The sequence below is a fragment of the Aeromonas sp. QDB25 genome, from assembly GCF_027707725.1.
Lineage (GTDB): Bacteria > Pseudomonadota > Gammaproteobacteria > Enterobacterales > Aeromonadaceae > Aeromonas > Aeromonas caviae.
In genome coordinates, this window is record NZ_JAPCIZ010000029.1 from 1 (window position 1) to 53,493 (window position 53,493).

50 protein-coding genes, 5 tRNA genes, 1 pseudogene and 1 riboswitch are annotated in these 53,493 nt (G+C 57.6%); of the genes and pseudogenes, 34 read left to right on the forward strand and 22 right to left on the reverse strand.

The features are described 5' to 3' along the window. The 4 genes from PG883_RS11830 to PG883_RS11845 all read left to right on the forward strand — a co-directional run. On the forward strand, positions 1-108 hold a 108-nt coding region (locus PG883_RS11830; protein ID WP_160838777.1), incomplete at its 5' end, for a transposase. A gap of 43 nt (positions 109-151) precedes the next feature. Continuing rightward, positions 152-877: an oxygen-insensitive NADPH nitroreductase gene (nfsA, locus tag PG883_RS11835; RefSeq protein WP_010675008.1), complete on the forward strand. Its 726-nt coding sequence runs from the start codon at positions 152-154 to the stop codon at positions 875-877. 153 nt (positions 878-1,030) lie between these two features. Beyond that, positions 1,031-1,795, forward strand: coding sequence for a hypothetical protein (locus PG883_RS11840; RefSeq protein ID WP_010675007.1), 765 nt, complete (start codon positions 1,031-1,033; stop codon positions 1,793-1,795). Next, positions 1,789-2,343, forward strand: a complete 555-nt coding sequence (locus PG883_RS11845; RefSeq protein WP_010675006.1) for a VOC family protein — start codon at positions 1,789-1,791, stop codon at positions 2,341-2,343. The genes PG883_RS11840 and PG883_RS11845 overlap by 7 nt, the downstream gene beginning before the upstream one ends. Here PG883_RS11845 and PG883_RS11850 read toward each other — a convergent pair. Next, entirely contained in the window at positions 2,328-3,581 is a 1,254-nt protein-coding gene (locus PG883_RS11850) for an MFS transporter (RefSeq protein ID WP_010675005.1), read from the reverse strand. The two genes, PG883_RS11845 and PG883_RS11850, sit on opposite strands and share 16 nt — an antisense overlap. A gap of 93 nt (positions 3,582-3,674) precedes the next feature. Here PG883_RS11850 and PG883_RS11855 point away from each other — a divergent pair, with 93 nt between their 5' ends. Next, on the forward strand, positions 3,675-4,577 hold the full coding sequence (locus PG883_RS11855; protein ID WP_010675004.1) for a LysR family transcriptional regulator: 903 nt from the start codon (positions 3,675-3,677) through the stop codon (positions 4,575-4,577). 66 nt (positions 4,578-4,643) lie between these two features. Here PG883_RS11855 and ribA read toward each other — a convergent pair whose 3' ends face one another. After that, the gene (gene ribA, locus PG883_RS11860; protein ID WP_010675003.1) at positions 4,644-5,237 is read right to left on the reverse strand and encodes a GTP cyclohydrolase II; all 594 of its coding nucleotides are present in this window, start codon (positions 5,235-5,237) and stop codon (positions 4,644-4,646) included. A gap of 263 nt (positions 5,238-5,500) precedes the next feature. Here ribA and cmk point away from each other — a divergent pair, with 263 nt between their 5' ends. From cmk to pyrF, 6 genes are all read left to right on the forward strand, one after another. Further along, on the forward strand, positions 5,501-6,193 hold the full coding sequence (gene cmk, locus PG883_RS11865) for a (d)CMP kinase (protein WP_010675002.1): 693 nt from the start codon (positions 5,501-5,503) through the stop codon (positions 6,191-6,193). Between the two features lie 93 nt (positions 6,194-6,286). Then, the gene (gene rpsA / locus PG883_RS11870) at positions 6,287-7,957 is read left to right on the forward strand and encodes a 30S ribosomal protein S1 (protein ID WP_270807234.1); all 1,671 of its coding nucleotides are present in this window, start codon (positions 6,287-6,289) and stop codon (positions 7,955-7,957) included. A 92-nt stretch (positions 7,958-8,049) separates the two neighbouring features. Next, positions 8,050-8,334, forward strand: a complete 285-nt coding sequence (gene ihfB, locus PG883_RS11875; RefSeq protein WP_005299934.1) for an integration host factor subunit beta — start codon at positions 8,050-8,052, stop codon at positions 8,332-8,334. Positions 8,335-8,490: 156 nt separating this feature from the next. Beyond that, entirely contained in the window at positions 8,491-8,775 is a 285-nt protein-coding gene (locus tag PG883_RS11880; protein ID WP_010675000.1) for a LapA family protein, read from the forward strand. Between the two features lie 9 nt (positions 8,776-8,784). Further along, the gene (lapB, locus tag PG883_RS11885) at positions 8,785-9,951 is read left to right on the forward strand and encodes a lipopolysaccharide assembly protein LapB (RefSeq protein ID WP_010674999.1); all 1,167 of its coding nucleotides are present in this window, start codon (positions 8,785-8,787) and stop codon (positions 9,949-9,951) included. 121 nt (positions 9,952-10,072) lie between these two features. Further along, a complete protein-coding gene (pyrF, locus tag PG883_RS11890) occupies positions 10,073-10,771 on the forward strand; it encodes an orotidine-5'-phosphate decarboxylase (RefSeq protein WP_010674998.1) in 699 nt (232 codons plus the stop codon). A gap of 86 nt (positions 10,772-10,857) precedes the next feature. On the opposite strand, the gene rrtA is transcribed toward pyrF, so the two are convergent. Continuing rightward, complete coding sequence (rrtA, locus tag PG883_RS11895; protein WP_223937785.1) at positions 10,858-11,436, reverse strand: rhombosortase; 579 nt, start codon at positions 11,434-11,436, stop codon at positions 10,858-10,860. On the opposite strand from rrtA, the gene PG883_RS11900 reads away from it, so the two are divergent. From PG883_RS11900 to PG883_RS11920, 5 genes are all read left to right on the forward strand, one after another. Beyond that, a complete protein-coding gene (locus tag PG883_RS11900; protein WP_174217460.1) occupies positions 11,402-12,055 on the forward strand; it encodes a tRNA-uridine aminocarboxypropyltransferase in 654 nt (217 codons plus the stop codon). The two genes, rrtA and PG883_RS11900, sit on opposite strands and share 35 nt — an antisense overlap. A 22-nt stretch (positions 12,056-12,077) precedes the next feature. Beyond that, a complete protein-coding gene (gene queC / locus PG883_RS11905) occupies positions 12,078-12,785 on the forward strand; it encodes a 7-cyano-7-deazaguanine synthase QueC (protein ID WP_010674995.1) in 708 nt (235 codons plus the stop codon). 61 nt (positions 12,786-12,846) lie between these two features. Continuing rightward, the gene (queE, locus tag PG883_RS11910) at positions 12,847-13,518 is read left to right on the forward strand and encodes a 7-carboxy-7-deazaguanine synthase QueE (protein ID WP_010674994.1); all 672 of its coding nucleotides are present in this window, start codon (positions 12,847-12,849) and stop codon (positions 13,516-13,518) included. Between the two features lies 1 nt (position 13,519). Beyond that, positions 13,520-13,750 carry a DUF3820 family protein gene (locus PG883_RS11915; RefSeq protein WP_010674993.1) on the forward strand — a complete coding sequence of 77 codons (231 nt, stop codon included), beginning with the start codon at positions 13,520-13,522 and terminating at the stop codon, positions 13,748-13,750. After that, positions 13,747-14,310, forward strand: a complete 564-nt coding sequence (locus PG883_RS11920; RefSeq protein ID WP_010674992.1) for a cob(I)yrinic acid a,c-diamide adenosyltransferase — start codon at positions 13,747-13,749, stop codon at positions 14,308-14,310. Before PG883_RS11915 ends, PG883_RS11920 begins: the two co-directional genes overlap by 4 nt. Before the next feature lie 77 nt (positions 14,311-14,387). On the opposite strand, the gene PG883_RS11925 is transcribed toward PG883_RS11920, so the two are convergent. After that, entirely contained in the window at positions 14,388-14,786 is a 399-nt protein-coding gene (locus PG883_RS11925; RefSeq protein WP_010674991.1) for an H-NS family histone-like protein, read from the reverse strand. Positions 14,787-15,103: 317 nt separating this feature from the next. Continuing rightward, a riboswitch (Lysine riboswitch) is annotated at positions 15,104-15,275 on the forward strand. Between the two features lie 87 nt (positions 15,276-15,362). On the opposite strand from PG883_RS11925, the gene PG883_RS11930 reads away from it, so the two are divergent. Then, complete coding sequence (locus PG883_RS11930; RefSeq protein ID WP_010674990.1) at positions 15,363-16,943, forward strand: Na+/H+ antiporter NhaC family protein; 1,581 nt, start codon at positions 15,363-15,365, stop codon at positions 16,941-16,943. A gap of 85 nt (positions 16,944-17,028) precedes the next feature. Continuing rightward, positions 17,029-17,610 carry a thymidine kinase gene (locus PG883_RS11935; RefSeq protein ID WP_010674989.1) on the forward strand — a complete coding sequence of 194 codons (582 nt, stop codon included), beginning with the start codon at positions 17,029-17,031 and terminating at the stop codon, positions 17,608-17,610. Between the two features lie 70 nt (positions 17,611-17,680). Here PG883_RS11935 and PG883_RS11940 read toward each other — a convergent pair whose 3' ends face one another. Beyond that, entirely contained in the window at positions 17,681-19,018 is a 1,338-nt protein-coding gene (locus PG883_RS11940; protein WP_010674988.1) for a flavohemoglobin expression-modulating QEGLA motif protein, read from the reverse strand. Between the two features lie 155 nt (positions 19,019-19,173). Between PG883_RS11940 and PG883_RS11945 the strand changes: the two genes are divergently transcribed. Continuing rightward, a complete protein-coding gene (locus PG883_RS11945; protein WP_160839247.1) occupies positions 19,174-19,629 on the forward strand; it encodes a YbjN domain-containing protein in 456 nt (151 codons plus the stop codon). Positions 19,630-19,878: 249 nt separating this feature from the next. Then, positions 19,879-19,966, forward strand: a tRNA-Ser gene (locus tag PG883_RS11950). Positions 19,967-20,272: 306 nt separating this feature from the next. Here PG883_RS11950 and PG883_RS11955 read toward each other — a convergent pair. Then, the gene (locus PG883_RS11955; protein ID WP_258057335.1) at positions 20,273-20,395 is read right to left on the reverse strand and encodes a hypothetical protein; all 123 of its coding nucleotides are present in this window, start codon (positions 20,393-20,395) and stop codon (positions 20,273-20,275) included. A 456-nt stretch (positions 20,396-20,851) separates the two neighbouring features. Here PG883_RS11955 and PG883_RS11960 point away from each other — a divergent pair, with 456 nt between their 5' ends. From PG883_RS11960 to PG883_RS11970, 3 genes are all read left to right on the forward strand, one after another. After that, positions 20,852-21,610 (forward strand): MurR/RpiR family transcriptional regulator, encoded by a 759-nt coding sequence (locus tag PG883_RS11960; RefSeq protein WP_029314645.1) that lies wholly within the window; start codon positions 20,852-20,854, stop codon positions 21,608-21,610. 118 nt (positions 21,611-21,728) lie between these two features. Further along, a complete protein-coding gene (locus tag PG883_RS11965) occupies positions 21,729-23,237 on the forward strand; it encodes a PTS transporter subunit EIIC (RefSeq protein ID WP_010674984.1) in 1,509 nt (502 codons plus the stop codon). A 13-nt stretch (positions 23,238-23,250) separates the two neighbouring features. Continuing rightward, positions 23,251-24,684 (forward strand): 6-phospho-beta-glucosidase, encoded by a 1,434-nt coding sequence (locus PG883_RS11970; protein WP_010674983.1) that lies wholly within the window; start codon positions 23,251-23,253, stop codon positions 24,682-24,684. Between the two features lie 322 nt (positions 24,685-25,006). Here PG883_RS11970 and PG883_RS11975 read toward each other — a convergent pair whose 3' ends face one another. The 6 genes from PG883_RS11975 to PG883_RS12000 form a co-directional block, all read right to left on the reverse strand. After that, on the reverse strand, positions 25,007-26,248 hold the full coding sequence (locus PG883_RS11975; RefSeq protein WP_199767331.1) for a DUF1254 domain-containing protein: 1,242 nt from the start codon (positions 26,246-26,248) through the stop codon (positions 25,007-25,009). Positions 26,249-26,323: 75 nt separating this feature from the next. Then, a complete protein-coding gene (locus PG883_RS11980) occupies positions 26,324-27,841 on the reverse strand; it encodes a DUF1254 domain-containing protein (RefSeq protein WP_029314641.1) in 1,518 nt (505 codons plus the stop codon). Positions 27,842-28,171: 330 nt separating this feature from the next. Then, positions 28,172-30,346 (reverse strand): catalase/peroxidase HPI, encoded by a 2,175-nt coding sequence (katG, locus tag PG883_RS11985; protein WP_010674980.1) that lies wholly within the window; start codon positions 30,344-30,346, stop codon positions 28,172-28,174. Between the two features lie 521 nt (positions 30,347-30,867). Further along, positions 30,868-30,943, reverse strand: a tRNA-His gene (locus tag PG883_RS11990). A 360-nt stretch (positions 30,944-31,303) separates the two neighbouring features. After that, positions 31,304-32,614, reverse strand: a complete 1,311-nt coding sequence (locus PG883_RS11995) for a type II toxin-antitoxin system HipA family toxin (protein WP_042648678.1) — start codon at positions 32,612-32,614, stop codon at positions 31,304-31,306. Then, on the reverse strand, positions 32,614-32,868 hold the full coding sequence (locus PG883_RS12000) for a helix-turn-helix domain-containing protein (RefSeq protein WP_005329233.1): 255 nt from the start codon (positions 32,866-32,868) through the stop codon (positions 32,614-32,616). The genes PG883_RS11995 and PG883_RS12000 overlap by 1 nt, the downstream gene beginning before the upstream one ends. 501 nt (positions 32,869-33,369) lie before the next feature. Between PG883_RS12000 and PG883_RS12005 the strand changes: the two genes are divergently transcribed. Further along, positions 33,370-33,618, forward strand: a complete 249-nt coding sequence (locus tag PG883_RS12005; protein ID WP_010674978.1) for a hypothetical protein — start codon at positions 33,370-33,372, stop codon at positions 33,616-33,618. A gap of 420 nt (positions 33,619-34,038) precedes the next feature. Here PG883_RS12005 and PG883_RS12010 read toward each other — a convergent pair whose 3' ends face one another. Both PG883_RS12010 and PG883_RS12015 read right to left on the reverse strand, forming a co-directional pair. Next, positions 34,039-34,290, reverse strand: a complete 252-nt coding sequence (locus tag PG883_RS12010; protein WP_010674977.1) for a type II toxin-antitoxin system Phd/YefM family antitoxin — start codon at positions 34,288-34,290, stop codon at positions 34,039-34,041. Between the two features lie 78 nt (positions 34,291-34,368). Next, positions 34,369-35,676 carry a Fic family protein gene (locus PG883_RS12015; protein ID WP_021140687.1) on the reverse strand — a complete coding sequence of 436 codons (1,308 nt, stop codon included), beginning with the start codon at positions 35,674-35,676 and terminating at the stop codon, positions 34,369-34,371. Positions 35,677-35,930: 254 nt separating this feature from the next. Here PG883_RS12015 and parS point away from each other — a divergent pair, with 254 nt between their 5' ends. The 4 genes from parS to PG883_RS12035 all read left to right on the forward strand — a co-directional run bounded on the left by parS (position 35,931) and on the right by PG883_RS12035 (position 42,957). Then, positions 35,931-36,383, forward strand: coding sequence for a type II RES/Xre toxin-antitoxin system antitoxin (gene parS / locus PG883_RS12020; protein ID WP_021140686.1), 453 nt, complete (start codon positions 35,931-35,933; stop codon positions 36,381-36,383). Between the two features lie 331 nt (positions 36,384-36,714). Next, positions 36,715-37,293: a hypothetical protein gene (locus PG883_RS12025; protein ID WP_024941319.1), complete on the forward strand. Its 579-nt coding sequence runs from the start codon at positions 36,715-36,717 to the stop codon at positions 37,291-37,293. Continuing rightward, positions 37,286-39,664 (forward strand): site-specific integrase, encoded by a 2,379-nt coding sequence (locus PG883_RS12030; RefSeq protein WP_043171236.1) that lies wholly within the window; start codon positions 37,286-37,288, stop codon positions 39,662-39,664. The genes PG883_RS12025 and PG883_RS12030 overlap by 8 nt, the downstream gene beginning before the upstream one ends. After that, positions 39,649-42,957, forward strand: coding sequence for a tyrosine-type recombinase/integrase (locus PG883_RS12035; protein ID WP_043171237.1), 3,309 nt, complete (start codon positions 39,649-39,651; stop codon positions 42,955-42,957). The genes PG883_RS12030 and PG883_RS12035 overlap by 16 nt, the downstream gene beginning before the upstream one ends. On the opposite strand, the gene PG883_RS12040 is transcribed toward PG883_RS12035, so the two are convergent. Beyond that, positions 42,930-43,277 (reverse strand): hypothetical protein, encoded by a 348-nt coding sequence (locus PG883_RS12040; protein WP_270807235.1) that lies wholly within the window; start codon positions 43,275-43,277, stop codon positions 42,930-42,932. The two genes, PG883_RS12035 and PG883_RS12040, sit on opposite strands and share 28 nt — an antisense overlap. Before the next feature lie 196 nt (positions 43,278-43,473). Beyond that, on the reverse strand, positions 43,474-43,701 hold the full coding sequence (locus PG883_RS12045) for a helix-turn-helix domain-containing protein (protein WP_059169915.1): 228 nt from the start codon (positions 43,699-43,701) through the stop codon (positions 43,474-43,476). A gap of 123 nt (positions 43,702-43,824) precedes the next feature. On the opposite strand from PG883_RS12045, the gene PG883_RS12050 reads away from it, so the two are divergent. Genes PG883_RS12050 through PG883_RS12060 form a run of 3 tightly spaced genes read left to right on the forward strand, consistent with a single transcriptional unit; the run spans position 43,825 to position 46,168 of the window. After that, complete coding sequence (locus PG883_RS12050; RefSeq protein WP_021140683.1) at positions 43,825-44,034, forward strand: hypothetical protein; 210 nt, start codon at positions 43,825-43,827, stop codon at positions 44,032-44,034. Positions 44,035-44,049: 15 nt separating this feature from the next. Beyond that, the gene (locus tag PG883_RS12055) at positions 44,050-45,294 is read left to right on the forward strand and encodes a tyrosine-type recombinase/integrase (RefSeq protein ID WP_010674969.1); all 1,245 of its coding nucleotides are present in this window, start codon (positions 44,050-44,052) and stop codon (positions 45,292-45,294) included. Then, complete coding sequence (locus PG883_RS12060; RefSeq protein ID WP_223916935.1) at positions 45,278-46,168, forward strand: HDOD domain-containing protein; 891 nt, start codon at positions 45,278-45,280, stop codon at positions 46,166-46,168. Before PG883_RS12055 ends, PG883_RS12060 begins: the two co-directional genes overlap by 17 nt. Positions 46,169-46,727: 559 nt before the next feature. On the opposite strand, the pseudogene PG883_RS12065 reads toward PG883_RS12060, so the two are convergent. Then, a pseudogene (locus tag PG883_RS12065) lies at positions 46,728-46,826 on the reverse strand (IS30 family transposase); the annotation flags it as partial. 399 nt (positions 46,827-47,225) lie between these two features. On the opposite strand from PG883_RS12065, the gene PG883_RS12070 reads away from it, so the two are divergent. Both PG883_RS12070 and PG883_RS12075 read left to right on the forward strand, forming a co-directional pair. Next, complete coding sequence (locus tag PG883_RS12070) at positions 47,226-47,810, forward strand: class I SAM-dependent methyltransferase (RefSeq protein ID WP_024941336.1); 585 nt, start codon at positions 47,226-47,228, stop codon at positions 47,808-47,810. Continuing rightward, positions 47,807-50,377 carry a DEAD/DEAH box helicase family protein gene (locus PG883_RS12075; RefSeq protein WP_041204617.1) on the forward strand — a complete coding sequence of 857 codons (2,571 nt, stop codon included), beginning with the start codon at positions 47,807-47,809 and terminating at the stop codon, positions 50,375-50,377. The genes PG883_RS12070 and PG883_RS12075 overlap by 4 nt, the downstream gene beginning before the upstream one ends. Before the next feature lie 123 nt (positions 50,378-50,500). Here the strand turns inward: PG883_RS12075 and PG883_RS12080 are convergent, their stop codons facing one another. The 4 genes from PG883_RS12080 to PG883_RS12095 form a co-directional block, all read right to left on the reverse strand. Then, positions 50,501-51,718 (reverse strand): J domain-containing protein, encoded by a 1,218-nt coding sequence (locus PG883_RS12080; RefSeq protein ID WP_041211539.1) that lies wholly within the window; start codon positions 51,716-51,718, stop codon positions 50,501-50,503. A gap of 160 nt (positions 51,719-51,878) precedes the next feature. Continuing rightward, positions 51,879-51,954: transfer RNA gene (locus tag PG883_RS12085), tRNA-His, on the reverse strand. 124 nt (positions 51,955-52,078) lie between these two features. Beyond that, a tRNA-Arg gene (locus tag PG883_RS12090) sits at positions 52,079-52,155 on the reverse strand. 36 nt (positions 52,156-52,191) lie between these two features. After that, positions 52,192-52,268 (reverse strand) — tRNA-Pro (locus PG883_RS12095). A 203-nt stretch (positions 52,269-52,471) separates the two neighbouring features. Between PG883_RS12095 and folD the strand changes: the two genes are divergently transcribed. Beyond that, positions 52,472-53,329: a bifunctional methylenetetrahydrofolate dehydrogenase/methenyltetrahydrofolate cyclohydrolase FolD gene (gene folD, locus PG883_RS12100; RefSeq protein WP_010674955.1), complete on the forward strand. Its 858-nt coding sequence runs from the start codon at positions 52,472-52,474 to the stop codon at positions 53,327-53,329. 57 nt (positions 53,330-53,386) lie between these two features. Here folD and PG883_RS12105 read toward each other — a convergent pair. Continuing rightward, positions 53,387-53,493: transposase (locus PG883_RS12105; protein ID WP_201872345.1), on the reverse strand; the 107-nt coding region annotated here is incomplete at its 5' end.

Here is a 53,493-nt window from a genome sequence, read left to right on the forward strand (position 1 = left end):
GGGGTGAACAACAAGATCAAAGTGATAAAGCGCATGGCATATGGATTTAGGGACTCAGAATACTTTTTTCTGAAAATCAAGGCGGCCTTCCCCGGAAAGCCGCGATGAACCCTTTTTTTGGGTAGAGTGTGACCTTCATCCCGGAGGTACCATGAACCCGACCATCGATCTCATTCTTTCCCATCGCTCCATTCGCCAGTTCACCCCAGAGCCCGTCAGCGCAGAGCAGCTGGATCAGATCCTGAGCGCCGCCCAGAGCGCCGCGAGCTCCAGCTTCCTCCAGGCCAACAGCATCATCCGGGTCACCGACAAGGGGCTGCGGGCCACCCTGGCGGAGCTGGCCGGTCATCAGGCCTATGTGGTTGAGGCGGCGGAGTTTCTGGTGTTTTGCGCCGACTACCATCGTCACAGCCAGATAGTGCCGGAGGCCCGCACCGGCTTTGTGGAGCAGCTCATGATCGGGGCCATCGACGGCGCCCTGATGGCGCAAAATGCCTTGCTGGCGGCCCAGTCACTTGGGTTGGGCGGGGTCTATATCGGCGGCATTCGCAACAATCCGGCCGAGGTGAGCGAGGTGCTGGGTCTGCCCCATCAGGTGATCCCGCTGTTTGGCCTCTGCCTGGGTCATCCCGCCCAGCGGCCGGAGCAAAAACCGCGGCTGCCCCGGGCGCTGGTGGTGCACGAGAACCGCTATCCTGCCACCCTGGACCGCGCCCTGCTGGCCCGGTACGACGGGCAGATCCACGACTACTACCAGGCCCGCAGCAGCAACAACAAGGATCAGACCTGGAGCGGGCAGATCAGGGGGATCCTGGGCAAGGAGGCGAGGCCCTTCATGCTGGGATTCCTGCAGTCGAAGGGTTTTTGCCTCAAGTAATGGGGGCGGCGGGCGATATGGAGCAAGACGCACCGGATGCGGTCACCGCCTGGGAGCGTTCTTGTGAGGCAATACGGGATCTGGGCGCTACCCTATGAGGCTAAGCTGTTGTAGGATCTCGCAATTGGATTGGGACTGGAGTGTGAACACCCTATGATTTTAACCCTGATATTGCTGTCAATCGGCGCACTCCTGTTTCTGGTCATCGCCTATAACGTGGTGCAGCAATACAAGCAGAAGGCCGAATCGGACAAGCGCCAGGCCATTGCCCGTCACAAGGCGGTGGCAGACGAGACTGAAGAGGTGTTGCTGAACGTCAATCTGGTGCCCTTTTCCAAAAACATGGTGCTGCTGTTGCAACACCGGATCCTGGATGCCTACCGCGCCATCGCGCTGGTGATGCCCAATGCGCAGGTCAAGCAGCGCATCGCCGACGTCCAGCTCCAGATCAAGAACGTGCAGGAGAACTACAGCAGCCAGGACGAGGGGCATTTCAAGACGCCGGAGTCCGACCGCCAGGCCATCCAGATGCTGCAACTGGCCAAGAAGATGCGGGCCGTGCTGCGGGTCGAGCACAACAAGGGCAAGATAGATCCCCAGGGCTTTGCCCAGGAGGATCGCCGCCTCGAGCTGATGCAGCTCAAGATCAACATCGCCAACTTGCTCAAGCGGGCCATGGATGCCCAGATCCAGGGGCAGTACGGCACCTGCCGCCAGCTCTACACCAAGGGACTGGGGGCGCTGGCCAATGTCACCGACAAGGATCCCTACCTGCTGGCGCGGGAAGAGGACATGCGTCAGGGGATGCGCCAGCTGGAAGAACACCTGCAGCAGCACAGCGAGAAGGAGCTGCAAAACATCAAGGACAAAGAGACGGACGAACTGGACGTCCTGTTCCAACCCAAGAAGAAATGGTGATCATGTCACATCCACTGGATTCCACACTGGGGCCCATGGCCCCATTTGTTTGCCAACTGCTCACGGAAATGCATGCCGTCATGGGAGTCAAGGACTCCCCCGTGGTGGATCACCTCTGCTACCGCGCCGCCACCCTGCCGGAATATCTGGAGTTGAAAGCGGTGCTGGCCGCCCACGGAGTCTTGCTGGTGGAGGGGATGATAGGCGGTCGTCCCATCGCCACCTATCGCTTGCACCAGCCTGTCTGCTGGGAGCAGGTGACCGTCCCCTGCATCGAACTGGCCGCCCCCAAGGCGGGTCGAAGCCATCAGGCCGGGCTCGAACATATCGAGCTGGTGGTGCCCTCGCTCACGACCTTGGTGACGACGCATCCGGATGTCCCCTTCAAGACCGGCAACATCGATGACGGACGCAATCCGGATATAGGATTGATGCTGCCCTCCGGGCAGATCAAGTTTCATCTGCGCCCGCTTGAGGAGGTGATCGACGAAGAGCTCTGCACCGGCGCCGTGGTGCCGGTACCGGCGGACTATTATGACGGTCTGTGAGGGAAGGACCCGTTGACGGGAGCCTGATCCTGTGGCGTCAACGCACAAGCGGGCGCCACACGTCCTTTCAAGTGACCGAGCCAGAGGCTCAACCCGGCGGTGATCATCAACACCAGCTCGATGCCGAGCACCAGACCCCATAGCCCCCCTTGCTCCCAGAAGGGATGCAGATAAAGCCCGCCCAGGCTGGCCCCCAGGTAATACCCCACCAGATAGAGCGACGAGGCGAGCGCCCGGTTGTGCTCCACGTGCTGGCCGACCCAGGCGCTGGCACAGGCGTGGGCCAGGAAGAAGCCGAAGCTCGAGACAAGCAATCCCCCGATGATGGCGACAAGGCTCCCCTGCAACAGGGCCAGACTGCCGAGTGCCATCAAGGTTATTCCCGCCAGCAGCAGACGATGTGCTCCCCAGCGATGGGCCCCGCGGCCGCTCAGTGAAGAGGCGACGGTGCCGGTGAGGTAGGTCAGAAACAGCATGCCGAGCCACTGGGTCGGCAGGGAGAAGGGGGCCTTGGCCAGCAGGAAGGTGAGATAGCTGTACTGGTTCAGGAAGACCATGAAGTTGAGGCCGCCGATGAGATAGGCCCCCACCAGCAAGGGGTTGCCAAGGTGGCTCTGGATGGCGCGGCGCAGTTGCCCAGGCGCTGCCTCCACGGCCACGAAGCAGCGCTGGGCGGGCAGCAGCCAGATGACCAGTGGCAGCAGGGCGAGGCTGATGATCCCGATACCGAGGAAAGTGTGCTGCCAGTCACCAAACCAGCCAGCCAGCAGACCGCCGACCACCCGGCCCGCGATGCCTCCCAGGGAGTTGGCCGCGATATAGACGCCGACGGCTACGATGAGGGCACGTTTGCTGAACTCTTCCCCCATGTAGGCAATGGCGGTGGCGGGCAGCCCTGCCAGCAGGACGCCTTGCAGGATGCGCAGGCTCACCAGCACATCAAAGTGGGTGACCCAGGGGATGCACAGGGAGAGCAGGATGGCGGCCGCCAGGGTCCACAGCATGATCCGCCGCCGTCCGAACCGATCAGCCAGACGGGCACAGACGAGCAGGGAGCCTGCCAGCCCTGCGGTACAGCCTGCCAGCGTCCAGCTGGCGGACAAGGCGCTGACCGAGAAAACCTCTGCCAGGAGCGGCAGCAGGGGATGGGTCTGGTAGAGATTGAGGAATACCAGGAAGGAGCCCAGGCTGAGAGCCAGGGTGGCGCGTATCCATTCGCGACTACCTATTTCAATCATATGGAGTTGTCCCGACGACTTTTGTGCAGGGTAGTGCGACGAAACGTATAAATATAATATATTTAAGTTATCACCCTGATAAATGAAATTGATATGGACCTGAAACAGCTCGGATACCTGCTGGCGGTGCGCGATGCCGGCTCCTTCACCAGGGCGGCCCAGGGGCTGAACGTGGCCCAGCCTGCCGTCAGCATGGCCATCGCCAAGCTGGAGCAGCAGCTCGATCTGCGGCTGTTTGACCGGCAGGACCGCAGCGTGCGCCTCACCCCGGAGGGAGAGGTCCTCTGCCGCCACGCCGAACGGCTGCTGCGCCAAATGCACCAGGCCGAGGCCGAGATGGCCGAGCTCAAGGGGCTGGAACGGGGGGAGGTGCGCATCGGCATCCCCTACATGATGGGATCCTATTACTTCCCGCCAATCCTGATGGCGTTCAAGCATCGCTACCCCGGCTTGAAGATCCGGGTGGAGGAGGCGGGCACCCGGGAGCTGCTCAGCCGCATGGTGGATGGCAGTCTGGATCTCGCCATCCTCATCACCAGCGATCTGCCACCGGCCCTCGAGGGGGCGCAACTGCTGCGGGAAGAGATGCTGATGGTGGTGGGGGAGGAGCACCCGCTGCGCGGCGCTGAGTCGGTCTCGCTGCCACAGTTCTTCGGCCAGGAGCTCGCCATGTTCCGGCGAGGCTTCTACCACAGGGAACACATGGAGGTGTTGGCGCAGGGGTTGGGGGTAGAGCCTGACATCGCGTTCGAAAGCAATCTCATCCCGCTGCTCAAGGCGGTGGTGCGTCAGGGATTCGCCGTGACCACCTTCCTGCGCATGGCGCTGGAAGAGGAGCCGGCCCTCACCGGCATCCCTTTTTCACCCCCTATCTTCCTGGATCTCTGCGTAGCCTGGCGACGGGGGGATCCGCTCTCCATGGCGAACCGGGCATTGCGGGATTTTTTGCTGGCACAAGGGGATGTTTCTCACCATTGCGCTACAGATACTCAATGATTGAGTGGTATCACCAATAAAAACGCCTCCAATCTGGAGGCGTATGCTGACAAGGTGGATGCAACCTTATTTCTTGAACAGGTGATCCAGCTTGTTTGCCTTGGTGGAGAGATAAAACTCGTTGTGGGGATTGCGACCTTCCTGAAGGGGCACGCGCTCCGCCACCGGGATGCCAAAGGATTCCATCGCCTTCAACTTGCGCGGGTTGTTGGTCATCAGGCGCAGGGACTTGACCTCGAGCGCCTTGAGCATGTCGGCGCAGATGGTGTAGTCACGCATGTCGGCGGCAAAGCCAAGCGCCACGTTGGCCTCCACGGTATCGGCCCCCTGATCCTGCAGATGATAGGCCCGGATCTTGTTGAGCAAGCCGATGCCTCGCCCTTCTTGACGGACATACAGCAGGACGCCGCGGCCCGCCTTGGCGATGTTTTCCAGAGCGGCCTGCAATTGGAAGCCGCAGTCACAACGCAGACTGAACAGGGCATCCCCGGTCAGACACTCGGAATGAATGCGTCCCAGCACGGGTTCGCCGTCTGCGATATCGCCCATCACCAGCGCGGCATGATCCTTGCCTGTGCCGGTTTCCTGAAAACCAACCAGCGTGAAAGTGCCCCAGGGGGTCGGCAACTTGGATTTGGCCACGAGGGTAACGCTGCTCATATGGTTGCTCCTGACTACAGCTGCTTAAAAAAGGGCGGCCAGTTTAGCGCGCATTGTCCGGAACAACCATAAGAACAAAACCTTGCGTGAGAAGTGGGTTAACCCGATTGGTCAGAATAGGTGCAATCACGACGACTTTTGCGCAATTGTGTGCCCTGACAACTGCCAGAGACGGCGCATTCGGGTATAATCGGCGCCCATTAACCCATCCCGACAGGGATGTGTGCAACCAGTCAAGATGCCGAGTGCGCAGGAGAAACGTTATGGCTCAGATGGCCCCCGTGATGACTATTGATGGCCCAAGTGGAGCAGGAAAAGGCACCTTGTGCCAGTTGCTGGCTGAAAAACTGGGCTGGCACCTGCTCGATTCCGGTGCCATCTACCGGGTGCTCTCCCTGGCAGCCCTGCATCACGATGTGGAGCTCGATTCCGAAGCCGCATTGGTTCCCCTGGCCGCCAATCTGGATGTGCAATTCCAGGTAGAAGGGGCGCTGGTCAAGGTGATCCTCGAAGGGGAGGATGTTTCCCGTACCATTCGTACTGAAGAAGTGGGCAACGCGGCCAGCAAAATCGCGGCGTTTCCCCGGGTACGTGAAGCCCTGCTGCGCCGTCAGCGTGCATTCCGCCAAGCCCCCGGTCTCATCGCCGACGGTCGCGACATGGGTACAGTGGTTTTCCCCGAGGCGGATGTGAAGATTTTCCTCGACGCCAGCGCCGAGGAGCGGGCCCAGCGCCGCTATAAGCAGTTGCAAGATAAGGGCTTTGATGTTAACTTTGAGCGTCTTTTAACCGAGATTCGGGAACGTGACGATCGCGACAGAAATCGCGCCGTCGCTCCCCTGAAACCCGCGGAAGATGCTCTTGTTGTAGACTCAACGTCCATGACCATAGATGAAGTGCTGGCAACGGTGCTTGCCTATGCAGAGCAACAACTTGGTGATGTCAGCGCAAACTGATGTCAGTCGTCTGCACCAAGGATGGCGCAGATAATTTAAAACAACCCCGCTTGTGCCGGATTGCAAGTGGATGTTTCATTTGTGACATAAACAATGATCGAATCTTTTGCTCAACTCTTTGAAGAGTCCCTGAATGCCGTTGAAACCCGTCAAGGTTCCATCGTCAAGGGCACTGTCGTTGCTATCGAGAACGGTTTCGTACTGGTTGATGCCGGTCTGAAATCCGAGTCTGCTATCCCGGCTGAAGAATTCAAGAACGCCATGGGCGAGCTGGAAATCAACGTAGGTGACTCCGTTGACGTGGCTCTGGACTCTATCGAAGATGGTTTCGGCGAAACCAAGCTGTCCCGCGAAAAAGCCAAGCGCCACGAAGCCTGGCTGCAGCTTGAAAAAGCTTACGAAGAGCAAGCTACCGTTATCGGTATCATCAACGGCAAGGTCAAGGGTGGTTTCACCGTTGAGCTGAACGGCATCCGTGCCTTCCTGCCGGGTTCTCTGGTTGACGTGCGTCCGATCCGTGACACCGCTCACCTGGAAAACAAAGAACTCGAGTTCAAAGTCATCAAGCTGGACCAGAAGCGCAACAACGTTGTTGTTTCCCGTCGTGCCGTGATCGAGACCGAGAACACCTCCGAGCGTGAAAGCCTGCTGGCCAACCTGCAAGAAGGTCAAGAAGTTAAGGGTATCGTCAAGAACCTGACCGACTACGGTGCATTCGTAGATCTGGGCGGTGTTGACGGCCTGCTGCACATCACCGACATGGCGTGGAAGCGCGTTAAGCATCCTTCCGAAATCGTCAACGTTGGCGACGAGATCGCTGTCAAGGTTCTGAAGTTCGACCGCGAGCGTACCCGTGTATCCCTGGGCCTGAAGCAGCTGGGCGAAGATCCCTGGGTTGCTATCGCCAAGCGTTACCCGGAGACCACCCGTCTGTCTGGCCGCGTGACCAACCTGACCGACTACGGCTGCTTCGTTGAAATCGAAGAAGGCGTGGAAGGCTTGGTACACGTATCCGAGATGGATTGGACCAACAAGAACATCCACCCGTCCAAGGTTGTCAACGTTGGCGACGTGGTTGACGTGATGGTTCTGGACATCGACGAAGAGCGTCGTCGTATCTCCCTGGGTCTGAAGCAGTGCAAATCCAACCCGTGGCAGCTGTTTGCCGAAACTCACGCCAAGGGCGACCGTGTTTCCGGCAAGATCAAGTCCATCACTGACTTCGGTATCTTCATCGGTCTGGATGGCGGCATCGACGGCCTGGTTCACCTGTCTGACATCTCCTGGAACAACCAGGGCGAAGAAGCCGTGCGTGAATTCAAGAAGGGCGACGAGATCGAAGCCGTTGTTCTGCAAGTGGACCCGGAGCGTGAGCGCATCTCCCTGGGCGTCAAGCAGATCGAAGAAGACCCGTTCAATAAGTACCTGTCTGACAACAAGAAAGGTGCTATTGTGAAGGGCAAGGTTACCGAGGTTGATGCCAAGGGTGCCGTGATCGAACTGGCTGACGGCGTAGAAGGCTACCTGCGTGCCTCCGACGCTGCTAGTGACCGCGTAGAAGACGCCACTCTGGTGCTGTCTGTTGGTGACGAAGTTGAAGCCAAATTCATGGGCGTTGATCGCAAGAACCGTACCGTAAGCCTGTCTGTCCGTGCCAAGGACGAGGCTGACGAGCGTGTTGCCATCGACAGCCTGAACCAACAAGAAGAAGTTGTGTTCAGCAATGCCATGATGGAAGCGTTCAAAGCCGCCAAGGGTGAGTAATCCTTGATGCAAGAAAAGGGCGGCATTGCGCCGCCCTTTTTTATCTTGGCAAAATGATTATTGCATGTGATCGGGGAAGGAGATTTAACCTTATGACCAAATCAGATCTCATCGAACAACTGGCAGCCAGCCGCATGCATATGCCGGCCAAGGATGTCGAAGCCGCTATCAAGGAGATCCTTGAGCAGATGGCATCGACCTTGCAAAACGGCGACCGGATTGAAATCCGAGGATTTGGCAGTTTCTCGCTGCACTATCGTGCGCCCCGCGTGGGTCGCAACCCCAAGACCGGGGACAAGGTTGAACTGACCGGGAAATATGTCCCGCACTTCAAACCTGGCAAAGAGTTGCGCGAACGCGTCAACATCATCGAATAATGCAGAAAACGGCATACCTGAGTATGCCTTTTTCATTTTTATGTTCTGGAGTCTGCCCGTTGTCGGGTTTCTCACACTCTTTTCCCATTCGCGCTAGAGTCTGCCTGTGATTTTAAGGATAATCAGTCACTCATTCGCTACAGACAGGGAGCTCCCATGAAGCGTATCTTGGCCCTCATTCCACTGGTGCTGGTGTTTGTCCTGACCCTTGCCATCGGTTCTCAAAATGGTCAGCTGGTGCAGTTCAACTACTTGATCGCCCAGGGGGAGTTCTCGCTCTCCATGTTGCTGGGGTTCTTCTTCGCCGGCGGTTTTCTGCTGGGCTGGCTGGTATTTGGTCTGCTGTTCCTGCGTCTCAAACTGCAAAATCGCACCCTGAACCGAACCATGCGTCGTCAATCTCGCGAGTTGGAGCTTGCCCGGTCGACAACCAAGGAATAATGTCCCTCGATGCTTGAACTGCTTTTCCTGCTGTTGCCCATCGCCGCCGGTTATGGCTGGTACATGGGCCGCAGGAGTGTTCGCCAGGACACCCAGCAACAGAGTAACCAGTTTTCCCGCCAGTACGTGGCGGGCCTCAACTATTTGCTCTCTGACGAGTCGGACAAGGCGGTGGATCTCTTTATCCAGCTGCTGGAAGTCGACAGCGAAACCATCGAAACCCACCTCTCCCTCGGCAACCTGTTCCGTCAACGGGGCGAGGTCGATCGCGCCATCAAGATCCACCAGAACCTGGTCGCCCGTCAGCTGACCCGTGAGCAGCGTCAGCTTGCCTTGCAGGAGCTGGCCCGTGACTTTCTGGCTGCCGGATTGCTCGATCGGGCCGAAGCACTCTGGAAAGAGCTGTGTGATGACAGCGATTTCGAAGAGACGGCTCTGGCACAGCTCCTGATCATTCATCAGCAGTTGCGTGACTGGGACAATGCCATCGCCGTGGCGGTGCGTCTGCAGAAATTCCAGGGCAAGAAACTGGCCGAGCCCATTTCCCACTTCTATTGCGAACAGGCGGAGAGTGCCTTGCGCGATGGCGACAAGCCTGCGGGCATCGCCAAGCTCAAGCGTGCGCTCGGTGCCCACCCGGCCTGTGCCCGCGCCAGCCTGCGGCTGGCCGATCTGGCGATGGAGGAGGGCAGGTTCGAGGATGCGGCCAAGGAGCTCCTGCGGGTGTTCGAGCAGGACATCGACTTTGCCTCCGAAGCCATGCCAAAACTGCTCGAATGCTATCGCCAGCTTGGTCGCAGCCAGGAGCTGATCCCGCTGCTTGAAAAAGCGGTAGAGGATCATGCGGGGGTCAGCGTGACCCTGGCGCTGGCCAATCTGGTGGAGGCCCGCGATGGGTTGAGTCAGGCCCGTGCGCTGGTGCTGCGCCAACTGCGTCGCCACCCCTCCATGAAGGGGTTTTATCAGCTGGTCGGTTTCCAGTTGGCCAGTGCCGAGGAGGGGCCTGCCAAGGAGAGCCTGGAGCTGCTGCAACAGTTGGTCGGTGAGCAGATCAAGATCAAGTCGACCCACAAGTGCCGTCAGTGCGGCTTTGCCACCCATTCGCTGTTCTGGCAATGCCCTTCCTGCCGGCAGTGGGGCACCATCAAGCCGATCCGAGGGCTGGATGGGGAGTAAACGCCAGCGAGGCCAACACGCCCGGGCGAGCACGGATACCCAAGAATTTCAGATGCCAGCGTGCAACCGGGCCCCGGCTCTGCTGCGCCTGGCTGTGGCATAACAATCCATAGGAAGTGACATGCAAGACCCCAAAGTACTGGTCGCGCTGGATTATCAGCACGAAGCCGACGCCTTTGCCTTCATTGAGCAGATCTCACCGGCCCAGTGCCGCCTCAAAGTAGGCAAGGAGATGTTTACCCTGTTTGGTCCCCAGTTCGTTCGTCAACTGGTGGCCAAGGGGTTCGACGTCTTCCTGGATCTGAAATTTCACGACATTCCCAACACCGTCGCCAAGGCGGTGGCGGCCAGTGCGGAGCTGGGCGTCTGGATGGTGAATGTCCATGCCAGCGGTGGCGAACGCATGATGCGTGCCGCCAGAGAGGCGTTGCTGCCATACGGGGACAAGGCGCCCCTGCTCATCGGGGTAACCGTGCTGACCAGCATGGAGCAGTCCGACATGGCGCCCCTGGGTCTGGATGTGACGCCGGCAGAACAGGTGATCCGCCTGGCCACCCTTGCCAAGGCGGCCGGGCTGGATGGTGTGGTCTGCTCCGCGGAAGAGGCGAGTGTGCTGAAGGGGCTGCTGGGAGCCGAATTCAAGCTGGTGACGCCGGGCATTCGTCCGAGCGGATCGGCTGCCGGTGATCAGCGCCGCGTCATGACGCCGCTGGCAGCGGTGGAGGCGGGGGCGGATTATCTGGTGATCGGCCGTCCTATCACCCAGTCCTCGGATCCCGCCGCCGTGCTTGGGGCGATCAATGCCGAGCTTTGCCGGTAACGGCGTAATGGGCGAATGAGCGCAGGCCGGATCCCAGATCCGGCCTGCTGCATTTTGGCCGTGGGCTGGCCCTGCCTATAGGGAGTTCAGGAGTGGACGGCCTGGGTGTCCAGACGAATGGGGAAGAGGCCGAGCAGCAGGCCGGCGAGTGCGCCGATGAAGTGTGACTCGATGTGCACCCTGGCACCGATCAAGGCGGAGACAGGGCTCTCGCCGGCACTGTAAAAGTCCACACCGAGCTTGATGGCGACGCCCGCCAGCATCAGCCAGCCGGAGTGACGGCGAAAGCGGATGTCCTGCATGGCACCCCATACGAACAAGCCGTGCAGCAGGCCGGAGAGTCCCATGTACCACTGGGTTTGCGGGCAGCCCCACCAGATGCCGAGTCCGACCGCCGTTCCCAGCAGCAGCAACAGCACGGGCAGGCGCCATCCCGTCAGGTACTCCTGAAACAGGCTGTAGAGCACGGCCAGACCGCTCAGGTTGAGCAGCAGGTGCCATCCATTGGTGTGTGCCAGATTGCCTGTTATGATGCGCCACCCTTCGCCCTGGGCGATCAGGTCGCGATCGAAGGCGAGCTGATGATTTGGCACGGTGAAAAAGAGCAAGGCAGTGACGAGCGAAAGCGCGATGACCCAGAGCAGACCCGATTTTCCTGACAACATGAAGCAGCCCAACGACAAAGAGAGCCGATACTGTACACGCTGTACCCGGGCCCTCAAAGCGTGCCTGTGCGATTATATTCAGCGGGTGCCGAACCTGGCTGCGCTCCATATTCTGCAACACCCTGCCGAAGTAGGTCACCCCAAGGGGACGGCTGCGTTGCTGGCGGCGTCCCTGACCGATGTACGCATTCATGTGGGAGAGGATTTTTCCGACGACGAAGGGCTCAATGCCCTGCTTGCCGACCCCGCTGTCCAGTGCTACGTGCTGTGGCCCGATGAGGAGGCCCTGACCCTGATAGAGGCAAGGGAGCATCTCCTGAGAAGTGGGCGCACCGTGCGAGCCCACTTCATCCTCCTCGATGGCACCTGGCGCAAAGCCTATCGCATGTTGCACAGCTCGCCTGCACTGCTCGGGTTGCCGCGGATCTCCCTCGGCGCCATTGCTGGACAATATTCCATTCGCAAAAAGCCCTTTGAGGAGGCATTGTCCACCCTGGAAGCGGGCTACCATCTGTTGTCCCGGTGGGAAGGAGAGCCTGAGCGCTTCGCCCCGCTGATGACCCTGTTTACCCATTTGAACCGGCAGTGGCATGACTTTGCACAAGGCCGCCGCCGTTGAGTTGCCCAGAGGAGTGAAAAACATGAAAAAAGCCGTCGTGGTCTTCAGTGGTGGGCAGGACAGCACCACCTGTCTGGTGCAGGCACAGGCCCGCTATGACGAAGTGCATGCCATCACCTTCGATTACGGCCAGCGCCATCGGGCGGAGATTGACACCGCCCGCCATCTGGCGACGGCGCTCGGGATCGCCGCCCACAAGGTAATGGATGTGACCATGCTCGGGGAGCTGGCCATCTCTGCGCTGACCCGGGACGACATACCGGTGAGCTTCGAGCTTCAGGAGAACGGCCTGCCCAACACCTTCGTACCGGGACGCAACATCCTGTTCCTGACCCTGGCGGCCATCTATGCCTATCAGGTGGGTGCCGAAGCGGTGATCACTGGGGTGTGCGAGACCGACTTTTCCGGTTATCCCGATTGCCGCGACGACTTCGTAAAGGCGCTCAATCAGGCGGTCTCCCTGGGGCTGGATCGCCCCATCCGCTTCGAAACCCCCCTGATGTGGCTCGACAAGGCCGAAACCTGGGCGCTGGCGGATCATTACGGTCACCTCGATACCGTGCGTCACCAGACGCTCACTTGCTACAACGGAATCCAGGGAGATGGTTGCGGGGCCTGTCCGGCCTGCGAGCTGCGTCGCCGTGGCCTGGATCACTATCTGGCTGACAAGACCGGCATCCGTGCCAGACTTTACGAGAAGAGTGGACTGGGCGAGAAAAGCGGATCCTGAGCCTGTGCCTAGCCCGGGTTTGGGGTATAATCCGCCCCTTTTGCAGCAAGTCGTGACCAAGATGCACTACCCAATCAACGAGATCTTCCAGACCATCCAGGGGGAGGGGGTATTTACCGGCCTGCCCGCCATCTTCGTTCGCCTTCAGGGCTGCCCGGTGGGCTGCCCCTGGTGCGATACCCGCCACACCTGGGTGGTGGACCCCGAGCGTGAGGTGGCCCCTGGCGAGGTGCTCGATCGTTCCAATGAGTCCGACGGCTGGAGCAAGATGAGCACGGAAGATATCCTGGCCAGCTTTACCCGGCTCGGTTACCGGGCCCGTCACGTGGTGTTGACCGGTGGTGAGCCCTGCCTCTACGACTTGCGCGAGCTCTCTTCGGCCCTGGTGGCATCGGGTTATCAGGTGCAGATCGAAACCAGCGGGACCAGCGAGGTGCTGACCCATGAGCAGACCTGGGTGACTGTTTCCCCCAAGATCGGCATGAAGGGTGGGTTGCCGGTGCTGGTCTCTGCACTGGAGCGGGCCAACGAGATCAAGCACCCGGTGGCCACCGAGCACCATATCGAGGAGCTGGATGCCCTGCTGGCCACCGCCCGGCTGCGCCCCGATGTGATGATTGCGCTGCAACCCATCAGCCAGAAAGCCAGGGCCACGGAGCTGGCCATGGCGACCTGCATCGCCCGTAACTGGCGACTCTCCATCCAGACCCATAAATACCTGAATATCGATTGATATGGATGGACTCAGCGATGAGCGCATCTTGCTGATGCTGGCCAGCAAGATGCCTTACGGGAAATACAAGGGGCGGCGCATCATCGATATTCCCGAACCCTATCTGGTATGGATGGCGCGAAGCGGTTTTCCGGCCGGTATCCTGGGCCAGTCTCTGGCACTGGCCTACGAGGTAAAGCTCAATGGACTCGAGTCCATGATTATTCCCATTATTAACAGGATGTCAGAATGAGAATATATACAAGGCAAGGGGACAAGGGGCTCACGCGACTGGCCGATGGCACTTCCTTGGCCAAAGACGATAAACGTGTCGAGACCTATGGCGCCATCGACGAGCTGAATTCCCAAATAGGCTTGTTGATGGCTGAAATACCCGTCGGGGAGAGCACACTCCTGGCCGATCTCATATTGTTGCAGCAGGAGCTGTTTGATCTGGGCGGGGAGCTGGCATTTTCCAGTGAATCGCAAACGGATGCGCTGTGGCAGGTGAATGAGGCTTGGACGAACAGGCTCGAGCAACAGATCGATGCCTACAGTGCCGGGTTGCCGGTGCTGCGCAATTTTATTTTGCCGAGCGGTTCGCGGGCGGCGGCCCAGGCACATGTGGTGCGTACCCTGACCCGTCGCTGTGAGCGCCTGCTGCTTGGGTTGAGCCGCGTAGAGCGGGTGAATCCGGCCGTTTTGCCCTACCTCAACCGGCTGAGCGACTGGTTTTTCACCATCGCCAGATACCTGCTGGTATCGTCGGGTACCCCGGAGATCCTCTGGGTCAAGGCGGCTGACAGAGGCTGACCACCGCTCGAAGCAGCAATAAAAAACCTCGCCTTGCGAGGTTTTTTATTGCTGTGGAAAGGGGCCTGATATTGCAGTCAGATGGCAAAGGCTTCCACAGATTTGCCTTCAGCAACGGCCTTGGCAATGACCGAGGGCATGCGGCCCTGACCGGTCCAGGTTTTTTCCACGCCATTGTCAAGATAACGATATTTGGCGGGGCGGGGCGCACGTTTGCTGACCTTGGTATTCTCGGGAACCACGGTGTTGACCAATTCGGCGGGATCGATCCCTGCGGCCCTCAGCATTTCGGCATATTCGGCAATTTTCTTTTGATGCTCTTCACGGGCCTGGCGTTCGGCGGATTCATCTTGTCGACGTTCATCGACGATGGCGGAGAGCTTTTCCAAGCCTTCTTCCAGTTGTTCCAGCGTCAAATCGCGGCAAACTGCACGCAGGCTACGGATATTCAACAGCACTTTCAGAAATTCGTTCATATTGGCTACCACGCGAGCAAAATATTAAGGGAAGAACTGGTTTTTCGATAATTTATAGGGGTGTTTGGCACCAAGTCAAGCCTGCCCAAATAATTAATTAGGCTGATAAATTAAGTCTTGAAATAGATATGAAGGATATTTTTATCCGTTTGACGGGCCAGCATCTTCGAATGGGTTCATGTCAGATGAAAATATCGCCAGTAGAGTCTTTGATGAACCATTTGACTATCTTTGAAGATGTGGGTGCCACAGAAACCTTGAAATTTAATCAAAAAACTTGCTATCACCCGGCGGCTCGATAAAATGTGGCGCGAATACCTTTAAGTAGAGGCGCGCTGCCTATGAGTAACCGAGCGGAGGGTGATGCCTGCGATGCTCGATGAAAGGAGTCGGCGCCGAAGTGACCAGGCCATCATACCGGGTTGCTGGTTCTGCATCTAATAGGTGCAGGACTGCCATAGTCATCCACTATGGAGCGCTACCTGAAGGGGCTGAGGAGTATACCCTCCCCATGGGTTTTGTTTCTTTGATCCTCTCGGTAGATCTCCACCTGTTGTCTTTAGGTGCAAAGAGATCATGGACATCGTTCATTACGCCGACTCCGGTTGGTCCGTCGTTCCCCCCCTGCTGGCCGTTGCGCTGGCGATCATCACCCGCCGCGTCCTGGTGTCGCTGGGGGTGGGCATAGTCGCAGGCAGCCTGCTGCTCAACCAGTTTTCTCCCCTTGCGTCCCTGCATTACATGCTCGACACCGTGCTCAGGATCTTCTGGGTCGACGGTGCGCTCAATCGTGACAACGTCAACATGATCCTCTTCATGTTGCTGCTGGGCGGCCTCATCAGCCTGATGAGCGTCTCCGGTGCGACCCGGGCGTTTGCCGAGTGGGCGGAGCGCCGCGCCAAGACCCGCAAGGGTGCCAAGTCCCTGACCGGTCTGATGGTGTTCGCCTTCTTCATCGACGACTTCTTCCACAGTCTGTCGGTGGGGGCCATCTGCCGTCCGGTGACCGATCGCTTCCAGATCTCCCGCGCCAAGCTGGCCTATCTGCTGGACTCCACCGCCGCGCCGGTCTGCGTGCTGATGCCGGTCTCCTCCTGGGGGGCCTACATCATCGCCCTCGTCGGCGGCATCATGGCGGCTCATGGTCTGACCGACCAGAGCCCCATCTCCGCCTTCGTCGAGATGATCCCCATGAACCTCTATGCGGTGTTCACCCTGATCATGGTGCTGGTGGTGATCGCCTTCCAGCTCGACATCGGCCCCATGCGTCAGCATGAGCAGTGGGCATTGGAGGGCAAGCTGTGGGACGAGTCCAAGGGGCGCCCCATCGGGCTCGACATGGAGAGCCCGGAGGAGAGCAATGGCGGCATGATTGACATGGTGCTGCCCATCCTGACCCTGACCTTGGCCACCGTCTATTTCATGATTGACTCCGGGGCTGCGGTGCTGGCCGACAAGGGGCTGCCGTTCAGCGTGCTCGGCTCCTTCGAGAACACCAATGTCGGCTCCTCCCTGGTCTATGGTGCCCTGTGCAGCCTGGTGGTCTCCATCGGTCTGGCCATGCGCCTCAAGCTGGGGGCAAGCAACTGGATGAAAGCGGCTCCGCAGGGGATCATGGCCATGCTGCCCGCCATCAACATCCTGCTGTTCGCCTGGACCATCGGCGCCGTGGTGCGCGATGTGGAAACCGGCAAATACCTGGCCTCCCTGGCCAATGGCAATCTGCCGGTGGAAGTGCTGCCCGCCGTGGTTTTCGTGCTCTCCTGCGCCATGGCGTTTGCCACCGGCACCAGCTGGGGTACCTTCGGCATCATGCTGCCGCTGGCCGGCGACATGGCGGCCGCCAGCGACATCAGTCTGATGCTGCCCATGCTGGCCGCCGTACTGGCAGGGTCCGTGTTCGGGGATCACAGCTCCCCCATCTCCAGCACCAGCATCCTGTCTGCCACCGGGGCCGGTTGCCATCACATCGATCACGTGATGACCCAGCTGCCCTATGCCCTGGCCATCGCCTTTGGCGCTGCGCTCGGCTACCTGGTGATGGGGCTGATGCACTCCGCGCTGGCCGGTTTCACCGTGAGCGGGCTCTGGTTCCTGATCTTCTCCGGTTACCATTTGCGCAAAGCCCGGGCGTATAGCGCCGTGGCAGTTGCATAAGAGAACAAGGGGCCTGCGGGCCCCTTGGTTTTGGCAGGGGCTTTGGTTAGCATGCGCCCCATCACTCCCGTTTCGGAACCCCATCATGGCTTCACTGCACTACAAATTTGCCACCATGAACTCAGGCAAATCGACCCAGCTCATCCAGGCCCACTTCAACTATCTGGAGCGTGGCATGTATCCGCTGGCCATGACGCCCGCCATCGACGATCGCTTCGGTGCCGGCGTCATCAGTGCCAGGGTCGGTCTTGAGCTGAAAGTGGAGGTGTTCAGCGACAGCTGCGATCTCTTCGAGATGGTCAAGGCGCGCCACGCAAAGCGGCACATCGATGTCTTCATCGTTGACGAGGCGCAGTTCCTGACCCGTGAGCAGGTCTACCAGCTCGCCCGCATCGTCGACGAGCAGGACATTCCGGTGATTGCCTATGGTCTCAAGACCGATTTTCGCGGCGAACTGTTTCCCGGCTCCTACCACCTGCTCTGTCTGGCGGACAAGTTCGAGGAGCTAAAAAGCATCTGCTGGTGCGGCAACAAGGCCCACATGAACTCGCGGGTCAACGAGGCGGGGCAGGTGATGCGCGACGGTGAGCAGGTGGAGATCGGCGGCAACGATCGCTATGTGTCGCTCTGCCGCAAGCACTATCTGGAAGGGCGGGCCTTCAAGTAACCCGTGGCTGGCTCGTGCAGCCTGGACATCAAAGAGGGCGCCCATCTGGCGTCCTCTTTGTCTATGGGAGTCAGTCGATCTCGATGTCGACAGGGGCGATGATGGGGTCGGCCGCCGGCAGGCGGTGGAAGAGCTGGCGAAAATGCTGTTGTACCCGGCCTATGTCCACCAGGGACATGCCGGAGGCGAAGCCGAACCAGACGTAGAGCCCGGTGAGGTCGCGAAACATGGGAGGGAGGTAGCGGGGGGCGTCGATGAGCCCCTCCAGATAGTGCTGATAGAGCACGGGGATGTCGTCCAGGGTCACCTTGCCGACGAACAGCATGGGCAGGATCTCCGGCACCCCCTCCAGCACGGCGCTGCGAATGAAGTTCACCGTCTCCACATAGCCCTTCACATAGGAGAGATCCTTGGTAAAGCAGGCGCCCCCCTCGACCATGCCTCCGCGAAACACCCGCTGGGTGATCTTGTAGGCGTCGTGCTCGCTGGCCCCCTTGGCCACGAAGTGGCGGAACACCTCGATGAAATCGGCGCCACGCTCCGCCATGTCGATGGCCATGACCCGATCCGAGATGCGCTTGGCCCTGTCCGGGAAGGAGCTGAACGTGAGGGTCTCGATGAGTACTGCCAACCCCTCCTGACAGGCGGTGATGCGGGGCGAGCCGGCACCGAGCCAGGTGGCGTAAGATTGCTGGCGGCCGTTGAGGGTGGTGCCGACGTGAACCCAGCCTTCGTGTACCTCCAGCACCTGCAGATCGAGTTCCGAGAAACGGGCGTGGGAGTTGAGCTTGATGTAATCCCCCCCGGCGGCGGCATCGGAGACGATGCCATCGCTGAGCTTGACCTGGACTGTGCCGTCGCTGAAGTAGCTCGACAGCTTGCCTTGCAACCTCGCCACCGCGGCTTCCCCCTCGAACTCCTTGGGGTAGGGGCGCACCAGATGGCGGGCGCCGGGCAGGGAGAAGATGTCGCACAATCTGGCCCCCAGCTCCTTCAGGGTCTTGCGATCCCCGCGCAGGTGATCGCTTGCCGAGCCGTAGAGCCGCTGACTGTAGCGCTGAAAGTCCGGCTGCCCGCGCTGGCGCAGCATCTCGATGACCACCATGTACTGATCCACCGTCTCTTGCAGGATCCGGCCGAGATCGTCCTGGGGGCCGAGGCGCCGGCGGATCCTGTCCCTCAACTCCTTGAGCTCAAGGTACTTGTTGCGGGGATCGAACCCCAGGGGGAGGGATTCATAGAAGTGCCTGTCGATGGCGGGCAGTGCCTTGCCGCCACTTGCCAGAAAGTCGCTTTGCAGGTGACGGGGCCATTTGATGGCATCCAGGATGCGGATGGGTTTTTGCAGGGCGAGCAGTTCATCCGAGAGGGATTTGAGGTGCAGGCGATACTTTTCTTGGATGGTCATCGGGCTCTTTGGAGGCGAGTGCGCTACGAGAATGGCTGAGTATAGGCACAGGGCCTGTCAAAAAGAAGCGAGACGACGGGGATCCGGCCTGTGTGCTTTTGGTTGTCTGAAAATTGGTTTAGACTGCGCCCCTTGATCTCTACCGTGTCGTGAAAATGATGAATATCCCCAGCTCTGAAATGATAATGCGTTGGTTGCAACAGGCCCGGATCGAGCACTATGTGTGCGATCAGTGTCATGGCATCCACATGGTCTCCCTGCAGTCCGTCGAGGGCATCCAGGAGAGCCGGATCTTCGTGGAAGAGGAAGGGCTGCTGTTCTCATCCGAGCTGGAGGTGCGCCCCTCATCGCTACTGCCCCTGGTGGCCGAACTGGGTCGTCTCAACATGCAATATCCGTCCCTCAAGGTGTTCCTCGACATCATCGATGACAACCTGCCACGCCTCGTTGTGGGTCACACCGTCTTTACCAAGGCGGGTCTCACCGTCGAGCAGTTCCTGCTGTTCGTTGAAAGCACCACGGCAGCCACCCATGAAGTGGTTTCCGAATGTGAACGCCTTGGCTTCCTCAATCTGCCGGAAATCCAGGTCGCACCGGAATCCGTTCACTGACTTCAGCACCTGAACTGTGCGTTTAATGTGCGAACGGTTCGCTGCGGCTAAAAAGCCGTTGACGGCGGCGGGGCTTTCCCCTAAATTACGCCCCGTTCCGGCGCAACAGCGCAGTGAACCCGTGTTGGCTGAACACGTTAAACCACAGACCAAAATTTGGTGGGATGTCCGAGTAGCTGCCCACCGACGAAGTCGGCAAGAAAGCACGCGTAGCGTGCTCCGAAAGCCACTTCAAAGAAGTAAAAATTTGGTGAGGTGTCCGAGTGGCTGAAGGAGCACGCCTGGAAAGTGTGTATACGGCAACGTATCGAGGGTTCGAATCCCTCCCTCACCGCCAAATAAAACAAAAGGCCCTGTCGCAAGACGGGGCCTTTTGTTTTTCCGGTAGCCGGCAATCTGGTCTCTACCCGGTATCGACAGGCGGGTGGACTAGCCCGCTTGGACAGCCGAAGGCTGCCCGCAGGGCGAGCGCCAGGGATGGTGCGAGTCAATCCCGACCCAGCACCAAATTAGAAAAACCGACCTCAGGGTCGGTTTTTTGCTTTCTGAGCCAGCCGTACACACCCTTATTCCCGTCACGGTGTTATCTCTTCAGCTTGGAGATAGAGGGGACATTTCTGTACTTGTACTCCCGGGGCAGCCCTTAGTCGACAGGCAGCTCATCCGTTGCCATCTCATAGGCATCAAATTGCTCGGCAGGGATCGCCACGCGGCCCGGTTTCACAAACAGGGTCGCGATGGAAGGTGCGTTCAGCAATGACGACAAGATGGAATCCCTGGCGTCTACCCCTTCCTGCAATACAGTGAGCTGGACTACCGACAGTACGCCGTCCTCATGAGCCATTTCGAGGCATACGGCTGCACCGTGATCGCGGCACCATGTGCTCAGGCGCCTTGGGGGCGAAGCGTACAAATACGCTCACCCTCTGCTGGCATCGCGGGACTTGCTGATCCCATGGAGGGGTTGCTCACCGATAACCTGATATTGCGTGCCACTAATAGACACAATGACATTCGCTAAAAATTTAGGCTCCATGCAGAGCCTAAATATTCCTTCTCTCATCGAAGCCATGGGCAGATACGCGAAAATCTTGCCGGCGTGATTGTGATAGTAATCACAGTTCGAGCGTTTAGATTTATCCTTCCTCGACCGGGTCACTCCTTTTGTTACACTGCGTGACATCATCCTGAATAAGGACGCGGCTGCGCTCGGTGAATTACCATGTTTAATAATCAGTTGGTCTCAACATTAAATGCCTTCGAGTTCAAGGTATATAACTATGTAATAAAGAACCATCAGACGGTTATCTATATGACGGTCAGGGAATTGGCCGAAGCCTGTGATGTGTCGACCGCCACCATATTGCGATTTTGTAAGAAGATGAATTGCAGCGGTTATGCGGAATTCAAAGCCTATCTAAAAATGAATGCCGAGAAGCGCGGCGAAATATCGCTGCCACACGGTGCCAACGAGTTCCTCTCTTTTTTCAAGAGCATCAACAATGACGAATTCGACGCCTTGATCGCGAGCGCCGCCGAGCAGATCGCGGGGGCCGAGCGGGTGATCTTCGTGGGGGCGGGCAGCTCGGGCACGCTGGGGCGCTACGGGGCGCGCTTCTTCTCCAACATCGGCAAGTTCAGCAACCACATCGATGATCCCTACTACCCGGTCAACACCGACATGTACAAACAGGCGGTGGCGATCGTGCTCTCGGTCTCCGGGGAGACCACCGAGATAATCAAGTTGGCGAAGCAGTTTCTGTTTCATCACTGCAAGCTCATCACTATTACCAGCAATAATAAATCCACCCTGGCCCAGATGGCGGATTTCAATATTTCATATCATGCGGCCAGGCTGGTGGTCGACAATGAATATGATATTACCACCCAGGTGCCGGTGATTTATATCATCGAATCCATCGGTCGCCAGTTGGCAAACAAGATAAGTGCCGAGGTGTCACAGGGTGTGTCTTTTATGTAACAAGTAACAAAGCGGGTATTTTGTTATATCGTGACAAGGATGAATGCTTTCCCTACCATCGATTCATAACATTTGAATTGTTTCGATATTAATTAATAAATGGCAGGGAAGGATCATTATGGCAATAAACTATGCGGACTCGGCGAAACAGATCGTCGAGTTGATTGGTGGTGACAGCAACGTCATCAGCGTCACCCACTGTGCCACCCGGCTGCGGTTTGTCCTAAAAGAGATGGGACGGGTCGACAAGGAGGTGTTGAAACGGGTGCAAGGGGTCATCACCGTCATCGAGTCCAGCGGTCAGCTGCAGGTGGTGATCGGCAACCACGTCGGGGATGCCTATCGGGAAGTGCAAAAACGGGTGCAGATCGACGAAAACGCCGTGGTCGACGCCCCCAAGGTGGGTATGGTGAACCACCTGATGGACATCATCTCCAGCATCTTCGCCCCCTTCCTCTACCCACTGGCCGCCTGCGGCGTGTTGCAGGGGCTCATCTCCTTCTTCGCCGCCATCGGCTGGATGGACACCGCCAGCGGCACCTTCCGCATCCTCAACTTCGTCTCCTGGACCGGCTTTACCTTCCTGCCGGTGATGGTCGCCTTCACCGCGGCCAAGAAGTTCAACGTGAACCCCTTCACCGCCGTGATCGCCGCCTGCGCCCTGGTGTCGCCCGATTACATGAACATGCTGACCGCGAACAAAATCATCCTGGCAAACTCCGCGGATCCGGCGGTGCAAGCGCTGATGCAGTCGGCGATGGAGAACCCGGCCATCAACGAGGCCATCGTCAACCTGGTGGGGGTTCCCCTTAACAGCGCGCCGCTCAGCTTCCTCGGTCTGCCGGTGCAGTACCTGAGCTACACGGCCTCGGTGATCCCCATCATCCTGATGGTGTGGGCCATGTCCTATGTGCAGCGCTTCTTCGAGCGGATCCTGCCGGTGGTGGTACGCAACCTCTTCACCCCCATGTTCTGCCTCGCCATCATGGTGCCCCTGACCCTGCTGGCCTTCGGCCCCATCGGCAACCTCATCGGCGGCGCCATCGGTGGCATCTACAACACCCTCTATCACCTGAGCCCGTCCATCGCCGGCTTCGTGGTGGGGGCTGTCTGGACACCCCTGGTGACCCTCGGCGTGCACTGGGGCATCACCCCGGTGACGGTGGGCAACTACGCCACCCTGGGCTATGACACCTTTACCGGCCTGCAAGCCTCCGCCGTGTTCGGCATCGCCGGCGCCGTGTTCGGGGTCTACTTCAAGGCCAAGGATCCCGAGCTGAAAAGCGTGACCCTCTCGGCCGGCGTGACCGCCCTGTTTGGCATCACCGAACCCGCCATCTACGGGGTGGCCCTGCGCTTCAAACGCCCGCTCATCTGCGGCTGCCTGGCCGGTGCCATCGGTGGTACGGTCGCGGGAGCCTTCAACGCGGTCTCCTGGAGTTACTGCATCCCCGGCATCGCCGTGCTGCCGGTGTTCTTCAAAGAGGGCCACATGGCGCAGTTCCTGGGCTTCCTGCTCTCCATCGGCGTAGCCTTTACCCTGGGCGTCATCTTCTCCTGGATGGCGGGCTTTCAGACAGATGCCGAAATAAGCCAACCCCAGCCGCTGACATCCAAAGCCGTATAAGGAGCGACAAGTCATGAACAACGCATTACCGAAAGACTTTCTGTGGGGGGGGGCGGTCGCCGCCCACCAGGTAGAAGGGGGCTGGGATCAGGGCGGCAAGGGGCTCAGCATCGTCGATGTGCTCACCAGCGGCGCCCACGGGGTGGAGCGCGTCATCACCGACAAGATTGAGGCCGGTCATCGCTACGCCAACCACGAGGCGGTGGATTTCTACCACCGCTACAGAGACGACATCGCACTGTTTGCCGAGATGGGCTTCAAGTGTTTTCGCACCTCCATCGCCTGGTCGCGCATCTTCCCGCTGGGGGATGAGGCCGAGCCGAACGAGGCGGGGCTGCGTTTTTATGACGACATGTTCGACGAGCTGCTGCGCCACGGCATCGAGCCTGTCATCACGCTCTCCCACTTCGAGATGCCGAACCACCTGGTGACCCAATACGGCGGCTGGAAGAGCCGCACCGTGCTGGACTGCTTCGTGCGCTTTAGCGAGGTGGTGCTGCGCCGCTACCAGCACAAGGTCAAATACTGGATGACCTTCAACGAGATCAACAACCAGCGCAACTGGAAGGTGCCGCTGTTTGGCTACTGCTGCTCCGGGGTCATCTACAACCAGGAGCCGAACCCGGAAGAGTGTATGTACCAGGTGCTGCACCATCAGTTCGTGGCGAGCGCCAAGGTGGTCAGTCTGGGCCATGAGATCAACCCGGGCTTGCAGATCGGCTGCATGCTGGCCATGGTGCCCCTCTACCCCTACTCCTGCCACCCGGACGATGTGATGTATGCGGAAATCGCCATGCGCGAGCGCTTCCTGTTCGGGGACGTTCACATGCGCGGCCATTACCCCGCCTATATCCGCAAGGAGTGGCAACGCAAGGGCTATGAGATTGTCATGGAAGCGGGGGATGAGGAGACGCTGCGGGCGGGCTGCGCCGATTACATCGGGCTGAGCTACTACATGAGCAACGCGGTGCGGGCCCACGGCGCCGGCACGGGCACCGCCTTGTCGGGCTTCGAGGGCAGTGTACCCAACCCCCATGTGAAGGCCTCAGAATGGGGTTGGCAAATCGACCCGGTGGGGCTGCGTTACACCCTGAACCTGCTCTATGGCCGCTACGAGAAGCCGCTGTTTATCGTCGAGAACGGCTTCGGGGCGCGGGATCAGAAAGACGAGCGGGGAGAGATAGACGATGACTACCGCATCGCTTACCTGCGCGCCCATATCGAGCAGATGAAGCTCGCCATCGTCGAAGACGGGGTGGATGTCATGGGCTACACCCCCTGGGGATGTCTCGACTGCGTTTCCTTCACCACAGGGGAGTACAGCAAGCGCTACGGCTTTATCCACGTGGACAAGAACGACGACGGCAGCGGCAGCTTTGCGCGCAGCAAGAAGCGCAGCTTCGACTGGTATCGCCAGGTCATCGCCAGCAACGGCGGGACACTATAACTGGGTGATTCAATATGCTGCCTTGATTAAATAAAACCTGTTATTGATACCGCAAAGTGCCATTTAACTATGTGGCTATGCAGGTTTTTTAATGTAAAGGCAGTGTAATATCTTCCCCTGACAAGGCTGGTGTGACATGTCGACACTGAGTTGTCGAGCCGTGGATCCCGCCCTTATCCGCAATAAGAAAAACCGACCTGATGGTCGGTTTTTTGTTTTGGCTGTTCTGCCTGGTACCGCTCAGACGCTGCCTTAGTTTGCCATCCCCCCTCGGATTTTGTCTGCCAGCCAGCGCGGTGAGCCCATGTGCCTTATTTCACCGCTATTTCACTACTTCCAGCACCGGCATCGGGTACTTGCCTTCGCGAATGGCTTTGTTCGGCCCATACAGCCGCATGATGATGTAGGCATCCTTCTCCGGAATGGGCAGCCAGTTCGGGTTGCTGGCATCCCCCTTGGCACTGAGCTCTATGGTGTACATACCATCCGGGCCCGGCTTGAGGGTGCGATCCCCACGGCTGTGGCGGTTGATGGTGTTATGGGCCATCAGCTTGTTATCCGTGCCGTAGACGGTGAAGGACCAGAACTGGCTGACCTCGGGCGCCTTGAAATGCATGCGGTATTGCTTGCCGTTGGCGCCGTTGATGCTCTGGCCATCGGATCCCTTGAGTGCCTGTAGATAGACGGACTCTTCCGGCGGTAGTCCCCATTGTCCGATCAGGGTGCCTTCGGCGAACAGATCGCGCTTCTGGTTTTGAAGCTCAGCCCGGGTGCCGAGCAGCCCTTCCGAGCTGGTCATCTTGGGCAGGAGCGCGTTGAGATAGGCCAAGCCCTGTTTCTCGCCTTGCTTCGCCGCGGCCATTTGCGCCGCGCTCAGCTTGGTGTTGCAGGGCGCGAGGCCCGTCTCCTTGTACTGCGCCAGCCAGTGCTTGTCGGCGGTGCCCATGTCCCCCTGACACAGCACGAAGTTGACCCGCTGCAACCAGTTGGTGCTCGCCGGATCCGGCCACTGGTGCTCGGTGGCTTTGGGCCCAGGCTGGCCGAGATAGGCCGACAGGGTGCGCACGTTCCAGTCATCCATGTAGCCAAGGGCGACCTTCTCGTCGTCCTTGCTGGTGGCCATGATGCGGCCCATCACTTTGAGGATGTCGGAGTCGACGCGGATCACCTCGGTGACGCTGGCCGGCGTCTCGCCTTTCCAGCTACGGGAGGCAAACATGAAGTGACCCCCCTTGGTGCCGTGGGTGCGGGAGCCGATCATCGAGGTGGTGTAATGGCCCATGTCCATGGTGTGCAGGATCCAGTAACGGCCCTTGTCCATGTCCGGCACGCTGATGATCACCGGCTCCGCACTGAGATCCAACCAGCCCTGCAGGTGCAGGGTATCGTTGTTGATGGTCGGGTGATCGGTGTAGGTATCGTCCGCCAGGTGGCGAATGTTCTGGAAGCGGTTCAGCGGGGTGTCGGTCTTGACCGCCGTTTCATAGAAGAACTTGTAGGCCTCATCCATGGAATAGCCGTAGATATAGGCATCTTGTGCCATTTTATCAGTGATTTGTGCCATGGCAGGCATGGCTGCGATACATAACACTGCCGCAAGGGATAGCTTTCTCATAAGTGCTCCACTCCTGTTCATGGTTTATGCGCGCTCGAAATCCGCCAGCTTGAAGGTCTTGTGGTTTAATTCGTCGGTCGGGCCATAGAAACGCATGGCCGGCAGCGGGCGTTTGCCACTGGTCGGGATCCAGTTGTTTTCCTTGCCTGGCGGGGCGGTCGGGCCCACGTAGAGGGTGATGCTGCCGTCCGGATTCTTGGCCATCTTGTCGAGATCGTAGGAGGAGAGGGTGGTGCGCCCGCTCTCGCTGTAGATAAAGGACATGGTGTCGCGGTTGTAGACCGTCAGTGCCCAGAACTGCTTGACCGGCATCTTGGCCGGGATGGTGAGCTTGTAGAGCTGACCGGCTTCCAGCAGTTTGCCGTTGTTGTCCGCGAGGCACATCAGGTACTGGGTGGCCGGGGTATCGCTCAGCGCCTTGGGCATATAGGTACACCAGAAGTACTCGGCGGCGCGATTGATGAGGTCGATGCGATCCTCATAAGTGAAGGTGAAGGTCTTGTTGTCATCGCTCTGCAAGAGGGAGGCGTAGTGCCTGTCAGGCCAGTAGCGTTTCTCCTTCGGGAAATTGTCATACCAATGCTGCATGTAGAACCAGGCATCGATGGCCGCCTGGCGCATCGCCTTGCGGGTTTTCTCATCCGGGTTGAATGAGGTGCCGCGACCTATGCCAAGGGAGGTGAGCATCCCCATCATCACCTTGTCCTGCTCGCGCACGGGTTCGACGCTGGCCACTGCATGCAGGTCGTCGAAGTGACGCTCGTCGTAGTAGGGCAGGGTCGGGTAGCGCTTGTTGCCCGGATCGACGAAGCGCTGGGTCGGCGGATTGCTCGCCTCGGAGAGAGAGTACATGCGCAGGCGCTTGGAGTAGTGATAGGCATCGTTCGTCGACTTGCCGGGCGCTGGCACAGAGCGAAAGGCAAACGCCACGCGATAATTCGGGGAAGGAACATGCAGATAGCCGGCCGGGATCGGCTCGCTGTAGCCGGGGGGCGTCAGCAAAAACTTGCCGCCCTTGCCTTGGTCGAGCCCTGCCGGGCCCACATCCGCGATGGTGAATTGCCAGGCATCGACAATCTGCCCATACAGGCTGCCATCCGGGCCCGCAGCGGGCACTTCCAGCACGGTGGGGCCGTGTTGCAAGTCGGTGAAGGCCGTGATGTAGGGGGTGGTGCTGTTGGCCGTGATGGCCTCGAGATGCGGGGTGGCAGGCTTGGCATAGGCGATGATGTCGTTGTCTTTGAGACCCAGATTGTCGAAGGCGGCGCGCCGGAAGCTGTAGATGGCGACCGCCGGCATGTTCCACAAGACAGCCTCGAAGGCCCGCTGGTACTTGATCTGGTACTCAAAATCTTCGACCGAGCTGACGGAGCCCGCTGGCGGCAGGCCACTCTCGGTTTCACCTGGTTGGCCGGCGCCATGGCGCAGTGGTGTCTTCAGTGACAACCCTTCGGCAAACGCCGGAGTCGGAAGTCTCAATGTCGTCAGACCGACGGCGGATCCCAGTGCTAGCTTGTAAAACTCTCTGCGTGTAATTGGCATTTAAACATCCTTGCTGATGTGGGTCGCTTCAATTCTATCCCGATGACTATAGAAGGATTCTTGTGAAGACTCGGGCCTGAGTGTCATACGTGAACATTTCATGGGACGGCGATCATGTCCACTCATTGAAATGGGGTTGTGCCCATGAAGGTGAGCGCGTCAGGCCCTGCTGGGGTATTTCCTGGTTTCCCGGGGCTGGGGGCATTGGCCATCTCCCCTTGCGGGTTGGTCGATGGCAGCACTCAAAGGGGAGGGATGGGACTCCCCTTTAGCATCGATAAAAAAGCCCGGTAGTGATACCGGGCTTGGTGGTCGAGCAGTGCTTTAGCCTCAGGCGAGGTCGAAGCGATCCAGATTCATCACCTTGGTCCAGGCCGCCACGAAGTCCTTCACGAACTTCTCCTTGGCATCCGCACTGGCGTAGACCTCCGCCAGGGCGCGCAGCTGGGAGTTGGAACCGAACACCAGATCGACCCGGGTTCCGGTCCACTTCACCTTGCCGCTCTGGCGATCACGGCCTTCATAGACTCCCTGGCTGCCCGCCGCCGGCTTCCACTCCGTGCCCATGTCGAGCAGGTTGACGAAGAAGTCGTTGGAGAGGGTACCCGGGGCGGCGGTAAAGACCCCGTGGCAGTTGCCCGCGTTGGTGCCGAGCACCCGCATGCCGCCCACCAGTACCGTCATCTCGGGGGCACTCAGGGTGAGCAGCTGCGCCTTGTCGATCAGCATGGTCTCCGCGAAGCCCGCGCACTCGCCCGCGTAGTTGCGAAATCCATCGGCGAGGGGCTCGAGCACCGCGAAGGAGTCCACATCGGTCTGGGCCTGGGAGGCATCCATCCGGCCCGGAGTGAAGGGCACGGTCACGGCGACACCGGCTCTCTTCGCGGCCTGCTCGACCCCCACGCCGCCCGCCAGCACGATGAGGTCGGCGAGGGATACCCGCTTGCCGCCGGTGGCGGAAGCGTTGAAGGTCTGCTGTATCCCGTCGAGGGCCTGAAGCACCTTCGCAAGCTGGGCAGGCTGGTTCACGGCCCACTCCTTTTGCGGAGCCAGGCGGATGCGGGCACCGTTGGCGCCGCCACGCTTGTCGGAGCCACGGAAGGTGGACGCGGAAGCCCAGGCGGTCGACACCAGCTCGGCTACGGACAGGGAGGCCGCCAGGATCTTCTCCTTGAGCAGGGCCACGTCCTTGTCATCGATCAGGGGATGATTGACGGCGGGGATGGGGTCTTGCCAGATCAGCTCCTCTTTGGGTACCTCCGGCCCCAGGTAGCGGGCGATGGGGCCCATGTCACGGTGGGTCAGCTTGAACCAGGCGCGGGCGAAGGCATCGGCGAAGGCCTGCGGATCCTCGTAGAAGTGGCGGGAGATCTTGCCAAACTCGGGGTCAAAGCGCAGGGTCAGGTCGGTAGTGAGCATGGTCGGCTTGTGGAACTTGCCCGGGATGTGCGCATCGGGAATGATCTCCGGGGCATCCTTGGCCACCCACTGCTTGGCGCCGGCTGGCGACTTGGTCAGCTCCCACTCGTAGTTGAACAGGTTTTCAAAGAAGTTGTTGCTCCACAGGGCCGGTGTCTTGGTCCAGATCACTTCGAGCCCGCTCGAGACGGTATCCTTGCCATGGCCGCTGCCGTAGTCGCTCATCCAGCCGAGGCCCTGGGCCTCCAGAGGCGCGGCTTCCGGCTCTGGCCCCTTGTGGGATTCGGGCGCGGCGCCGTGGGCCTTGCCGAAGGTGTGGCCGCCGGCGATAAGGGCGACCGTCTCTTCATCGTTCATGGCCATGCGACCGAAGGTGGAACGGATGTCCTTGGCAGCCTCCATGTAGTCACCGCTGGCGTTGGGCCCTTCCGGGTTGACGTAGATGAGGCCCATGTGGGTGGCCCCGAAGGGGGCCGTAAGCTCGCGATCGCCCTTGACCCGATCGGGATCGACCCCGAGCCAGGCAATTTCATCCCCCCAGTTGACGTCCTGATCCGGCTCCCACACGTCGGGCCGCCCACCGCCAAAGCCGAAGGTGCGAAAACCCATGGTCTCCAGGGCGACGTTGCCGGCGAGGATCAGCAGATCGGCCCAGGAGATCTTGTTGCCGTATTTCTGCTTGATGGGCCAGAGCAGGCGACGGGACTTGTCGATGTTGACGTTGTCAGGCCAGCTGTTGAGGGGGGCGAAGCGCTGTTGGCCACGGCCGCCGCCACCGCGACCGTCGGTGGTGCGATAGGTGCCCGCAGCATGCCAGGTCATGCGGATGAACTGGGGGCCGTAGTGACCGAAGTCCGCCGGCCACCACTCCTGGGAATCCGTCATCAGCTTGACCAGATCTTTCTTGAGTGCCTTGTAATCCAGGCTGGCGAAGGCCTTGGCGTAGTCAAAGTCCTTGTCCATGGGATCGGCGCCGGGGGAATGCTGATGCAGCAGATCCAGCCGCAACTGGTTCGGCCACCAATCTCGATTGGTTCTGCCGACGCCGGCGGTGTGGTTGAAGGGGCATTTGCTTTCTTCACTCATCTCTGTCTCTCCTTGGCAGTCATGTGCAATGCAGACAACTCAGTATGGGAACTTTTCCTGCAACCGGCGGGGCATGTGACAGGTTGGGCCTTGGACCGGCATCGGGGGGTTATCAATAACTCCTTATATTTCAGCTAATTGATTAAGGATGGGATGACCGTATTACGAAAAGATGAATCGGTGCCATCGAATTTGGCTGCTCCTGGACAAGGGATAAGAGAAGGAAGGAGCGCCCTGGCAGCCGTGTTATCAATCTTTTTATCCATAACACGAGGGATCAGACCTGGACTTGCGCTGGGTCATGGCATGAGGAGGGCTTGTCTTGAGCGGGGCAGAAAACCCCATTTTTGTGACGGCGGTCCGGATTGCGTCCTGAGCAGGACGCCGAGCGCCAGAGGATGGGGTGGGGGCGTTGCGCCAAAAAGCGGACGGCGCAGAAACAAAAAGACCGGCCAGTGGCCGGTCCAAACAGACAGCGTGCTGCTGTCTCATCAGGCTGATCCCAGCCTGGAGGGGAATAATGGGGTGGCTGATGGGGCTCGAACCCACGACAACCGGAATCACAATCCGGGACTCTACCAACTGAGCTACAGCCACCACTGAAATCTGCCTTCGATACAGCAATCAAACTCATCAGTATCGATGGCGCGCCCTGCAGGATTCGAACCTGCGACCCACGGCTTAGAAGGCCGTACCTGTTAATAGAGTTAAAATGTCATCAGAATACGTCAAACATCAAATAAATATAATACTTTAAAATCAATGTCTTATTGCCGTTAAGTCTGTCTAGGTTAGCTGAGGAAATTTTATGTTGCCAAAATTAGCACTTCAGGTTTCTGCATTTTTAGTTGTTTTTTTGATCTAAAATGGATCATTCACTCGCTCGTACGCAAAAAAAATGAGCCTCGATAGAGGCTCATTTGGGGCGATGCAAGAGGCATTTGTCACATTGGTCAATTATCGTTTTAAGCGTTGCGCTTTCGAACTGAGTCCACCCAAAATTGAATCTGCAATCTCAGTGGGAAATGTATCAGGCAATTGCTGACGAACGATTGATATTACCTCATCCAGATTATCCGTCAGTTCGCTGATGATTTTTTCCATCTGCACTTGTTCAAAACCAATCGCCTTGGCCGTTTGATAAAAATGGCGAGGAAATATCTGCTCTATCGCGTATTTTTTGCCCTTGGTTGCAGTAAGCCCCATGGCCAACTTGGCATCACGGGGATGTAATCCTTTACCACCAAATGCAGGATACATGGAAAGGATGTCGTAAAACGGTGTAAGCCGGAAACGCCCTTCAGGTTCGATAAACACCGAGAAATTCTTGGCATGGCCATCAGTGGCAGCCAGCAGCCAGAACAACACCTGAGACTTCATAAACAGGTACCGATCCTGCTCCGGCGTGGCCGATCCCAGCAGGGTCGTCATGATGTCAGCAATGCCCGGTCCACCATGGCTCTCGTACTTGCGTGCTGACGGTACATTCAACACCTGGCAGAAGTCCTCTTGGGGCAGGCGCATGATCCAACTGCGATCCGTGGCGTAGCGCCGATCGAAGCGTTCCACCGCCAGAGCCTTGACCTTGCCGACCTGCATGATGAAGCAATGGGGAACCGGAAGACCCAATGCTTTGGCGATCAGGGTGCAGAGATATTCGTTTTCTACGCTCTGGGAGAGGTCTATCGAGTAGGAGTGGCTTTCGATCTTGCCAATGGGCAGCTTGATAATGTGGGTGGTTGGGGTCGCTGCATGCGGTAAGCACCAACGGTTGTCGAGGTAGAGTAACGCGGTCTTTTCCTGAGCCCCGGCGATGGATATCCGAAAATCGTCCTCTTCCCTCACCATACCAAGCGGGATCCCTTGCTGGTAGCTGGTCATGATCTGCTCCAGTTCGGCGTCAGAGAGCGGCTTGCACTCAATGCGCTTAACGTCTGGCACAGGTCTGCCCTGAGCCACCAGTTGCAATGCCCCCACGCTGTCCTGGCCAATGCAACTGAGCAGATCAAAGGGTTGGGTGGAATCGGCTTGATAGCGCGCCACCACCCGGTTTCTTACTTCCGGGTTATCTGGCAGCAGATTATCGAAGAAGTTATAGGCCTGATCGCCCTGGTAGCGCTGCTGGCGTAATGGCATGGAGAGCGAGATGGGGCGGCTGCCTGGCAACTTCACCCACGATTCATCGTACTGAAATTGGTGAGCACCATTGGTCGCCTTGGTAAAGGTACCTACCCGGTATCCGTTCATGTAGACCGTCAGGCTGGCCATTACCACTCCTCCTTCCAGCCAGGCGTGGCGTTTTCCGCAGGATCGGTGCGGGGCCTGATATCGAGGGAGAGTTCCAGTGCGGCGAGGATCTTGAACAAGGTCTCCAGCTTGGTTGACTCGGGATTGAGCTCGAAGCTGGACACCGTGTCCTGCCTGATCCCCACCTTGCCGGCCACTTTGCCTTGGGAGAGCTTTTGCGAAAGCCTGGCATCCTTGAGACAGGCACTAAGTTGCTTGGCGCTGGTTACTTTCATGATTTGACTTACCTGGTAGCGTAATTTCTTTTAATTTACACGCTGTGGCAGGTATATCAATATTTACCTGCTTTAGGCGGTAAATGTTTTTCACACGCTAAAGGCGGTATTTAACCTTGATCCTCAGGTATGGGTGTCGCACTTTCGATTCAAGGGGCCATTAAAACAAGGTGTAACGAGTTTCAGCAGGAGTGCACTGGGGTTGGCGCAACAAAAGCCAAGGCAGCGATGGTGCGTCGGTTGATCGTCTCTGTCAGTGAGTCCATGATTGTTGCGATCGCTTCACGGGAGCTCACAAGTTCGCACCCGCGTTCGCTTCTTTAAATACCTTCTTGAATTGATGAGCACGAAATTTTGCCAATCTAGCCGAGGTTTCTCGGGAAAATTTGCAAATGCAGTGATGGTGTCATACCAAGCAGCCACCTCCATTGAAGATCTAAACTGGACAGGTCCCCAGTGTTATCGAAAACGGGGGGGCGCAACCAACAAGGTAACTCTGACATGTTGAAACCCATTCTGGTACAGCTCCGAGAGGCCTTGGCCGAGCTGCCCTACTTCACCCATATCGACAACCAGCATGACTACGAAAGTGCGCTGGCACTGATAGATGAGCTGGTGGATGACTACGATAACAACGTCCAGCTGTTAGACCTGCTGGCGGCCAGCATTGAGCGTTGGGAAGATAATGCTGAAGAGTTTGCCGAGTTTAACCGGCGGGTGGCGGCCATCCCTGCGTCATCATCGACATGAACCACTAGGCTAACGTCTTGCCGCCGGGCGCAGCCTACCGCATGAAGTCCGAGCACGACAACAAGCTGCTGATGGATCTTCGATCCAAAAATCGGATGGTTGCACACACTCCAGGGTGGTCAAAATTGGACGCTGAAAACCCCGGATGGATGAGTCAGACAGGAATGCCGCCTGACGGCCTTTGCTTTTCAGTGGTTCGTCTCCATCGGAAGCGCCCAAGTGAATTCCCCTTTATTACTACACCGGGGCCCAGATCAGCAGGCGCTGCCAGTTCGCTCACACAATGAGGGGAGGAGGGCCATGACGCGACTAATGCTGCGATGACAATAAGGGGCATCGTAGCGTTGATCTCCAGCCCGCGCTTGATCAACGTTGACTTGCAAGAGCTGAGGGTAGTGATGGCAAGGATGGGATTCTAAATCATAGGTCCTCCAGGTTGACGCTGACGAACTCCGACCGTTTGACTCGCTCATCGACAATACGGTTCAGCTCGGCATCTTCGGCCAGTTCCAGATAGTAGGCGTAGAGCTCAGGCGGCACACAATAGAATGCTGGCTCGTTACGATAGAGGATGGCGACGGCATCGCCTTTTCCCTCTTTGATGGTCCCCATTGGATTGCGTCTGAGCTCTGTGATATTGGCAGTGGTGGCTGCCAGGCTTTGGTAACTCATGATGATGTCCTCGGCATAGAGCACCGCACTATGGAATACCTTAATAGATACTCAACTCGACGATTGTCACAGTATCAATCAGCGCCCATGTTGCGCTTTCCACGCGATAAACTCCGAGGGCCGTAAACCATAGCGTGCCAGAACACCTTCATGCAGCCTTCGCAACTCTTCAACAATCAGTGCCTGTACGGCCGATCGCTCTTGCTGCGGGACGTTCTCTGACACCGCTTGTTCAATGGTGCTGAGTGGATCAAGTTGGATCGACGTGACGACCCCACGGACAGTCTGTTTGATAAGATCCCGCCATGCTAGGCGAAGTGGGTCAGGTTCGGCGAGATCCCGCTTGATGGCAAGATATTCTTGGGTTGAACGTTCATAAGCCCACACGTACAGGTCGCGTAGCAGTTCGATGCGGGCCATTTCGTACACACCGAGGGTGGCGCGGCTGTAGGCCTGTTCTGGTACATCGAGGAAGGTGAGCGGGCAGAGGTTGCCACGAAACAGGGGGAGATTCGCGGCTAGGCGGGAAGTGCGTTTATTGATGTCGGCAAAAGGTTGTAGGTAGGGCAAGTGCACCATCATGAAAAACGATTGTTCAAACGGATCGTGGATCTGATTGGCTTTGCTCAGCACCTCGTCCAGCACCTCTTCGATTTGTTGTGCCGTGGATAACGGGCGATAGATACTTTTACTGATGTCGACAGCATGTTGGCGAATGCGCCCCTCATCGGCAGGGTTGGGTAGCAAGTTTTCCGCCAGGGCGCTGTGCAAGTTCATCAGGGTGTAGCGGTTAAATTCGGCACTGTCGATGTTTTCGACCAGTAACTCGATCGCGGTTTTATGGTTCAGGATCATCTGCGTTTCGATGGCTCCCTTACCCCGCGCGGCCTTGCCGTGCTCGATAAGTTCACGGGTGTCTAGCCTGCTATAGGTATTACCTTCCAGGTGGCTCGATGCCCATGATAAGTCGATCAACAAACGGTTCAGGATCGCTCGACTGTATGTGCCGGCAGGCTCATCGATGTCTGTGGTCTTGCCCATGTTGTGCAACTGACGGCGCAGTGATTCGGACAGGTAACAGGTTTCGTTGGGATGATATGCCTGCAAGAAATCATGCTGATAGCCCACGGGCTTGCGGGCTGGGAGGGGCTGGTCGATATAGGCAAGGATATCCAGGCTGTCGGCAGAGAGTGGGATGAACGCGGGGAAACTGTCCACCTTGGCTATCCGGGGCTCGGTATGGCTCTCGGAGTCAGCATGATAGCGGCGAGCCCGTCCTTCGCCTTGGGCTGTGATGTGGCCGCTTTCAATCAGCTTGGCTATCAGGCGCTGTGCGGTGCGTCTGGCAATGCTCGGGTGGCGGCCCAGCAGTTCAGCCAGCGTCAATCCGCTTTCGGATCCCCTGATAGTCTCTAGTAGGTCTGTGGTCGCTGACATCGTGTTTGTTGGCGCGTTTTTCATATATATGGCGCCATTTTGGCGCAGTTAACTAAACTGCGCCAGTTTTAGTGGCAAGTTTGGCGCAGTTTTGCGGTGGCTTCATAGGTTAACGTTTGGGGTTTGAAAGAGTCCTGCATCGTTGATGGTATGGTTTAGATGGGCTAGTTTAAAGGCGCAATGATACAGGGAGCCGCCTCGCCATGTCCTACGCTGCTTATCGTTCTGTTCGCCAGATCCGCCAACCGAAGGGGCTGATGGCCTCGCTGGCCTTGCCCCAGGAGCTTGTGGGGGCGCATCATCTCATTGTGGCTGGAATGGCTCCCTCCATCGTCAATGAACTGGCTGCGTTGCTGGGCTGCGACGTCAAGATAGTCTGTCAGCTGGTTGGCATTGACCGCTCGACGGTGACACGCAAGCGCACTGCGGCGGCCCTGCTGTCCCGCGCTCAGAGTGCCCGTATCTATTCATTCGTTAGTGTGATGGAGGCTGCGGAGTCGCTGTTCGAGGGGGACAGGGGGAAGGCGCTTGAGTGGTTGAACAAACCTGCCCGGGCGCTGGGAGGAAACCCTCCTGCTACTTTCCTGACGACCGCTGTCGGAGCTCAGGCAGTTATCGATCTCATCGGTCAGATTGAGCATGGCGTCGTCGTTTGATGGCGACCTATCTCGCTGAAGGCGTTACCGCTCGACAGCGGTGTCCAGCATGTGCAGGAGAAAGCCAAGTATTGTTCAATTGACGTCACCCGAGTCAGTCACATTCCCCCTTGCATATCGGCTAAATGATCCCGCTCCCTCGACGATTACCCACTTGGTGAATTGCATCTCCATTCCTGACTTCATTCACAGTACCTGCCTGCGGTAGGCCTGCCATGCGCAGGTTCAGAGGTTCGGTGTGTGGCTGAATCGGTTTATCGCTAAGGAACTGTTTGAAAACAAAATACATTTTTATGTAATGTGTTAGTAACGGGTGATACACGGGGTTTACATGAGGACGAAGGAGTCAGGGAACTATCAGATCCATCCGGCGTTAGTCGCGTTTCGTGAGGCGTGGTTGGAGTTGGGCTTCAAGACTGGGCTGCCGATTGCCGATCAATTCCATACGCTCTGGGAGTCAGCCATTATTCTCTATCGTCCCTTGTCGTCAGGCGATGATGTGGGCAGTGCGCTTATGATCGTAGGGCCATTGTTGCCAGTATTGTCTTGGCCGTCGCCAATCAAACCGCCGCCTGGGCAACGATTGATCCCCTGCGGGCTGAATGAGGGTGAGGTCGAGCAGCATCTGGCCGGGGAGTGGCTGAGGTTGATGACGCTGTTAGGGGAGCCCCGTCTCATCGAATGCAGCCGACGAATTTTCAATCGCGTTCTGACAGACGAGCAGCGTCTTAACTGGTTTCAGAAGAAGCGGTTGTCTCAAGACTATTGGGCCAAGGTGTGCGGGTTGTCCCGGGAACAGCTGGCGCATGCTCAGGAGGCGCTGAGCAAGTCCCGGCAAAAAGACAAAAAGAACGGGATGGTATCGGTGCCCGAACCTAACTTCTTCTTGCAGAGGTTAGCCGATGAGTGATGACCTTTCGCAGGAGCAGGCAGTGGAGGGTCTTGACGCTGAACCCGCCCGTTCCCTTACCCGACAGCTGGTGTTTCCGGAGGCGTTGGCCGAGTGGCACCGGCAAATCCTTGAATCGTTGCAAGCCTGCTGTCAGGGGATCCTGGGATTGGATCCAACACTGACCGCGTTGTTGGCCGCCGAGCTGCAGTGGATCGATTCTGTCTCATCCAAAGAGATGCTGCCCCCATCGCCACTCTCTGCCATGCAAATGCGTGAGCGGTTGAGTAAAGATCGGAGACTCAGCCAATTCTATCTCGTTGACGCCATCTTGGCGGAATTGCGTAGTGGCCATAGCCTCAACGGTGAGCTATTTGCTCAGCTCAAGTCCGTGACGATCCTGGCCGTCTTGGCGTTATCACATATCAATTTTTCTCAGGGTATTGCCGAGCGGGACCAAACGGTCGAAGAGGCGCTGCGCAACGTCAGGCTGATGGCGAACAATCAACGTGAGGTGATGATTAAGGCCCTGTCTGAGGTCGATTTTACGCAGCCGATACTGACGCTATTGCAAGCCATCAAGATCCAGAGAGAGCAATATGCCAATAACAAGCAGGTGAGCGTCAATACAGGGGCCTTGGAGGCCCTACTGAGCCGACTCTATAAGGCGCGAGCCAAAGAGATCAAAACGGGTACCCGGTCAACCGGCGAACGCCAGCGGTTCCAACTGGAGGCGCGTTATCAAGAGCAGCTCGACGAGCAGACCCAAATCCTGTTGCTACGGGAGGTTCTGCTGCAGCGCGGCAAAGTCAAACTGACCGAGTGGGAGGGTGAAGAGGAGCGAGGAACCCTCCCTGAGCAGCAGACGCTGCTGGTGTCCTCTCAGCCACAGGGGTTGATGGATATTCAGGCGAGGGTTTTGCAAAGCGCCTCGGTAGCGCTCTCCATGTCGATGCGTCATCTGCAGTTGCCGGCCAACCTTTGGATTGCCACAGCGTCACAGATCACACGCCTCGTCGATGCCTTGATGCCTCAGGCGGTCGATGAAACGGCGTTGCCGGCGCTGTCGATCCTGCTGCAACTGGTGATGGGCACGAGTAGCGAGGACTTGCACAAGCTGCCGGTCTGGCCGAGTACTGAGATTAAATTGCCTGCTCCTGGCTCTCGATTTGCCGATGACGACGGACCCTCAAAGAATGCCAGTGGTATTTGGCGGCTTCCTCATGGGGCGTATCTACAACGCTATGTAGAGGTTGCCCACAGCCGAGTGCATAGGAAATTGCACTCTTTTTTGCCAAAGAGCGACTTATTCTTGCAGCTACCTTTGCCAAAATGGGCCACTCATTTATTGGTTGGACACGGTTGGAGGACATTGAGTAGTAGCGCGCAGGTGGATTGTTTAGCGCGAGCAAATGAGCGAGCTGGCACGGCCTTGACCATGCGACAGCTGCAAAACTACCAGCGTGCTTGGTTGCAAAGAGAGGGGATTGATAGCGCCATTGCCGGTATCCTGCGTGGCAAGGCGGCTCAGCAATGTTCCCCTATGGCCTACAGTCATGTGCCACGTAAAGACGTGTTGCAGATCTGGTGCCGTTATTTGGCCTCCATGGGGATGACCGCGGTGGTGCTGGCACCGGAATTAGAACAAGGAGCTGTCGGATCACGCCTCTATCCTAGCGTTGGCGAGCTTGCTCGACTCCTAGGAAATTATCAGCAGTACCTCTGTGCACGACTCAGTGGGTCACGGCAGCAGCGTCCAACGCTGACGCAATATCATAACCTCCTCGTGCGCCACAGTTTGTTGATCCTCCATCTTTCTACTGCCGCCAGGCCCGTGACGGAGATGTACGGCAGGCGTGGCGATTACTGCCTCATCAGTCGCTTTATCCGGCTGACAGACAAAGAGGGACGATCTGTGAGCTCGGCCAGGTTGGTGCCATTGTCAGCGTTGGCAGTGCAGCAACTGCAAGCCTGGGAGCGCTATTTGACATATTTGGCATGTCAGCGTGAGCCGCTGCTGGCGCCGTTAGTGTCGGCGGCGGAGCAAGCATTGAGTGGAGCTGGAGCGCTCCTGTTCTGGGCGGTCGAGGCCAAAGATGGCAGCCTGGAAGGCACAGAAATCGTCACCCCAAATTCGATGATGAGGCAGTTCGAAAATCTGTTGCCCCTGGCGCCAAACTGGCATCGCCATTCGGTGCGCAGCCACCTGCTGGAGCAAGGCGTGGCCACCGAGTTTATCGATGCGCTGCTTGGTCATGAGGAGATGGGGACAGAGTTCACAAACCAGTACAGTAGTGCGGCGTTGAGCGATCTATTTACCCTGACGGACGTGCTGGACAAATGGCATCAAACCCTCGGGTTGAAGGTGATGGGCGAATGGACAATCCACTGATCGATTGGCGTGAACAGCTTCGAAAGGAAGATGAGCGTGCAGCGAACGTTCTTCGGTCTGGTCGGGCTATGCGTCGGGATCGTCTCAAACGTGCTCAGGTGCAAATAGAGCGTCGAGCACTGGATGCGCTGTTGCAACATTTGCCCGGCCTATTCAAGGAGCCAGCCGATGTCCGAGGGTTTGAGTATCTGTGGCCATTGGCGATGAGCACGTTGACGGGCAAGTATAGGCGACAGTCTGAATTCAAGGCTGGGCTGCGAGCCATCCTGCTTTGCCTGCAGCAGGGCAATACCAGCGGGTATTGGCAGTTGCCGTTGCCGACAATCCCCCTGACGGTGCTTCGGCGCCCGCTACCTTACACTGAAAAGTGGTTTGACAAAGCGCAGCGCTGTAGTCAAGCGCTGCTGAACTGGCATAGACAGATCGAGGCCCGCGACACTAGCCTGATCGAAGCTGAAGATTTACTGGCCGACATTCTTCATAGCGCGGTGTTTTACTGCGGTGTACACCAGACGGCGATTTTGCACGCACTGATGCTGGCCATCGCTGAGCGGCGAAGATTATGCACGAATGGCTCAGTTGTTTGGTTGCCTTTGACGTTAGAGAGCAAGGCGTTGGCCACCAATGCGCACGATAGAGCAGGGAAGGGGGTTACCGAGCTCCAGATTTTCCTAAGCCTGCCGACTCTGGGGTTGGTACAGCGCTGGTATCGTCGGCGCGGCAAAACGTTTGAGCTTGCCGTTGAGCTCGACACATTCAGCTTATGGGCCCAGAGACATCTGACTGCACCCCTGCGCGGGATCAAAGAGTTTTGCCAAGGGGCGAGTCTGGTAACCGGTGGGCAAGCCGGGGTCCGCTGGCCACAGATCCTGACTCATGTGGCATCTGGGGCGTTACACAGTGTACCACTGCCTCATGAACACTGGCTTTCACTGCATCATCCGACGGTTGCGGATGGTCACCAAGTGGTGTGTTTGGCGCAGGAGGCGAGTACCGGATTAGTCGATAACCTGACGGCAGGCAGTTCCAAGCGTCGGCGCTACCATGGCGAAGACCACCCTTATTCATCCTTACTGGCTCGGTTGCGAACGGTGTTGGCGGAAAAGGAGAGCGCGACTCGCAAGCAGACGAAGGCAAGCTGCCTCGCAGGACTGAATCGGTTGCGCAATGAGCAGACCCTCAGCAAGTCAGAGCAGATCCTGGTCGGGTGGCTACATCAATGCATCGCAAAGAACAAAAACAAGCCTTCGACGCTGCGCAGTTACCTTAGTCGCGGTGGTCAGCAATGGCTTGTTCGGTGCTTTGATCATGATCTCGGCTTATGGGATGGCGATCGTTTTCTGAGCTGTTATCGAGCATTGCTGGAAGAGTATGGGGGGACTTCAAATCTGGTCGTCGACCCGGCGCTCTCTGGTGCGGTTGAACGGACGGACCTGGAAAGATCCTCCTCCGCAGAGCCGGAAAGTTCCTCTTCCGAGGCGCCCGTTAGCCAAAAGAATGCTGTCAGCTACATGGCTGCACGCTTGACCAGCCTGCACAGCTATGCGGTGGCGAGTTACCACTTGGCCCCATTGCCGGAGGAGCTGGTCCCGCGCGAGCGCCAGCGGCCCCATGTGCGTGCCACCTATCTCAGTGAACCTCTCTTTCGACAGTTGCTGCGTGGAATGGAGCGGATGACGCACACCTCATCGAGTTACCGAGAGTGTCTGAGCGCGTTATACATCGTGGCTTATCGTGCTGGACTGCGCTTGAGCGAGATCCAAAAGCTCAGGTTGAAAGATATCGAACGCAGTCCAGAGTGCTGGCTATATATTCGCGATACCCGGCTTGATGATGGCAAGAGTGACAGTGCCACCCGCAAGATCCCCCTGGGGGTCTTGCTGACCCCGGAAGAGCGTACTCGATTGGATGCGTACTTGTCTGGGTTATGGCCGCGAAAGGCGAAAAACGCGAACGCGCTGGCGTTTCCCTCACAGAGCGGTTGGTTGATACCGATGTCGGATGAAGAGATCAGGGGGCCGTTAACCAGTATCCTTCGGCAGGTTGGTGGGAAATACTATACCTTCCATCATCTGCGGCATACGGCATTGAGCCGCCTGCAACTGCTGCTACATCACGAAGCTCTGGCACTGCACAGTTTGCCAGGGTGGGCACATTTCCTGCCTTGGTCGGCCGCACAGTGTACCGCTATCTACCAGACCATCACACACTCATCCACTCAGGGGGATTATTGGGCGCTGGCCCAGTTTGCTGGCCATCAGAGCCCGGAGACGACGTTGCACTCATATTTGCATTTTACCCACTGGGTCAATGCAGCGTGTCTGTTGCAGGCCAAGTACGACTGGTCTTTGTCACTGCGACACCACTTCACCGGGCTGTCTCGTGCAAAGCTCACACAGAACGACTGGTTGGAGGGGCCCTTGACATGGCAGCGCTGCCGGGAGGCCCTGCTCCAGTCGCTTTCGCCTTATCTTCAACAGGTCTCCTGGGTCCTGATGGAGTGTGCACCTTACCCTCCCTTGGTTAAACACAAGCTGGATTTTGATGCCGCTCTGGAGCTGATCGCACGGTTCGCACGACATGAAGATATCACCGATCAACTCAATCGTTATCAACTCACACCCGCTATGGTCGATGAGTTAGTTGAAAAAATTCATTTACTTAAAGCATTTAAGACTCAGCGGGGAGCACAGCGATTGCTCTACTCAACGTCACATCATCTGAATTTGCTTCCTGGAGCCTTGCGCAGTCATAAGGAGCAAGTCGAACTCCGTAAAGTGGTTAAACTGGCTCGCCAGGTCTATCGCGAGCAACGAGCGGCTTTCATCGAATGGATTGGCTATCTGCTAGTCCGAAGCAATACTCGCAACACTGGGATCCCCTTCACGGATCCACAGATGTTGCAAGCCTTCCTGAGTGTGACGGTGTTACTGCTGCCAGCGACACGGATTGCGATCGAGGTACGATGTGGCGCCAAACGGAGTGAAAAATCCCCATGGCGGGAGGTCATCTCACGCTATCGCGTGAAGAGTGAATTCATTGAAAAAAGTGGGGCTAACCGGGCACTACTGCGAATAATTCATCCTGACGAGGCGGGTATCTGTCAGCGTTCTACTGAGCGGCAGCAAAATGCTGACACGGTAAAACCAATGGCGCGCTACAGCACTCCGTTGCTGCGGACAGTCGCCTATGTCGTGGCGCTGAAAGTAATGAGCATCCAAGAGCTGGTATCGCTAGGTAACAAGAAGAAAGCCGACTTTGCACGTCAAACCGCGCGTGAGCTTACAGATTGAACGTGCAACATGCTGAAATAGAATAAAAATCTATTTGCTTCGCCATTTTGCCAGCTGCCTGACCACTGCGCGCTGCGCATCTGATGTGGATAGGCCTTGAAGGGGCAGGAATTGCTCTGCTTGCCGGCGCTGCTGTCGAGGGCTGAACCAGCTTTTCCCATCCTTATCCATGTTTCAAGGGCTCGAAACGGCGCGTTGGAGTATTGGCAAAAAGTCATCCGTCGTTGCGTCGCGTGATAGCTGGCCACGCAACTGAGCGCGCCAGCGTTTGTGCCAAATCCGCTTGTCTTCAGCTTCAGACGTCGCTGTTGTGTAGCCAAACATGGGGGTCTTTCGTCGACTTCGGCTCATTTTTTTACCTCATCTCAGGGGGGATGAAAATTTATCCGGAGTATCGATGGGAAAGTGCATATTGATGAGGTGAGGAAGGCTGGGATGGTCAGATTGACTACCACGTCACCGTTCCCCTGACCTCGTTAAACCAGACCTTTTGGGTTCTCTCGTAAGAGTCTTTTGTTACATTCCACCGAGATTCTCGGGAGGGTGACCCACCACTTCAAACAAATCACCAATCTCAATTCTTAAATGGTGGCATAACTGTTCTATTACTTCTAACTCCACTCGCGTTGCCGTCTCATTGTAGAGACGATGCAAAGTGTTTCGATTGATACCCGTATCTCTGGCAACTTCGGCAACTTTGAGTTTCCGTTCACCCAAAATTCGGGATAGATGGCACTTAATCATCACTCCTCCATAGAAAAAAGACCTGCAGGATGGCAAAAATCGTTGCACTAACGATTTGTGGTGCTAAAATCCCTCCTGTGGTGCATTTGTTTTTTTTGAAGAGAAAAAAGAGAGGATATGATTATGGCATACACCTACCTGACAACAGAAGAGCTCTCTGCTCGCATCAAGTTCGATCCACGTACTATCCGCAATCAGCTGAAAGACTCTGTCCTGCTCGAAGGGCTGCACTATATTCGCCCGTTTGGCGGTCGTAAGTTGTTGTTTCTCTGGGAGCCTATCGAAGAGGAAATGCTCAAGCACAGCGCAATGTTCGAGTCGTTTCAGGGCTAGGGGAGGTGGATTCTTATGGCAACAGTATATAGCCTTAACCAATTGCTTTACCTCGATTTTTGCTTCAAGGGGAAGCGCTGTCGTGAGCGCACTGGGTTACCCGATACAAGCCAAAATCGCCACAAACTGAAGCAGTATTGTGAACGGTTGGAGGCACAAATCACCCTCGGGCAGTTTGATTTTTGCAAAACCTTCCCAAACAGCCCGCGTTGTGGCTACTTCACCAAACTGGCCGAGCGGGAAGCCGTGTTGCGGGCTGGGTGCCCTCTGTTGTCTGATTTTGCTGAGCAGTGGTACCAGGAAAAATCGGCCGAGTGGCGAACCTCCCAGCAGGAGACCATCCGCGACATTCTTGATTGCCATCTGCTGCCGCACTTTGGCAATCAGCCGCTGAGCGTGATCGATAAGTCTGCGATCTTGGCATTCAGGACAATGATCGCTCGTTTGCCCGGGAGAGGTGGCAAGCCGATCTCAGCCTCACGGGTCAACCACATCATGACGCCGCTTCGCATGATGTTGGCAGATGCGGCAGATCGGTTCGGTTTTGACTCGCCCTGGCGCAATATCCGAGCACTCAAGATCCCCCGTAGCAACATCATGCCCTTCAGTCTTGAAGAGATTGGTCGACTGCTGGCAGTGGTGAGGGCTGACTTTCGCCCTTATTACACCATCCGGTTTTTTACCGGGCTACGTTCGAGCGAGATCCACGGTTTAACCTGGCGCCACATCGATTTCGAGCGCCGGCAGATCCTGGTGTATCAGGCATGGGTCCGCAATGAACTGATCCCGACGAAAACCGATGGCTCCTATCGCGCGGTGCAGATGAGTGAGCAGGTTTATCAGGCATTTCTCACTCAACGCGACCGCTACGATGGCAAGGTCTCACCAGATGGGTTTGTTTTCTGCACGAAGCACGGCAGCCCGTTCGAGGATCGCAATGTGGCCAATCGGGTGTGGTACCCATTGCTGTCGTTGTTAAAGCTGGAGAAGCGCAAGCCCTATCAGACAAGGCATACCGCCGCCACGCTCTGGCTCGCGGCAGGTGAGAGCCCTGAGTGGATAGCAAAGCAACTGGGCCATAACAGCACTCAGATGTTATTCCGGGTCTATTCCCGTTACGTGCCTGATCTGTCGGGTCGGGATGGGCATGCCTTTGAGCAGATGTTGGCGGGATTCGAGCAGCAGCGGCTTGCCTCGAAGGCGCTGGCGGAAAGGTGGGATTCACACGATGGGGAGGCGGGTCATGGTACACGTCACTGAATATGCGGATTGCGGCGAACTGATGTGGGCAACCAGACTGGCGGATAGCGAGGGCGAGTATGAGTGTTGGGAATTGTTATCGCCAAAGGCCGTCCATCGAGTCTCGGTCTCAGATAAATGCATGGCAACTATTGCGCCGTCGGGGCAGCTGGTACTGGCAATGCTGGGGATGGAGCAGCAGTCTGTCACATTGCGCAGTTGTCGCGCTCTGGAAGGCATCACAGGGGACGAGGGGCGTCAACTGTGGGAGTTTCACCTTGGTTTGGCCCTCAATGAGTCGCATGGCCAGATGATCCAGGCACTGTGGCGCTTCTATGCCATGTTACCGCCCGGCGGGTTACGGCGCTTTTCCCTCGGGATCCTACGTGACCGGCGTTTTATCACCGGGTTTTATCGAGGCAGGGCGAGCCATCACCATCATCATGACCATGTGGGTGGCTTGCTGGAGCACAGTGTAGAAGTGGCGATGACAGCCAGGATGTTGTGTCGTCAATACCGGCTTGATGGACGCACCGCCGACGTCGCCTTCCTAGGGGGATTGCTGCACGATGTGGGCAAACTCTACCTCTACTACAACGTGGAAGCCGGAGAGGGGATCTGCTCCCAGCATGAAGCCCTGAACTTCATGAAGTTGGAGCCACACCTGCAAAGTCTGATGAGCCAGGATCCCCGGGCATTTGAAGCCCTGTCGGCCTGCTTGTCCGCATCGATTGGCAAGCCGCTTATCCAGTATATGCCGGAGACTATCGTCAAGATGGCGGATCGATTATCGGCCGAAGTATTCAACTGGCGCAGGGTGTTTGCAGGATTGCCCGATTTTTACTGGTTTCGGAAATCGACCAGCGATACGCGGATTTACAAGCGGCTGGATTGATGGCGTGGTCGTGGGCTTAAACCGGTTTTAAAGAAGAGCTGGCAAGATGGTGGCATCACCCACAACGTCCGATGGGGCTCTTGCCGGGGGTAAACAGGTTGCGTGTTGAGATAATGCGGGAGGCAATATGTTGGTAAAAGCGATAGTTCCGACGGAGCAGGTCGTAGATGTTATCTGTGATGTGTGTGGTGACTTTCTGGAATTGGATTTTGCTTTTGGCCATGATCTCGCACCTCGATAACTGTACGTAAGATCAGTATAGTTCGTGGTAACTGACTGCTAATCATGGGTAATCAGGAAGGGTTTAATCAGATAGCAAAACACCGAGATGTTGGTAGTCACACAAGGGAAGGTGCGAATAAGTGGGTAGCACCTTCCTCTTTGATTGCTAGGTCGATTTTTGACTCGGCCCTTTTCTAAAATTGCCCCATTTTCTTCAAAAATCAGGCTTTATAACCATTTTCACCCCCTTTCTGGGGGTATTCCCCGATTTTAGGTAGATCTTTCCTGTGCCCTTATCAATTGATCCGCGAATTCAACTTCGAAGTGCGACACTCGCCTATGCTGCCTGACGGTACTCTTCGAATACCTTGACAGGCTGCCTGAATCCGAGACATTTCCGAGGTCGTAGGTTGAGCCACTGCTCCGCTCTCCTGAGGAAGGTGCGAATAAGTCATATGGCACGAGAGCATTTACTGGTAACCCATTGATATTAAATGACTAAAATTTTCATTTTTTGTTCGTGGGATACTTGTTCGCACTTTCCCTAGTTTCACACAGCTCGTTGCTGACTCCAACAAAGAGCCCGTAGAACGTACGATGCTTATCGCCGGTTTATTGGGGCGCGAACCGGCCTCAAGCCATCCAAGTGTAAATTCGTAGTGAAGATTCTACTTGTCCAAGAGCAGATCACTCTGGTCGCTGCAATCAGTGGGAAGATAATCAAGGTGCCAGTTGGTCTTCCCGTACTGCGGATTGTCTGAAATGGCGCTGACTCGATTTTTTTACCCCTATCTCTCTGTTAATCTTGGCGTTTTCTGCTAGGTGCCTGCTTACTATGTCTATCGATTACTACAACCAACACGCCGATAGCTTCGTCGAAGGCACGCTGTCGGTCGATATGCAACCGCTTTACCAGCGCTTCTTGCCTCTGCTCGCCGCCGGCGCTCATATCGTCGATGCGGGCTGCGGCTCTGGGCGGGACAGCCTGTATTTCCATCAGCAAGGTTTTCGGGTCACAGCCTTCGATGCCAGCGCGGAGCTGGCCCTGCGTGCCGAGCGCCTGCTTGGTCAGCCGGTGCAACTGTGCCGTTTCGAGCAGTTTGTGGCTCCCGTGCCGGTCGATGCCATCTGGGCCTGTGCCAGTCTGCTGCATGTTCCCCGCGCCGAATTGGATGCCGTAATGGCCCATCTGTGCCAGCAACTCGCCGACGGTGGTCTGCTCTATTGCTCGTTCAAATATGGGGTAGACGAGACCGAGCGCGATGGCCGAGCCTTCACCCAGTTGGATGAGGCGGGGCTGCACGCCCTGATCACGCCGTTGCCGCTGAGCGAGGTCGAGACTTGGCTGACGGCGGATCGACGCCCCGGCCGCGAGCAGGAGCGTTGGCTTAACGCCATCGTGCGCAAGGTCGGGTCATGAGTGCACCCGTGCTCATCAGCGGGGGAGAGGCGGGGGATCCGGAGTTCAACGATCCCCTGTTGCCACATCTGCTGGACGCCATCGCCCGTTGTGGCGAGGGTAGCCGCATCGAGTTGTGTGTCTCCTTTATTCGCCAAAGCGGGCTGGTGCTGTTGCGCGGTGCCCTGCACGAGGCGTTGGCGCGAGGAGCACGGCTTCGGGTGATCACCTCGGACTATCTGGAGGTGACTCAGCCGGTGGCGCTGCGCGAGTTGCTTAAATTTGATCCCGCTCGCTCTTGCGCGCTGATCTACCAGAGTCAGGGCAATCGCGGCTTTCACCTCAAGTCCTATCTGTTTGTCCAGCACGCAGCCCAGTATCTAGGCGAGCAAGTTGGCCAGGAAGGGTCGCCAGCGGTGCTCGGTGGCCAGGCGTTTCTCGGCTCCAGCAATATCTCTGCCGCCGCCCTCACCGAGTCGCTGGAGTGGAACTGGTCGCTCAGGGCTGAGCCGAGCGGCCCCAGCGAGCCGCATCACAGCCTGCGTCAGCTCGCGGCTCAAATCGATCGGCTGGCGCAAGACGCGCGGGTCGTGCCCCTTACCCACGACTGGATCGATGGCTACCTCGCTCGCTATCGGCAGAGCGCGCTGCGGGAGTTGCGGGTGCTCACTGGGGATCATCGCAGCAGCGCTGAGCAGCTGCGTGAAGCCCCCATCCCCAACAGCGTGCAGCAAGAGGCGCTGATGGCGCTGCAAGCCGCGCGGGCACAGGGGCATAAACGGGGTGTGGTGGTCATGGCGACCGGCCTTGGCAAGACTTGGCTCGCGGCTTTTGATGTGCGCCAGATGCAGGCGGCCCGCCTGCTGTTTGTTGCCCATCGGGAGGAGATCCTGACCCAAGCGCGCCAGACCTTCTTGCACATGGTGCCGCGGGCAAATTCGGGCCTCTATCATGGTCAGCAGCAGGATGAGGCCGACTGGCTGTTTGCCTCCATCCAGACCCTGGGCAAGAGTCAGCATCTGCTGCGCTTTGCACCGGATCACTTCGATTACGTGGTGGTCGATGAGTTTCATCATGCCGCCTCACCCTCCTACCGGCGCTTGCTAAACCACTTCAAGCCCCGCTTCCTGCTCGGGCTGACCGCGACCCCTGACCGCACCGATCAGGCCGATATTCTGGCGCTGTGCGACAACAATCTCGTCTTTGAACGGGGGCTGGCCCTCGCCATCGAGCAGAAGATGCTGGTGCCGCTCACCTATCACGGCATTTTGGATGACACCGTCGACTATGCCGCGCTGCCTTGGCGCAACGGTCAGTTTGACCCCCATGCGCTGGAGAGTGCCTTCGCCAGTCAGAAGCGGGCTCAGCACGCCCTTAGCCAGTGGCGACGTTTACGCCAGCAGCGCACGCTGGCCTTCTGCATCTCGACCCGTCATGCCGATTTTATGGCCAGCGTCTTCCAGCAAGCCGGTGTGCGGGCGATAGCCGTCTATGCGGGCTCCCGCCAGGGGCGACAAGCCGCCCTGGAGCAACTGGCCGCCGCCGAGCTTGATATCATCTTCTCGGTAGATTTGTTCAACGAAGGCACCGACTTGCCCGCCATCGATACCGTGCTGATGCTGCGCCCCACCGAGTCGCGCATCGTGTTCCTGCAACAGTTGGGGCGGGGCTTGCGCCTCTATCAAGGCAAAGAACGCCTGGTGGTGATCGATCTGGTGGGCAATCACAAGGCGTGTCTCTACAAGCCCCAGCTGCTGCAAACGCAATTGACCCGCCCACCAACGCACGCAAACAGGGCGATGCCGCTGGCGGCAGGTTGTTTTATCAATCTGGATCCCAAGCTGCTTCCGCTGCTGGCGCTGTTAAAAAAGCAGCAGAAACCGACTCTGATTGAGACCTATCAGACCCTCAAAGAGCACCTCGGCTATCGCCCCACCGCGCGGCAAACCTGGGCAGTCCGGCTGGGTGAGCAACTGCGTTTCGATACCCAAAAACAGGGGGGCTGGTTTGAGCTGCTCGCCCAAGCGGGCGATCTGGGGGAGGAGGAGCTGCGCGTGCTGAACCGGCACGGCGACTTTCTGCGTTCGGGGGTGGAGCACACCGCGCTCACCAAGAGTTTCAAGTTGATCCTGCTATTGGCGCTGCTCGAACTCGACGGCCTGCGTGAGCCACCCACCTTGGCGGCGCTGGCCAGCCACTCCCGTTACCTGTTTGAGCGGCATCCCGAGCTGGCCCGCCTCGATCTACCGGTCAAGCAGCAAGCCCTGAGCGCCGACAGCCCGGCTTGGCTCAGTTACTGGAAGAGCAATCCGATCAAGTTCAGCAGTGGCGGCAATCCAGGCGCCAAGGGGGAGTACTGGTTCGAGGTAAGGGAGGATCGCTTCTGCCCACGCTTCGCGGTGAGTGAGGAGGATATCGATCCTCTGCATCGCATGGTGCAAGAGCTGCTGGACTTGCGTCTGGCCCAATATCAGCAGCGCAAAATCGCATCGGCAGCCGCCATTTCCCCTGAGCCCTTCACAACTATCCACGATGAGGAACAGGCGCTGGCGCCTGATGCCAAAGCGCGTCAGGTGACCCTGATTTAAGGCTGGCTATCCGATAGCACGATCAGTGTAAAAACAAGCAGTGTAAAAACCAGCAGCGTGAAAGCAATCAAGGCGCCAGTGGCGCCTTGATTGTTTGGGGAGATGGTCGGTCAGCGCTGGCCGTTACCGAAACAGCCATTCCATATCGTCCTCTTCCTCACGCCACCTTATTTGCTGCTGATCCCAGCGGGCCGCCAGATAGGGTTTGAGGGTCTGCAGGGTGGTGATCTCGGCCAGCTGGGCAGTCAGGTGGTCGATATCACGCAGCAAATAGTCCCGATGTTCGGCAAAGGCCTGCTCGGTCTTTTTCTTGGATGATTGCTTGAATTTGTGCAGCACCGCGCCCATTAGCCCGTCTTGCCCGCCGTAGTAGCTGACTTCGAGCTCGCGTAGCTGGCGTTTCAGCATCGGGTTGAGGTAAGCGAGGTTCTCGTCACTGAGCAGGTTATCGAACTCGGGTAGGTGAGCGTGGGCCAGCTGTAACAGGGTGAACATCTCTTTGTTTTCCCAAGCCTGACTGAGTTGGCCCATGATGCGGGTCTTTTCCGCCTGCATGGCGGGGTCGGGTTCCCGATCCGGGTGCAGCGCCAGGGCGAGCTTGCGATAGAGCTGCTTGAGGCTGGATTTGCTGAACAGCTGTTCGATGCGCATCTCTTCCTCTTGCTCACGACGGGTGCGCGTGTGGGCAAAAGCATCTTGCTGCTCAGCGCCGAAGGGGGACTCATCGGCAAACAACTCATCATCGTCGAAGAGGGCATCCTCTTCCTCACCAGCGGTGTCACTCCCGTTGGCCATTTTCTGCTTCGCCGCGTTTATCAGGTACTCGTGCAACAGAGCGGGGTTTTTGACCATATCGCGCAAGGTGTCGATGTCTTCGGGGCAGTGACCACAAGTTTCCATCAGCATATGGGTAAGTTCATCACACTGATAGTCGAGCTGTTCGTCATCCATGTGCAGGGCGGTATTGGTTTGGATTTGGTGATAGAGGGGGGCCAAATCCATCTCGCCACGAAACGGATTGGACTCGAGATAGTTGATGAGATCGTGGATCCAGTGGTGCAAGGTCTCCCGTTGCCACTGGGTAAAGCTCTTGCGAGCCGTAAAGTCGGTCAGTCGCTTGGTGAGGGCAAAGATGAGCTCGCATTGTTGACGCTCAAGGGGTTCGATGTCGCTGGTGAAGCGCTGATAGATATCGCGGCCGTTGAGGGTTTGCTTGTCGATTTTTGCCTGTAGCTTTTCGAGCGCTTGCCAGTTGCGGTGGAAGAGATCGAGGGCGGGGTTACCCGTCGTGGGGGAGGGCTGGCGAGCGGGCTGCTTGCGAGCTGGATTACGAAGAGACATAGGCCGCCTCCATAGGCGTTATTTTGTTCGCTAAAACAAAAAAACCGGCGCGGGGCCGGTTTATCGCCGCGCATAAATAGCGCGAAGTCTGCCTTGCAGATGAGTTGCTGGCCATATTAAAGCCTTTCTTACGCAACAGATAGCAACAACAGAGAAATAATGGGGTGGCTGATGGGGCTCGAACCCACGACAACCGGAATCACAATCCGGGACTCTACCAACTGAGCTACAACCACCACTGAAATCATCGCCATTTTGTGTCTGCCAAGGCCTGGCCAAGGTCATCCTGAGATAATCTGCCGAATGGACGATAAGTCACACTCTTCATCAATAACTCAATGATTTAAAACACATTTTAAATGGCGCGCCCTGCAGGATTCGAACCTGCGACCCACGGCTTAGAAGGCCGTTGCTCTATCCGACTGAGCTAAGGGCGCGTTGTATCAAGAAATCCGGGGATTTCCCGATGAACCTGGTCGGTGATAAAGGATTCGAACCTTTGACCCTCTGGTCCCAAACCAGATGCGCTACCGGGCTGCGCTAATCACCGAAAATTCGCCATCCAGCATACCTTCGGCGGCACCACTGGGCAACGGGCGGGCATCATACCCAAGCGCCAAAGTCAGCGTCAACGACTTTTTCCACCAGTAAATTCAAGTGCCTACTTATTGCCCTCCCTGCGAGAGCCGCTAACACCCGCGCCAAAAAAATGCGACAATGCGCCGCAGTTGAACACATGGTGAGTGAAGAACGATGTCTGCCAAAATCATTGATGGAAAACAGGTTGCGCAAACGATTCGCAATCAGGTCGCCGCGCAAGTCCAACAGCGGTTGGCGCAGGGGAAACGGGCACCGGGTCTGGCGGTGATCCTGGTGGGGCTGGATCCGGCCTCCCAAGTCTATGTGGGCAGCAAACGTCGCGCTTGTGAAGAGGTGGGATTTGTCTCCCGCTCCTATGACCTCAGCGCCACGGCGACACAAGCGGAGCTGCTGTCCCTGATCGACCAGCTCAACGAGGATCCGGAAGTGGACGGCATCCTGGTGCAGTTGCCCTTGCCGGCCCACTGCGATACCACCCAGGTGCTGGAGCGCATTCGTCCCGACAAGGACGTTGATGGCTTCCATCCCTACAACGTGGGTCGTCTGGCCCAGCGCATCCCGGCGCTGCGACCCTGCACCCCCAAGGGGATCATGACCCTGATCGAGACCACCGGCGTCAAGACCCACGGTCTGCATGCGGTGGTGGTCGGGGCTTCCAACATCGTGGGGCGCCCCATGACGCTGGAGCTGCTGCTGGCTGGTTGCACCACCACCACCTGTCACCGTTTCACCCAGGATCTGGAGACCCAGGTGCGCCGGGCCGACTTGCTGGTGGTGGCGGTGGGCAAGCCCAACTTCATTCCGGGGGAGTGGGTCAAACCCGGTGCCCTGGTGATCGACGTGGGCATCAACCGCCTTGCGGACGGCTCCCTGGTGGGAGATGTGGAGTATGAGACCGCGCGTAATCACGCCGCCTTCATCACGCCGGTACCGGGGGGCGTGGGCCCCATGACGGTCGCCAGCCTGATGGAGAACACCCTGAGCGCCTGCCAGGATTACCACGACGCCTGATGAGGGCGCCGGGCAGAAAAGAGAAAGGGAAGGCATTGCCTTCCCTTTTTTTATGGTTCATCGCGGCTTTCCGGGGAAGGCCGCCTTGATTTTCAGAAAAAAGTATTCTGAGTCCCTAAATCCATATGCCATGCGCTTTATCACTTTGATCTTGTTGTTCACCC

Bases quoted from the DNA above. Each gene is read 5' to 3' on its own strand.
- nfsA (WP_010675008.1), top strand. From the start codon at position 152: ATGAACCCGACCATCGATCTCATTCTTTCCCATCGCTCCATTCGCCAG.
- PG883_RS11840 (WP_010675007.1), top strand. From the start codon at position 1,031: ATGATTTTAACCCTGATATTGCTGTCAATCGGCGCACTCCTGTTTCTG.
- PG883_RS11845 (WP_010675006.1), top strand. From the start codon at position 1,789: ATGGTGATCATGTCACATCCACTGGATTCCACACTGGGGCCCATGGCC.
- PG883_RS11850 (WP_010675005.1), bottom strand. From the start codon at position 3,581: ATGATTGAAATAGGTAGTCGCGAATGGATACGCGCCACCCTGGCTCTC.
- PG883_RS11855 (WP_010675004.1), top strand. From the start codon at position 3,675: ATGGACCTGAAACAGCTCGGATACCTGCTGGCGGTGCGCGATGCCGGC.
- ribA (WP_010675003.1), bottom strand. From the start codon at position 5,237: ATGAGCAGCGTTACCCTCGTGGCCAAATCCAAGTTGCCGACCCCCTGG.
- cmk (WP_010675002.1), top strand. From the start codon at position 5,501: ATGGCTCAGATGGCCCCCGTGATGACTATTGATGGCCCAAGTGGAGCA.
- rpsA (WP_270807234.1), top strand. From the start codon at position 6,287: ATGATCGAATCTTTTGCTCAACTCTTTGAAGAGTCCCTGAATGCCGTT.
- ihfB (WP_005299934.1), top strand. From the start codon at position 8,050: ATGACCAAATCAGATCTCATCGAACAACTGGCAGCCAGCCGCATGCAT.
- PG883_RS11880 (WP_010675000.1), top strand. From the start codon at position 8,491: ATGAAGCGTATCTTGGCCCTCATTCCACTGGTGCTGGTGTTTGTCCTG.
- lapB (WP_010674999.1), top strand. From the start codon at position 8,785: ATGCTTGAACTGCTTTTCCTGCTGTTGCCCATCGCCGCCGGTTATGGC.
- pyrF (WP_010674998.1), top strand. From the start codon at position 10,073: ATGCAAGACCCCAAAGTACTGGTCGCGCTGGATTATCAGCACGAAGCC.
- PG883_RS11900 (WP_174217460.1), top strand. From the start codon at position 11,402: ATGACCCAGAGCAGACCCGATTTTCCTGACAACATGAAGCAGCCCAAC.
- rrtA (WP_223937785.1), bottom strand. From the start codon at position 11,436: ATGTTGTCAGGAAAATCGGGTCTGCTCTGGGTCATCGCGCTTTCGCTC.
- queC (WP_010674995.1), top strand. From the start codon at position 12,078: ATGAAAAAAGCCGTCGTGGTCTTCAGTGGTGGGCAGGACAGCACCACC.
- queE (WP_010674994.1), top strand. From the start codon at position 12,847: ATGCACTACCCAATCAACGAGATCTTCCAGACCATCCAGGGGGAGGGG.
- PG883_RS11915 (WP_010674993.1), top strand. From the start codon at position 13,520: ATGGATGGACTCAGCGATGAGCGCATCTTGCTGATGCTGGCCAGCAAG.
- PG883_RS11920 (WP_010674992.1), top strand. From the start codon at position 13,747: ATGAGAATATATACAAGGCAAGGGGACAAGGGGCTCACGCGACTGGCC.
- PG883_RS11925 (WP_010674991.1), bottom strand. From the start codon at position 14,786: ATGAACGAATTTCTGAAAGTGCTGTTGAATATCCGTAGCCTGCGTGCA.
- PG883_RS11930 (WP_010674990.1), top strand. From the start codon at position 15,363: ATGGACATCGTTCATTACGCCGACTCCGGTTGGTCCGTCGTTCCCCCC.
- PG883_RS11935 (WP_010674989.1), top strand. From the start codon at position 17,029: ATGGCTTCACTGCACTACAAATTTGCCACCATGAACTCAGGCAAATCG.
- PG883_RS11940 (WP_010674988.1), bottom strand. From the start codon at position 19,018: ATGACCATCCAAGAAAAGTATCGCCTGCACCTCAAATCCCTCTCGGAT.
- PG883_RS11945 (WP_160839247.1), top strand. From the start codon at position 19,174: ATGATGAATATCCCCAGCTCTGAAATGATAATGCGTTGGTTGCAACAG.
- PG883_RS11960 (WP_029314645.1), top strand. From the start codon at position 20,852: ATGTTTAATAATCAGTTGGTCTCAACATTAAATGCCTTCGAGTTCAAG.
- PG883_RS11965 (WP_010674984.1), top strand. From the start codon at position 21,729: ATGGCAATAAACTATGCGGACTCGGCGAAACAGATCGTCGAGTTGATT.
- PG883_RS11970 (WP_010674983.1), top strand. From the start codon at position 23,251: ATGAACAACGCATTACCGAAAGACTTTCTGTGGGGGGGGGCGGTCGCC.
- PG883_RS11975 (WP_199767331.1), bottom strand. From the start codon at position 26,248: ATGGCACAAATCACTGATAAAATGGCACAAGATGCCTATATCTACGGC.
- PG883_RS11980 (WP_029314641.1), bottom strand. From the start codon at position 27,841: ATGCCAATTACACGCAGAGAGTTTTACAAGCTAGCACTGGGATCCGCC.
- katG (WP_010674980.1), bottom strand. From the start codon at position 30,346: ATGAGTGAAGAAAGCAAATGCCCCTTCAACCACACCGCCGGCGTCGGC.
- PG883_RS11995 (WP_042648678.1), bottom strand. From the start codon at position 32,614: ATGGCCAGCCTGACGGTCTACATGAACGGATACCGGGTAGGTACCTTT.
- PG883_RS12000 (WP_005329233.1), bottom strand. From the start codon at position 32,868: ATGAAAGTAACCAGCGCCAAGCAACTTAGTGCCTGTCTCAAGGATGCC.
- PG883_RS12005 (WP_010674978.1), top strand. From the start codon at position 33,370: ATGTTGAAACCCATTCTGGTACAGCTCCGAGAGGCCTTGGCCGAGCTG.
- PG883_RS12010 (WP_010674977.1), bottom strand. From the start codon at position 34,290: ATGAGTTACCAAAGCCTGGCAGCCACCACTGCCAATATCACAGAGCTC.
- parS (WP_021140686.1), top strand. From the start codon at position 35,931: ATGTCCTACGCTGCTTATCGTTCTGTTCGCCAGATCCGCCAACCGAAG.
- PG883_RS12025 (WP_024941319.1), top strand. From the start codon at position 36,715: ATGAGGACGAAGGAGTCAGGGAACTATCAGATCCATCCGGCGTTAGTC.
- PG883_RS12030 (WP_043171236.1), top strand. From the start codon at position 37,286: ATGAGTGATGACCTTTCGCAGGAGCAGGCAGTGGAGGGTCTTGACGCT.
- PG883_RS12035 (WP_043171237.1), top strand. From the start codon at position 39,649: ATGGACAATCCACTGATCGATTGGCGTGAACAGCTTCGAAAGGAAGAT.
- PG883_RS12045 (WP_059169915.1), bottom strand. From the start codon at position 43,701: ATGATTAAGTGCCATCTATCCCGAATTTTGGGTGAACGGAAACTCAAA.
- PG883_RS12050 (WP_021140683.1), top strand. From the start codon at position 43,825: ATGGCATACACCTACCTGACAACAGAAGAGCTCTCTGCTCGCATCAAG.
- PG883_RS12055 (WP_010674969.1), top strand. From the start codon at position 44,050: ATGGCAACAGTATATAGCCTTAACCAATTGCTTTACCTCGATTTTTGC.
- PG883_RS12060 (WP_223916935.1), top strand. From the start codon at position 45,278: ATGGTACACGTCACTGAATATGCGGATTGCGGCGAACTGATGTGGGCA.
- PG883_RS12070 (WP_024941336.1), top strand. From the start codon at position 47,226: ATGTCTATCGATTACTACAACCAACACGCCGATAGCTTCGTCGAAGGC.
- PG883_RS12075 (WP_041204617.1), top strand. From the start codon at position 47,807: ATGAGTGCACCCGTGCTCATCAGCGGGGGAGAGGCGGGGGATCCGGAG.
- PG883_RS12080 (WP_041211539.1), bottom strand. From the start codon at position 51,718: ATGTCTCTTCGTAATCCAGCTCGCAAGCAGCCCGCTCGCCAGCCCTCC.
- folD (WP_010674955.1), top strand. From the start codon at position 52,472: ATGTCTGCCAAAATCATTGATGGAAAACAGGTTGCGCAAACGATTCGC.